The organism is Luteimonas lutimaris (genome assembly GCF_039537065.1).
GTDB lineage: Bacteria > Pseudomonadota > Gammaproteobacteria > Xanthomonadales > Xanthomonadaceae > Luteimonas > Luteimonas lutimaris.
On record NZ_BAAAZU010000011.1, the window covers coordinates 44084 to 100243 of the forward strand.

52 protein-coding genes and 1 pseudogene (1 of these 53 running past the window's edge) are annotated in these 56160 nt (G+C 70.3%); 26 read left to right on the plus strand and 27 right to left on the minus strand.

Translation table 11 applies throughout. From position 1 onward, the window contains the following. Positions 1-311: 311 nt before the first annotated feature. The 8 genes from rpsU (at position 312) to dnaG (ending at position 8633) form a co-directional block, all read left to right on the plus strand. On the plus strand, positions 312-527 hold the full coding sequence (gene rpsU, locus ABD679_RS10215) for a 30S ribosomal protein S21 (protein WP_027069919.1): 216 nt from the start codon (positions 312-314) through the stop codon (positions 525-527). Between the two features lie 172 nt (positions 528-699). Continuing rightward, the gene (locus ABD679_RS10220; protein ID WP_344759884.1) at positions 700-1146 is read left to right on the plus strand and encodes a GatB/YqeY domain-containing protein; all 447 of its coding nucleotides are present in this window, start codon (positions 700-702) and stop codon (positions 1144-1146) included. Between the two features lie 187 nt (positions 1147-1333). Next, positions 1334-3526 carry a TonB-dependent siderophore receptor gene (locus tag ABD679_RS10225; RefSeq protein WP_344759885.1) on the plus strand — a complete coding sequence of 731 codons (2193 nt, stop codon included), beginning with the start codon at positions 1334-1336 and terminating at the stop codon, positions 3524-3526. A gap of 58 nt (positions 3527-3584) precedes the next feature. Continuing rightward, on the plus strand, positions 3585-3875 hold the full coding sequence (locus ABD679_RS10230; protein ID WP_344759886.1) for a hypothetical protein: 291 nt from the start codon (positions 3585-3587) through the stop codon (positions 3873-3875). Beyond that, positions 3865-4161: a hypothetical protein gene (locus ABD679_RS10235; RefSeq protein ID WP_425561884.1), complete on the plus strand. Its 297-nt coding sequence runs from the start codon at positions 3865-3867 to the stop codon at positions 4159-4161. The genes ABD679_RS10230 and ABD679_RS10235 overlap by 11 nt, the downstream gene beginning before the upstream one ends. Then, positions 4158-5717 carry a PepSY-associated TM helix domain-containing protein gene (locus ABD679_RS10240; RefSeq protein ID WP_344759887.1) on the plus strand — a complete coding sequence of 520 codons (1560 nt, stop codon included), beginning with the start codon at positions 4158-4160 and terminating at the stop codon, positions 5715-5717. Before ABD679_RS10235 ends, ABD679_RS10240 begins: the two co-directional genes overlap by 4 nt. Positions 5718-5819: 102 nt before the next feature. Then, positions 5820-6713 (plus strand): YihY/virulence factor BrkB family protein, encoded by an 894-nt coding sequence (locus ABD679_RS10245; protein ID WP_344759888.1) that lies wholly within the window; start codon positions 5820-5822, stop codon positions 6711-6713. Positions 6714-6890: 177 nt separating this feature from the next. Then, a complete protein-coding gene (dnaG, locus tag ABD679_RS10250; protein WP_344759889.1) occupies positions 6891-8633 on the plus strand; it encodes a DNA primase in 1743 nt (580 codons plus the stop codon). Positions 8634-8702: 69 nt separating this feature from the next. Here dnaG and ABD679_RS10255 read toward each other — a convergent pair whose 3' ends face one another. From ABD679_RS10255 to ABD679_RS10275, 5 genes are all read right to left on the minus strand, one after another. Next, the gene (locus ABD679_RS10255) at positions 8703-11192 is read right to left on the minus strand and encodes a TonB-dependent receptor plug domain-containing protein (protein ID WP_344759890.1); all 2490 of its coding nucleotides are present in this window, start codon (positions 11190-11192) and stop codon (positions 8703-8705) included. A gap of 279 nt (positions 11193-11471) precedes the next feature. Then, entirely contained in the window at positions 11472-12389 is a 918-nt protein-coding gene (gene cyoE / locus ABD679_RS10260; RefSeq protein WP_344759891.1) for a heme o synthase, read from the minus strand. Beyond that, positions 12389-13558, minus strand: a complete 1170-nt coding sequence (locus ABD679_RS10265; protein WP_344759892.1) for a COX15/CtaA family protein — start codon at positions 13556-13558, stop codon at positions 12389-12391. Before ABD679_RS10265 ends, cyoE begins: the two co-directional genes overlap by 1 nt. A gap of 10 nt (positions 13559-13568) precedes the next feature. After that, entirely contained in the window at positions 13569-14090 is a 522-nt protein-coding gene (locus ABD679_RS10270) for a hypothetical protein (RefSeq protein WP_425561886.1), read from the minus strand. A gap of 41 nt (positions 14091-14131) precedes the next feature. Next, positions 14132-14869 (minus strand): SURF1 family protein, encoded by a 738-nt coding sequence (locus ABD679_RS10275; protein ID WP_344759894.1) that lies wholly within the window; start codon positions 14867-14869, stop codon positions 14132-14134. Between the two features lie 65 nt (positions 14870-14934). Here ABD679_RS10275 and ABD679_RS10280 point away from each other — a divergent pair, with 65 nt between their 5' ends. Further along, entirely contained in the window at positions 14935-15153 is a 219-nt protein-coding gene (locus ABD679_RS10280; protein ID WP_344759895.1) for a twin transmembrane helix small protein, read from the plus strand. Positions 15154-15384: 231 nt separating this feature from the next. Here ABD679_RS10280 and ABD679_RS10285 read toward each other — a convergent pair whose 3' ends face one another. The 5 genes from ABD679_RS10285 to coxB all read right to left on the minus strand — a co-directional run bounded on the left by ABD679_RS10285 (position 15385) and on the right by coxB (position 19691). Next, positions 15385-16266 carry a cytochrome c oxidase subunit 3 gene (locus ABD679_RS10285; protein ID WP_344759896.1) on the minus strand — a complete coding sequence of 294 codons (882 nt, stop codon included), beginning with the start codon at positions 16264-16266 and terminating at the stop codon, positions 15385-15387. A gap of 27 nt (positions 16267-16293) precedes the next feature. Next, entirely contained in the window at positions 16294-16893 is a 600-nt protein-coding gene (locus ABD679_RS10290; RefSeq protein ID WP_344759897.1) for a cytochrome c oxidase assembly protein, read from the minus strand. Continuing rightward, positions 16890-17027 carry a hypothetical protein gene (locus tag ABD679_RS10295; protein WP_344759898.1) on the minus strand — a complete coding sequence of 46 codons (138 nt, stop codon included), beginning with the start codon at positions 17025-17027 and terminating at the stop codon, positions 16890-16892. The genes ABD679_RS10290 and ABD679_RS10295 overlap by 4 nt, the downstream gene beginning before the upstream one ends. 17 nt (positions 17028-17044) lie before the next feature. Beyond that, positions 17045-18670 (minus strand): cytochrome c oxidase subunit I, encoded by a 1626-nt coding sequence (gene ctaD / locus ABD679_RS10300; RefSeq protein WP_344759899.1) that lies wholly within the window; start codon positions 18668-18670, stop codon positions 17045-17047. Between the two features lie 64 nt (positions 18671-18734). Next, positions 18735-19691, minus strand: coding sequence for a cytochrome c oxidase subunit II (coxB, locus tag ABD679_RS10305; protein ID WP_344759900.1), 957 nt, complete (start codon positions 19689-19691; stop codon positions 18735-18737). A gap of 267 nt (positions 19692-19958) precedes the next feature. Here coxB and putA point away from each other — a divergent pair, with 267 nt between their 5' ends. After that, the gene (gene putA, locus ABD679_RS10310; RefSeq protein ID WP_344759940.1) at positions 19959-23141 is read left to right on the plus strand and encodes a bifunctional proline dehydrogenase/L-glutamate gamma-semialdehyde dehydrogenase PutA; all 3183 of its coding nucleotides are present in this window, start codon (positions 19959-19961) and stop codon (positions 23139-23141) included. A 67-nt stretch (positions 23142-23208) separates the two neighbouring features. Here putA and ABD679_RS10315 read toward each other — a convergent pair whose 3' ends face one another. Together ABD679_RS10315 and ABD679_RS10320 are read right to left on the minus strand one after the other, a co-directional pair. Then, positions 23209-24255 carry a hypothetical protein gene (locus ABD679_RS10315; protein WP_344759901.1) on the minus strand — a complete coding sequence of 349 codons (1047 nt, stop codon included), beginning with the start codon at positions 24253-24255 and terminating at the stop codon, positions 23209-23211. Positions 24256-24574: 319 nt separating this feature from the next. Further along, the gene (locus tag ABD679_RS10320) at positions 24575-25957 is read right to left on the minus strand and encodes an OmpP1/FadL family transporter (protein ID WP_344759902.1); all 1383 of its coding nucleotides are present in this window, start codon (positions 25955-25957) and stop codon (positions 24575-24577) included. A 216-nt stretch (positions 25958-26173) separates the two neighbouring features. Here ABD679_RS10320 and ABD679_RS10325 point away from each other — a divergent pair, with 216 nt between their 5' ends. Both ABD679_RS10325 and ABD679_RS10330 read left to right on the plus strand, forming a co-directional pair. After that, positions 26174-26866 carry a rhomboid family intramembrane serine protease gene (locus tag ABD679_RS10325; RefSeq protein WP_344759903.1) on the plus strand — a complete coding sequence of 231 codons (693 nt, stop codon included), beginning with the start codon at positions 26174-26176 and terminating at the stop codon, positions 26864-26866. A 302-nt stretch (positions 26867-27168) separates the two neighbouring features. Beyond that, positions 27169-27489, plus strand: a complete 321-nt coding sequence (locus ABD679_RS10330; RefSeq protein WP_344759904.1) for a DUF1820 family protein — start codon at positions 27169-27171, stop codon at positions 27487-27489. Between the two features lie 75 nt (positions 27490-27564). Here ABD679_RS10330 and ABD679_RS10335 read toward each other — a convergent pair whose 3' ends face one another. Continuing rightward, positions 27565-29295 carry a M28 family metallopeptidase gene (locus ABD679_RS10335; RefSeq protein WP_344759905.1) on the minus strand — a complete coding sequence of 577 codons (1731 nt, stop codon included), beginning with the start codon at positions 29293-29295 and terminating at the stop codon, positions 27565-27567. A gap of 80 nt (positions 29296-29375) precedes the next feature. Beyond that, a complete protein-coding gene (locus ABD679_RS10340) occupies positions 29376-30059 on the minus strand; it encodes a DUF4097 family beta strand repeat-containing protein (protein ID WP_344759906.1) in 684 nt (227 codons plus the stop codon). 123 nt (positions 30060-30182) lie between these two features. Between ABD679_RS10340 and gpmI the strand changes: the two genes are divergently transcribed. From gpmI to ABD679_RS10360, 4 genes are all read left to right on the plus strand, one after another. After that, positions 30183-31733 (plus strand): 2,3-bisphosphoglycerate-independent phosphoglycerate mutase, encoded by a 1551-nt coding sequence (gene gpmI / locus ABD679_RS10345; RefSeq protein ID WP_344759907.1) that lies wholly within the window; start codon positions 30183-30185, stop codon positions 31731-31733. Between the two features lie 8 nt (positions 31734-31741). Beyond that, a complete protein-coding gene (locus ABD679_RS10350; RefSeq protein ID WP_344759908.1) occupies positions 31742-32980 on the plus strand; it encodes a murein hydrolase activator EnvC family protein in 1239 nt (412 codons plus the stop codon). A gap of 147 nt (positions 32981-33127) precedes the next feature. Further along, the gene (locus tag ABD679_RS10355) at positions 33128-34471 is read left to right on the plus strand and encodes a S41 family peptidase (protein WP_344759910.1); all 1344 of its coding nucleotides are present in this window, start codon (positions 33128-33130) and stop codon (positions 34469-34471) included. Between the two features lie 91 nt (positions 34472-34562). After that, positions 34563-34952 (plus strand): MAPEG family protein, encoded by a 390-nt coding sequence (locus ABD679_RS10360; protein WP_344759911.1) that lies wholly within the window; start codon positions 34563-34565, stop codon positions 34950-34952. Between the two features lie 162 nt (positions 34953-35114). Here ABD679_RS10360 and tyrS read toward each other — a convergent pair whose 3' ends face one another. Then, complete coding sequence (tyrS, locus tag ABD679_RS10365; RefSeq protein ID WP_344759912.1) at positions 35115-36332, minus strand: tyrosine--tRNA ligase; 1218 nt, start codon at positions 36330-36332, stop codon at positions 35115-35117. Positions 36333-36522: 190 nt separating this feature from the next. Between tyrS and ABD679_RS10370 the strand changes: the two genes are divergently transcribed. Next, positions 36523-38007: a M23 family metallopeptidase gene (locus ABD679_RS10370; RefSeq protein WP_344759913.1), complete on the plus strand. Its 1485-nt coding sequence runs from the start codon at positions 36523-36525 to the stop codon at positions 38005-38007. Positions 38008-38056: 49 nt separating this feature from the next. Then, positions 38057-39175 carry an anhydro-N-acetylmuramic acid kinase gene (locus ABD679_RS10375; RefSeq protein WP_344759914.1) on the plus strand — a complete coding sequence of 373 codons (1119 nt, stop codon included), beginning with the start codon at positions 38057-38059 and terminating at the stop codon, positions 39173-39175. A gap of 97 nt (positions 39176-39272) precedes the next feature. Here ABD679_RS10375 and ABD679_RS10380 read toward each other — a convergent pair whose 3' ends face one another. Then, positions 39273-39542, minus strand: a complete 270-nt coding sequence (locus ABD679_RS10380) for a hypothetical protein (RefSeq protein ID WP_344759915.1) — start codon at positions 39540-39542, stop codon at positions 39273-39275. Between the two features lie 129 nt (positions 39543-39671). On the opposite strand from ABD679_RS10380, the gene ABD679_RS10385 reads away from it, so the two are divergent. Beyond that, positions 39672-41006 carry an AmpG family muropeptide MFS transporter gene (locus ABD679_RS10385; RefSeq protein ID WP_344759916.1) on the plus strand — a complete coding sequence of 445 codons (1335 nt, stop codon included), beginning with the start codon at positions 39672-39674 and terminating at the stop codon, positions 41004-41006. A gap of 3 nt (positions 41007-41009) precedes the next feature. Here ABD679_RS10385 and ABD679_RS10390 read toward each other — a convergent pair whose 3' ends face one another. After that, the gene (locus ABD679_RS10390) at positions 41010-41813 is read right to left on the minus strand and encodes an exodeoxyribonuclease III (protein WP_344759917.1); all 804 of its coding nucleotides are present in this window, start codon (positions 41811-41813) and stop codon (positions 41010-41012) included. Positions 41814-42075: 262 nt separating this feature from the next. Between ABD679_RS10390 and ABD679_RS10395 the strand changes: the two genes are divergently transcribed. The 7 genes from ABD679_RS10395 (at position 42076) to ABD679_RS10425 (ending at position 48601) form a co-directional block, all read left to right on the plus strand. Then, entirely contained in the window at positions 42076-42567 is a 492-nt protein-coding gene (locus ABD679_RS10395) for a GNAT family N-acetyltransferase (protein WP_344759918.1), read from the plus strand. A 96-nt stretch (positions 42568-42663) separates the two neighbouring features. Further along, on the plus strand, positions 42664-43320 hold the full coding sequence (gene pyrE, locus ABD679_RS10400) for an orotate phosphoribosyltransferase (protein ID WP_344759919.1): 657 nt from the start codon (positions 42664-42666) through the stop codon (positions 43318-43320). A gap of 24 nt (positions 43321-43344) precedes the next feature. Further along, the gene (locus tag ABD679_RS10405; RefSeq protein ID WP_344759920.1) at positions 43345-43995 is read left to right on the plus strand and encodes a hypothetical protein; all 651 of its coding nucleotides are present in this window, start codon (positions 43345-43347) and stop codon (positions 43993-43995) included. A gap of 123 nt (positions 43996-44118) precedes the next feature. After that, positions 44119-45345 carry a beta-ketoacyl-[acyl-carrier-protein] synthase family protein gene (locus ABD679_RS10410; protein WP_425561885.1) on the plus strand — a complete coding sequence of 409 codons (1227 nt, stop codon included), beginning with the start codon at positions 44119-44121 and terminating at the stop codon, positions 45343-45345. Position 45346: 1 nt separating this feature from the next. Further along, positions 45347-46126 (plus strand): beta-ketoacyl synthase chain length factor, encoded by a 780-nt coding sequence (locus ABD679_RS10415; RefSeq protein ID WP_344759921.1) that lies wholly within the window; start codon positions 45347-45349, stop codon positions 46124-46126. Continuing rightward, positions 46119-46952, plus strand: a complete 834-nt coding sequence (locus ABD679_RS10420; RefSeq protein WP_344759922.1) for a glycosyltransferase family 2 protein — start codon at positions 46119-46121, stop codon at positions 46950-46952. The genes ABD679_RS10415 and ABD679_RS10420 overlap by 8 nt, the downstream gene beginning before the upstream one ends. Continuing rightward, complete coding sequence (locus ABD679_RS10425; RefSeq protein WP_344759923.1) at positions 46952-48601, plus strand: NAD(P)/FAD-dependent oxidoreductase; 1650 nt, start codon at positions 46952-46954, stop codon at positions 48599-48601. Before ABD679_RS10420 ends, ABD679_RS10425 begins: the two co-directional genes overlap by 1 nt. A 93-nt stretch (positions 48602-48694) precedes the next feature. Here the strand turns inward: ABD679_RS10425 and ABD679_RS10430 are convergent, their stop codons facing one another. From ABD679_RS10430 to ABD679_RS10475, 10 genes and pseudogenes are all read right to left on the minus strand, one after another. Further along, positions 48695-49180 carry a hypothetical protein gene (locus tag ABD679_RS10430; protein ID WP_344759924.1) on the minus strand — a complete coding sequence of 162 codons (486 nt, stop codon included), beginning with the start codon at positions 49178-49180 and terminating at the stop codon, positions 48695-48697. Between the two features lie 95 nt (positions 49181-49275). Further along, positions 49276-49752, minus strand: coding sequence for a hypothetical protein (locus ABD679_RS10435; protein ID WP_344759925.1), 477 nt, complete (start codon positions 49750-49752; stop codon positions 49276-49278). A gap of 180 nt (positions 49753-49932) precedes the next feature. Continuing rightward, a complete protein-coding gene (gene fabG, locus ABD679_RS10440) occupies positions 49933-50673 on the minus strand; it encodes a 3-oxoacyl-ACP reductase FabG (protein ID WP_344759926.1) in 741 nt (246 codons plus the stop codon). Positions 50674-50817: 144 nt separating this feature from the next. Next, complete coding sequence (locus ABD679_RS10445) at positions 50818-51276, minus strand: hotdog family protein (RefSeq protein WP_344759927.1); 459 nt, start codon at positions 51274-51276, stop codon at positions 50818-50820. Between the two features lie 125 nt (positions 51277-51401). Next, a pseudogene (locus ABD679_RS10450) lies at positions 51402-53768 on the minus strand (MMPL family transporter); the annotation flags it as partial. Continuing rightward, the gene (locus ABD679_RS10455; protein WP_344759928.1) at positions 53765-53986 is read right to left on the minus strand and encodes a hypothetical protein; all 222 of its coding nucleotides are present in this window, start codon (positions 53984-53986) and stop codon (positions 53765-53767) included. The pseudogene ABD679_RS10450 and the gene ABD679_RS10455, both read right to left, overlap by 4 nt. Before the next feature lie 148 nt (positions 53987-54134). Continuing rightward, a complete protein-coding gene (locus ABD679_RS10460; RefSeq protein WP_344759942.1) occupies positions 54135-54797 on the minus strand; it encodes a LolA-related protein in 663 nt (220 codons plus the stop codon). Further along, positions 54733-55734: a lysophospholipid acyltransferase family protein gene (locus ABD679_RS10465; protein ID WP_344759929.1), complete on the minus strand. Its 1002-nt coding sequence runs from the start codon at positions 55732-55734 to the stop codon at positions 54733-54735. Before ABD679_RS10465 ends, ABD679_RS10460 begins: the two co-directional genes overlap by 65 nt. After that, positions 55731-56030, minus strand: a complete 300-nt coding sequence (locus ABD679_RS10470; protein ID WP_344759930.1) for an ApeI family dehydratase — start codon at positions 56028-56030, stop codon at positions 55731-55733. The genes ABD679_RS10465 and ABD679_RS10470 overlap by 4 nt, the downstream gene beginning before the upstream one ends. After that, a protein-coding gene (locus ABD679_RS10475) for a lysophospholipid acyltransferase family protein (RefSeq protein WP_344759943.1) crosses the window boundary here: on the minus strand, positions 56027-56160 show its 3' end. It continues 643 nt past the right edge of the window; only the last 134 of its 777 coding nucleotides appear in the window; the start codon falls outside the window, past its right edge; the stop codon is at positions 56027-56029. Before ABD679_RS10475 ends, ABD679_RS10470 begins: the two co-directional genes overlap by 4 nt.

The window sequence follows — 56160 nt, forward strand, 5'->3', positions numbered from 1 at the left end:
GACAGACGAATGTCTGATCACCCAGTGGCGCTCCCCCGAACGCAGTCCCCGATACGGGGGGACTGGGTTCCCGCTTTCGCGGGAATGACGGCTGGTGGGGCGCCGGTTGGGAGGCAGACCGGCGGCGGGTCGACGGCTGCCGGTCGGCGGCCCTGAAAACCCGACCCCTTGGACCCACGCTCCCGTGGTTGCGCGGTCCCGACGGCTCCCGTTATCATACGCGGCTCGCCGGATGGATTCCGGCGGCTTGCGCGTCCCTCGCGCAGGTCCGCGCCCCACGGGGCGGGCCTTCCAAACCCACAGAGACTCCTATGCCCAGCGTCAAAGTCCGCGAAAACGAGCCTTTCGAGTTTGCCCTGCGCCGCTTCAAGCGCACCTGCGAGAAGGCCGGCGTCCTGGCCGAAACCCGCAAGCGCGAGTACTACGAGAAGCCGACCCAGGAGCGCAAGCGCAAGGCCGCTGCCGCCGTGAAGCGCCAGGCGCGCCGCACGTCGCGCGACGTCACCAAGCGCCAGCGCCTGTACTGAGGCAGGCGCGGGTCCTTCCGCTGGCGCGCCCCGCGCGCCGCAGCAGGATATCGATGAAGCCGGCACGCGCAAGCGTCGCCGGCTTTTTGTCTTTGCAGTGTTTGTCCGGGCGTCCCCGGATTCCCCTGATTCCCGGCCGGCGCTCGCCGCCAGCCCCTCCACGGAGAGCCCCATGACCCTCAAGCAGCAACTCACCGACGACATGAAGGCCTCGATGAAGGCCGGCGACAAGGCCACGCTGGGCGTGATCCGCCTGGTCAACGCGGCGATCAAGCAGCGCGAGGTCGACGAGCGCATCGAACTCGACGACGCCGCCGTACTCGCGGTGCTGGAAAAGATGGTCAAACAGCGCAAGGATTCGGTCAGCCAGTACGAGGCCGCGCAGCGCGAGGACCTGGCGGCGATCGAGCGCGCCGAGATCGAGGTCATCCAGCGCTACCTGCCCGAGAAGCTGGGCGAGGCCGAGGTCCAGGCCGCGATCGACGCCGCCATCGCGCAGACCGGTGCCAGCGGCCCGGCCGACATGGGCAAGCTGATGGGCGTGCTCAAGCCCACGCTCGCCGGACAGGCCGACATGGGCCAGGTCTCGGCGCTGGTGAAGAAGGCGCTGGCCGGCTGAGGCCGCCAGGCCTGTGCGCCGGCCCGCCCGGAGGGCCGCCGGCGCGTCCTGATCGGCGACCGCGCCACGGACAGCCAGCCGTTATCCACATGACGGGCTCTGTATCGAGAATCATTCTCGTATAAAATGGCCCGTCGGACGTCAGCCAGATCGCCGCGTCCCCCGATGAAACCCAGGGGACCCTGCCTTGTCCAAAGCCCTCCTTTCCCGCGCCGGACTCCCGCGCGCGTCGCTGCTGTCCGCGGGCCTGCTGCTCGCCTTCCATGCCCAGGCCCAGGTCGCTGATGCTACCGCCCCGGGCGAACCGGCCACCGGCAACGCCATCGCCACGGCCGAGACCGAGGCCATCAATCTGGACTCCGTACTGGTCGTCGCCCAGCGCGTCGGCCGCGCCAGCAACGGCGCGACCAACCTCGACCTGGCGATCAAGGACACCCCGCAGTCGATCAGCGTGGTGAGCAGCGAGCAGATGCGTGATTTCGGCGCCGACAGCGTCAACGAGGCGCTGCGCCTGGCCACCGGCGTGCAGGTCGACGAATGGGAGACCAACCGCACCAGCTACAGCGCGCGCGGCTTCGACATCCTCAACACCCAGATCGACGGCGTCGGCATGCCCAACAGCTGGGGCGTCGCCACCGGCGCGACCGATGCCTTCGGCTACGAGAAGGTGGAAGTGATCCGCGGCGCCAACGGCCTGCTCACCGGCGTGGGCAACGCCGCCGGCACCATCAACTACGTGCGCAAGCGCCCCACCAACGAGCGGCAGGGCACGTTCGGCCTGGGCTACGGCTCGTGGGGCACCAAACGCATCGAAGTCGACTATTCGACCCCGTTCACCGACGACGGCCGGTGGGCCGGTCGCGTGGTCGCCGCGCACGAGGACGGCGACTCGCACCTGCGCGCCAACGAGAACGCGCGCGACGCACTGTACGGCGTGGTCGATGGCCAGGTCGGCGAAAACGGCACCCTGACCCTGGGCTACTCGTACCAGCGCGCGAAGTCCGACGGCATCATGTGGGGCGCGCTGGTCTTCATGAACAGCGACGGCACCCAGAACGAGTGGCCGCGCGATGCCTCGACCACGCAGGACTGGACCTACTGGAACACCACCACCCGGACCGCCTTCGCCGACTACACCCACCGGCTCGGCGACAACTGGCAGCTGAAGGTGTCCTACAACTACCGCCGCGCCACCGGCGACGAAAGGATGTTCTACGCCTACCTGCCGGATCCGGACTTCGACGGCACCTCGATCGCCCTCGACCCGGACACCGGCCTGGGGCTGGTCGGCTATCCGTGGGGCGGCAACGACGAGGCGACCGCGCATCTGGGCGCGGCGACGCTCGATGGCCACTTCGAGCTGTTCGGCCGCGACCAGGAAGTGCTGCTGGGCGCGAGCATCACCCGCAGCGAATCGAACAGCTGGGAGCGCAGCGCCGACTTCTCGTCGCCCGCCTGGGGCCCGCTGCCGGCGTTCCCGTACGACACCGACGCCCTCCCGGAGCCGGCCTGGGGCGACGCCGCGCTCTATTCGGTGTTGAACCAGCACCTCAAGCGCGCCTTCGGCGCCACCCGGATCGCGCTGGGCGACCGCTTCAAGGCCATCGTCGGCGCCAACTACGCCCAGTACCGGCGCGACGGCAACTCCTACGACCTCGCCTTCGACCAGACCACCAGCCACACCAGCCCCTACGGCGGCCTGACCTTCGACTTCAACGAACACGTGCTCGGCTACGTCAGCTATTCGGACATCTACCAGCCGCAGGACCAGGTTGACGCCGACAACCGCTACCTCGACGCCAGCCAGGGCGTGAACTACGAGGCCGGCATCAAGGCCGACTGGCTCGACAGGCGCCTGCTGACCACGCTGGCCGTGTTCAAGGCCGACCAGGACGGGCTGGCCACGCCCACCGGCCAGTACAACGAGTTCGGCTCGACCATCTACGCGCCGGTGGACGTGCGCTCGAAGGGCGTCGAGTTCGAGGCGGTCGGCAAGCTCGGCGACGACGTCGACCTGGTGTTCGGCTACACCGCGCTGAAGCTCGATGGCCTGGACGGCGACGACACCTATTCGTGGGTGCCGCGGCGCACGGCCAACCTGCTGCTCAGCGCGCGCCTGCCGGGCTACCGCGCGCTGTCGTTCGGGTTTGGCGGACGCTGGCAGAGCACGATCTCCAACGTCGAATCCAGCGGCTTCACCGTGCGCCAGGGCAGCTACGCGGTGCTCAACGGCTTCGTCGCCTGGGACTTCCGGCCCGATGCCACGCTGCGCCTGAACGTGCGCAACCTCGGCGACGAGAAGTACATCAACACCCTGCGCTACAGCGGCTACTACGGCGCGCCGCGCAACTACACCCTCAGCCTGGACTGGCGGTTCTGATGGCGCGACGCGACGCGACGAGCGGGCCGATGGCGCATTGCGTTGCGGGGCTGCCGGCATGACCGCGGCCTGGCTGCTGCTGTCGCTGCTGTCGGCGCTGGGGTTCTACCTGGCCAGCCCGCACCAGCGGCTGTGGCCGCGCGCACACGGCCACGCGGGCGTGCTGCGCATCGCGGCCACGCTGTGCGCGGCGGCCGCGATCGCCGCGGGCAGCGTCGCGATGGGCGTCACGGCCGGCGTGTTCTCGGTGCTGACCGCGATCATGCTGGCGGCAGTGCTGCTGCCCTGGCTCGACGCCTGGCGACAGCTGCGCGGCGAACCGCGGGAGGCGGGCGGCCATGTGGACTAAGTCCGCGACGATGTGGGCCAAGTCGCTGGCCGCCGCGCTGCTGGGGCTGCCGCTGACGGTCGCGGTCATCGGCCTGGTCGCGCTGCTGTGGCCGGGCGACATCACCCGCACCACTTTGCCCTGGCTGCTGCTCGCGTTCCCGGTGTGGATCGCGGTGATGTCACTGGCGTTCCTCGCCCGCAACGGCCGCCGCGCGTGGCTGTGGATGGGCGGGGCGACGCTGCTGTGTTTCGGCCTGATCCAGCTGGCCAAGGCGCTGGGCTGGGCCGCGGAGATGCCATCGTGAAAGCCGCCACGCTACGGATCTTCCTGTCGGTGCATACTTGGGTGGGACTGGTCGCCGGCATGGCGCTGTTCATCGCGTTCTACGCCGGCGCGATCACCGTGTTCACCCATGAGCTGGGCGACTGGCAGCGGCCGGCCGACACGCAGCCGGTCGCGGACCCGGTGGGCCGCTCGCAGGCGCTGCTCGATGCGGTACTGGCCACGGACCCGGATCCGGAACTGGGCCTGTTCGTGGTGCTGCCCGGCGACCACGGCCCGCAGCCGTCGGCCTACCTGTACAACGAGGCGACCGGCGAGCAGCGCCGGTTCGTGCTCGACGCCGACGACGCACTGCGCGAAACCCCGCCACGCACCGGCTTCGTCGACTTCGTCTACGACCTGCACTTCACCGCGGGGCTGCCGCGCCTGCCCGGCAGCTATCTGTTCGGCATCATCTGCGTGCTGTACGGGCTGGCGCTGGTCAGCGGCGTGGTGATCTACGCGCCGACCTTCGTCCGCGACCTGTTCGCGCTGCGCATCGGCCGCAACGTCAAGCGGCTGTGGCAGGACGCGCACAACGTGATCGGCGTGCTGTCGCTGCCGTTCCACGTCGTCCTCGCCTGGACCGGGGCGGTGCTGACGATCGGCCTGCTGATCCTGGTGCCGTTCCAGTCGCTGGTCTACGAGGGCAAGCTGTTCCAGGTGCTGGGGCCGGACTTCGAGGTGACCCCGCACGTCGCCGAAGCCGGCGTCGCCAGGCCGATGCTGCCGATGGCCGGGCTGCTGCAGCGCGCGGAGGCGACCATCCCGGGAATGGTGCCCAATTCGGTCGACTACCACGGCGCCGGCGACGCCAATGCGCGCGCCATCGTCTACGGCGACCTGGACCAGCGCCGGCTGAGCACCGCCGGCGCGGTGGCGATGGACGCGACGACCGGCGAGGTCGTCGACGGCACCCAGCCCACGGCCTACAGCCCCGGGCGCGCGTTTCTGTATGCGCTGTACTCGCTGCACTTCGGCACGTTCGGCCACGCGGCGGTGAAGTGGCTGTACTTCGTGCTGGGACTGGCCGGCGCGTTCCTGTTCTACAGCGGCAACCTGCTGTGGATCGAGGCGCGGCGCAAGCGGCGGCAGGTGGAGCAGCCACGGCGCACGCGGTTCATGGCGGCGCTGACGCTGGGCGTGTGCCTGGGCTGCGTGGCCGGCGTGTCGGCGTCGTTCCTGGCCGGCGCGCTGCTGCCGGACGCGTGGGCGCCGCGCGCCTACTTCCTCGTGTTCTTCGCCGGCATCGCCTGGGCCTTCGCGCGTCCGCCGGCGCGCGCCGGGCACGAGCTGCTGTGGCTGTGCGCGCTGCTGACGCTGGCGATCCCGGTCGCCGGCGCGATCGGCTCGGGCGAGCACCTGTTCGCGGCGTTCGCGAACGGGCACTGGCACCGCTTCGCCGTCGATGCCGCGGCGCTGGCGTTCGCGCTGGCGTTCCGGGCGATGGCGCGGGCGACGCTGCGGCGCGGCTTCAACGGCGATCCCAACAGCGTCTGGGCGCTGCCGGCGCGGACACGAGACGCCCCGGCAGCCTGATCCGGCCCGGCGGCGGCCGCGGCGAAGGCCGGCCGCCCCATCTGTGACGTCGCGCAGCCGGCGCTGAACATTTCCTCCACGCCGCCCGCCTATCCTCACGCAATGCAATTTTCAAGCGAACATGTCCGCCAGCGTTTGCAGCGCCTGCAGGAAAGCCTTCCCGTCGCGCTCGGGCGCCGCTTCGTCGAGACCGACCTGCTCACCCACGCCGCGGCGCTCTCGTTCTACACCCTGATCTCGCTGGCACCGCTGCTGGTGCTGCTGCTGTGGCTGGCCGCCTCGCTGTACCCGTCGGCGCAGGACGAGTTGATGCGCCAGGTCGGCGACCTGGCCGGCACCGGAGCGCGCGACGTGGCCGCCACCGTGATCGCCAACGCGCAGACCCGGCCCGACGTCGGCTCGCTGGCCGGGCTGTGGAGCACGGCGCTGTTGTTCGTCGGCGCCACCGCCGTGTTCGCGCGGCTGCAGGCCGCACTCAACCTGATCTTCCGCGGCGACGCCCACGAACTGCCCGGCGGCCTGTGGGCGTGGCTGCGCAAGCGCGTGCTGTCGTTCGGCGTGGTGCTGTCGCTGGGCTTCCTGCTGATCGTCTCGATGAGCCTGACCACGGCGCTGCAGGTAGTGTTCGCCTGGCTGCCGGCGATCCTGCCGGTGCTGGGCAACCTGACCTCGCTGGCGCTGTACACCGCCGCCTTCGCCTTCCTCTACCACTACCTGCCCGACCGCCGCGTGCGCTGGCGCCAGGCGCTGCTGGGCGGGCTGGTCACCTCGGGGTTGTTCGTGCTCGGGCGCTGGGCGATCGGCCTGTACCTGGCGCAGGCCGCGCCGGGCAGCGCCTATGGCTCGATGGGCGCGCTGGTGCTGCTGCTGGTGTGGATGTACTACGCCGCCGCGGTGTTCTTCCTCGGCGCGCTGATCACGGCGGTGATCGACGAGCGGATGCTCGCCGCCGCCGCGCCGGCGGCGGACCCGGCGGTACCGGCCGCGAACGCCTGAGCCGGCCGCCGGCGACGCCCGGCAAATGCGATCATGGCGGCATGGCCCGCCTGTCCGACGCCTTCATCGACGACCGCGCCCCCGCGAACACGAATCGTGATGCGGGTTGGCGCGCCGCAGCGCGTGGCAGGAGTCCGGCGGCCGGCGCAACGACCTGGCGGTTGGGGGCCGGCTGAGATGGCGCGGCTCTCCGATGCTTTTATCGACGACCTCCTGGCCCGGACGGACATCGTCGAGGTGATCAACGCGCGCGTGCCGCTCAAGCGGCAGGGCAAGGAGTACTCGGCGCGCTGTCCGTTCCACGACGAACGCTCGCCATCGTTCACGGTCTCGCCGACCAAGCAGTTCTACCACTGCTTCGGCTGCGGCGCGCACGGCACGGCGATCTCGTTCCTGATGAACTACGACCGCCTCGAGTTCCTCGACGCGGTGGACGAGCTGGCCAAGCGTGCCGGCATCGAGGTGCCGCGCGAGACGCAGCAGCGCAACGAGAACTCCGATGCCAAGGAATTGTTCGGCGCGCTGGAAGCCGCCGCGCATTTCTTCCGCAAGCACCTGGCCGGCAGTGCGCCGCAAGGCGCGAAGGCGCGCGCCTACCTCGATGGCCGCGGCGTGGACAAGGCGATCCGCGAGCAGTTCGCGATCGGCTACGCGCCCGACGGCTTCTCCGCACTGCGCGACGCGCTGGGCACCGACGCGCGGCGCATGAACCTGCTCGAACGCGCCGGGCTGTTCTCCAAGAACGACCGCGGCAACGTCTACGACAAGTTCCGCGACCGGGTGATGTTCCCGATCCACGACCGCCGCGGGCGCCCGATCGCCTTCGGCGGGCGCGTGCTCGACGCCGACGCCTCGCCCAAGTACCTCAACTCGCCCGAGACCGCGCTGTTCCACAAGGGCCGCGAACTGTACGGCCTGTGGCAGGTGCGGCAGGCGAACTCGCGCATCGAGCGGTTGATCGTGGTCGAGGGCTACATGGACGTGGTCGCGCTGTTCCAGCACGGCGTCACCACGGCCGTGGCCACGCTCGGCACCGCGACCACGCCCGACCACGCCGAACTGCTGTTCCGCAACGCCCCGGACGTGTACTTCTGCTTCGATGGCGACAACGCCGGGCGCAAGGCCGCCACGCGCGCGATGGAATCGGTGCTGCCGCGCATGCGCGACGGGCGCCAGGCGTTCTTCCTGTTCCTGCCCGAAGGCGAGGACCCGGACACGCTGGTGCGCAGCGAGGGCAGCGGCGGCTTCGACGCGCGCCTGCGCGAGGCCACGCCGCTGTCGCAGTTCCTGTTCGACTCGCTGGCCGCCGACGTGAACCTGTCCACGCTCGACGGCAAGGCGCGGCTGGCCGAGCGCGCCAGGCCGATGCTGGCGCAGATCCCCGACGGCGCCTTCGCCGACCTGATGCGCCAGCGCCTGACCGAGCTGACCGGCGTCGGCGCGCGCAGTGCCGCGCCCGCGACCCACGTGCCGGCGCAGCGGGTGCACCGCCCGCACGCCGGCGCAACGCCCAAACGCAGCCTGGTCCGCAGCGCGATCACCCTGCTGCTGCAGAAGCCGGCGCTGGCGCTGCAGCTGCAGCCGCCGTATCGCTTCGTCGCCCTGCGTCAGCCGGGCGTCGAACTGCTGACCGAGTTGATCGCCGTGGTCAACGCGCGCCCGGACATTTCCACCGGCGCGCTGCTGGAGCATTTCGCCGAACGCGAGGAAGGCGAGGCGCTGCAGAAGCTGGCCAGCCTGACCGTGCCCGGCGAAGAAGCCGACTGGCACGAGGAATTCATCGGCGCGATGGCGCAGCTTGACCGCCAGACCCTGCAGCAGCGGGTCGCCGAGCTGCAGGGCAAGCAGCGCGAATCCGGGCTCGACGACGCCGACAAGGCCGAACTGCGCGAACTGCTGCAGGCGCAGCGCGCCGGCTGACGCCGCTCCGCGGCCGTCGCGCGGCGGACGATGCCGCCGCGCCGCGCGGAGTGCCCTGCCAGGGAAGGCCTACCAGTTGTACTTGACCTTCCCGTAGACGAAGGCGCCCTGCGACCCGAACGGCGAGCTGCTCGGATAGCGGAAGATGCCGTGGAAGTCGCTGCCGTCGGGCGCTTTTTGCGGATAGGTGTCGAAGACGTTGTCGGCGCCCAGCGTGAACGTCCAGTTGTCGCGGTGGTAGTCCATCGACGCGTTGAAGATCCACTTGGACGGGTAGAGGTCGTCGAATTCCGAACTGGTCGAGCTGTACTCGGTCACCCTCCCGTAGCGGAGCGCAGTGGCGCTGAACCCCCAGTTGCCCTTGGTGTACGAGTTGGTCCAGATGAACTTGGAACGCGGCATCTGGTCGGCGAGCAGCCCCTTGGTCTGGCTGCGCGTGATGCGGTGGAAGCCGACGTCGCCGAGAGAATCCAGGACCGGCGGGTTGGGGCGCACGCCGGTCACTTCGTTCTTGTGGTACGACCAGTTGACCGTGGTTTCGAACTTGGCGCCGTTGTCGAGGTCGCGGAAGTAGTTGGAGACGACGCCGATGCCGCGGATGCGCATTTCCGCGGCGTTGGTGAAGTAGGCCAGGGCCACGTACTGCGGGTTGTCGATGCCGTTGTCGGCCAGGTATTCCTTGACCGAGTCCGCGACCAGCGACATCGAGCTCGACATCAGGATGCGGTCCTTGAGGTTAATCTGGTACAGGTCAACCGTGGTGGTGAACGACGGCACCGGGTTCCACACCGCGCCGATGGTGTAGCTGCGCGTGGTTTCCGGCTTCAGCGGCTCGCTGCCGAGCAGCAGGGCCAGTTCGTTGTCGACCGGCACCAGGCCGCGCAGGTAGATGCCCTCGGGCAGGCCCAGCGAGTTGCCTTCCGGATACGACACGGACGTGGTGGCCGAACCGTGCTGCTGTCCCAGCCCCGGCGCGCGGAAGCCGGTCGAGACCGTTCCGCGCACGGCGAATCCGTTGTCGAAGTCATAGCGCCCGGACAGCGCGTAGGACGTGTTGGTGCCGAAGTCCGAGTAGTCCTCGTGGCGCAGCGCCAGCGACGTGCTCAGCCGTTCGGTGAGGTTGCCTTCCAGCTGCACATACTCGGCGACCGAATGCCGCGAATTGTCGCTCGCGTCCTGCGGCCCCCAGCCGGCAAACCCCTGGGCGGCGCCGGTGACGCCGGAATTGCCCACGTACCACGAGGCCAACTCGCCCTCCACGATCTCGTAGCGCTGGCGCAGGTACTGCGCGCCGAAGCCCAGGTCCCAGTTGTCGCCCAGCGACTTGGCGAAGGCGACATCGAAGCTGGCCTGCGACGAGGTCAACACGCCGTCGTGGATGTCGGTCGGGCTGTAGCCGAAGTCGTTCCAGAACGCGAAGTTGACCGTGTTGAAGGTGCCGTAGGACACGCGGTTGGCGCCCCAGTTGGCGCTGACGTCCCAGTTCCAGCCGCCCTCGGTCTCGCCGCGCAGCCCGGTGACGAAGCTCTTGTCGCGCGAATCGCCGTGCTCCACCGGCTGGAAGCCGTCGCCATCCGGAAAGATGTACTGCATCAGCGGGTCCTTGGGCTCCGGCGAATTCATGCCGTAGCGGTAGAACGCCATCGGCTCTGCCACGAGCCTGCCGTAGTGTCCGGACCCGTACAGGCTCACGTTCGGGGTGAAGTCATACTGCCAGCTGAGGAAGGAGTTGTAGCTGTTGGATTCGGGGATGCCGACCCGGAACTTCTTGCCCAGCTCGGTGAAGCCGGGCCGGTTGTCCAGGCCGGCGCGGTTGGTCGGCTGCTGGTCGGCCGCCTCCACGGCAACCCGCAGCCAGCCGTTCGCGCCCAGCGAAAAGCCGACGTCGCCCTGCACCCGCGAACGGTCGCCGTCGCCGGCCGAATACTTGCCGTAGCTGGCCTGCAACTCGCCGCCTTCGGCGCCCTTCTTGAGGATGATGTTGATGACGCCGGCCAGCGCGTCCGAGCCGTACTGCGCCGAGGCACCGTCACGCAGGACCTCGATGTGGTCGATCGCGCCGATCGGGATCGTGCCGATGTTCACGCCCTGCGAACCCTGGCCGACCTGGCCGAGCGTCAGCATCAGCGCATTGGAATGCCAGCGCTTGCCATCCACCAGGATCAGCACCTGGTCGCTGTTGAGGCCGCGCATCTGGAACGGCCGCGTGAACGCGAACGTGTCGGACATCGACGCCAGCGGGAAATTCAGCGAAGGGACGGCGACGTCGAGCGCGCTGCCCAGGTCGATCGCACCGGACTGGTTGAGGATCTCGTTGGGAATCACGTCGATCGGCACCAGCGACTCGGCCTGGGTGCGGTTGCTGACGCGGGTACCGGTCACGACCACCTTGTCGAGAGTCGTGGGCGTCACGGACCGGGTCGCCTGCGGTTGCGCATCCGTGGCAGGCGCCGCCTCGGCCGCATTTCCCGCTTCCTGCGCGGCCGCCGCGCCGGACAGCGCAAACAGCACAGCAGTGGCCAGCACGGTGGGAGTGATCCGACCCTGACGCTTGTACATGACGTTTTCCCCGGATGTGTGTTGCCCTGGAACCGCCGCGGCCGGGCAACCGGCATGCAGTGGATTCCCCCATGTCGGCCGGAAAACCGGCCCGGACAGCGCGCGCGAACCCCTGCTCCCGCATGCGTGCACCGGCCGGACGCACGGCCCGACACCCCTGATACGACCCGAGCATAGGCACAAGCCTGCGCAGGCTGCCAGCGAAAAAACAGGGACAGGCCATAACCACAGGTTGTGGGCGCCGCGTCATTCCGCGACGGCGGCACGCTGGCGCGCAGGTCAAGCCGGCACGAATTCCAGCCCCGCCGCAGGCGCCAGCCACGGCATCAGCCAGTGGTCGAGCAGCAGGAACGCGAACAGCGCCATCAGGTACACCACCGAGTAATTGAATACGCGCATGGCGAAGAATTCGTCCGGCGGATCCATCAGCTTCCACGCGTACCACAGGAACATCGCGCCCAGCACGATCGCGCCGCCGAGGTAGAACCAGCCGCTCATGCCGACGATCGCCGGCAGCATCGTCACCACGAACAGCAGCACGGTGTAGAGCAGGATCTGCCAACGCGTGTATTTCACGCCGTGGGTCACCGGCAGCATCGGCACCAGCGCGCGCGCGTAGTCGGCGCGGCGGAAGATCGCCAGCGCCCAGAAGTGCGGCGGCGTCCAGGTGAACACGATCAGCACCAGCAGCCACGCGTAGGCCCAGTCCCACGGCCCCTGCATGTTGGTCACCGCGGCCCAGCCCAGCAGCGGCGGCGCCGCGCCGGCGATGCCGCCGATGACGATGTTCTGCGGCGTGGCGCGCTTGAGGAAGCCGGTATAGACGATCGCGTAGCCGATCAGCGACGCGAACGTGAGTGCCGCCGTCAGCGGGTTGACCAGCGCGATCAGGATCGTCATCGACGCCGCGCCCAGGAACACCGCGAACGCCAGCACCTGCGCCGGCTTCAGCGTGCCGGTGGCCAGCGGCCGGTTGGCGGTGCGCGCCATCACCTTGTCGATGCGCTGGTCTATCAGGTGGTTGATCGCCGCGGCCGAGGCCGCCGCCAGCCAGATGCCGAGCAGGCCGAACACGCTTTCGCGCAGCGGCGGCAGCCCGGGCACGGCCAGGAACATGCCCACCACCGCGGTGAACACGATCAGCGACACCACGCGTGGCTTGGTCAGCTCCCAGTACTGGCCGGCGATGCCCTTCATCAGTCGATCGCCCGCAGCCGCGCCAGCAGCGAGACCAGCACGAACAGCAGCAGCGCGGCGCCGGCGTTGTGCGCCACCGCCACGTCCAGCGGCAGCGACAGCTTGACGTTGGCAATGCCCAGCGCGACTTGGCTGCAGGCCAGCAGCGCGAGCAGCACCGCCCAGCCGCGCAGCCCCGGCGTGCGCAGCAGCCGCACCGCAAGCGCGATCAATCCGGTGAACGCGACCACCGCCATCATCCGGTGCACCAGCTGGATCGCGATGCGCGAGGCGCCGTCGAGGATGCCGCCCTCGTAGTCCACGCCGATCCCGCGCCACAGTACGAAGCCTTCGCGGAAATCATGCGGCGGCCACCACTGGCCCACGCACTTGGGGAAATCGTTGGCGCAGGCCAGCGCGGCGTAGTTGGCGCTGGTCCAGCCGCCCAGCGCGATCTGCACCGCCAGCAGCACCAGCACCGCCACCACCCAGCGCCGCAGCTGCAGCGCATCGGCCAGCCGGATCGGCGAATGCGTCGCCCGCCAGGCCATCCATGCCAGCAGCGCGAACGTGGTGAGCCCGCCGAGCAGGTGGCCCATCACCACGATCGGCTTGAGAAGCCAGGTCACCGTCCACATGCCCAGCAGCGCCTGGAAGATGATCACCGCCAGGGTCAGGGCCGCGGTGCGCGACAGGTCGATGTTCGACCAGCGCAGCGCCGCGAACAGCAGGATCGCCTCGCCCGCGATCGCCAGCGCCGAGGCCGCGGCGTGCATGCCGCGCATGTACAGCGGGATCGCCAGCGCCACCAGCACCGCCGCGGCGGCCACCTGCAGCACGCCGCGCGGGCGCTTGCGCGCGGCCAGCAGCGCCAGCACCAGCACCAGCACGCCGAGGCTGCCGGCGATCATGCGGTGCAACTGCTCGCGCCAGGCCTTGTGCACTTCCACCGGACGGATCGCGGTGGCGGCGTGGTCGATCGCGCCGCTGGCCGCGGTCGGCCACGCGGCGCGCCCGTAGCAGGTCGGCCAGTCGGGACAGCTCAGGCCGGCGTTGGACAGGCGCACGAACGCGCCGAACACGATTACCCCCAGCGCCAGCGCCACCGCCAGCCAGGCGATGCGGTGGAAGTGGCGGTACACGCCCGGCTTGGCATAGCGGATCGCCGGCGGTTTGGCTTGGGTGGTCATGGGCAACGGGTCACATCAGTCTCAGCAGTTTTGCCACGTCCGCGCGCAGCCCGCCCGGATCGAAGCCGGGAGCGTAGCGCAGGATGACGAAGCCGTTCGGGTCGATTACGTACACCGGCACGCCGGCCGGATCATCGACGCCGGGCAGCTTCGCGCGCAGCGCGGGGTCGCGCCGCAGCACGCGCGTGGCGGCGTTGTCGATGGCGCCCTGCGGCGGCGCGCCGAGCCAGAGCAGGTCGACTTCGTCGGCCTTGGTGCCGAACAGGCGCCAGACCAGGTCGAGTTCGCGCGCCAGCTCGACGCATGCGTCCGCGCAGCCGGCCGGCGGCGCCACCAGGATGCGCCAGCGGCGTTCGGCCGGGTTCCACGCGTATTCGCCACCGGTGGCGAGCACGGGCGTGGACCCGCGCAGGTCCGTCGGCGGCTGCAGCAGCTCTCCGTTGTTTTTCATCCCCGACGGTTGCCAGCCGGAAAAGCGCAGCGCGCCGGCGACCAGCATGCCGCCGAGGAAAATCGCGATCACCGCGAACATGACCAGGCGGTTGCCCCCGTCGCGATGGCTGTCGTTGTCGTTCATGGACCGGTCCTCTCCGGTTTGCGCTTGCGCAGGGTCAGCAGCAGCGTGATCACCAGCACCGCCAGCGCCAGCGCGAACCACTGCACGGCGTAGCCCAAGTGTTGTTCCGGCGGCAGCGTGTTGGGCAGCACGTCCAGGTCGCGTGCATAGCCCAGCGGCAGGTCCGGGTCGAGCTTGAGCACCCGCGGCGCGAGTGACGGCTGGCCCAGCTGCGCGCCAAGCGCGGCCGTGTCCAGCCCGGTGGCCAGCAGTGGCCCGCCGGCCTGCGGCGTGGCCACCGCGGCCATGATGCCGTGCGACGGCGGCGGCGCCAGCAGGCCGGCGACCTCCAGCCCGCCCTGCGGGCGCGGCACCGGCGGCAGCGTGCGGTCGCCCGGCAGCGGCAGCCAGCCCAGTTCCACCAGCAGCGGCGTGGCGTGCGGCGCGGACGGCTGGAACACGCGGTAAACACGCACGCCGGGGCGCTCGTCGCGCTGCTGGTTGTCCAGCAGCACCGGCGGCGCGTCCACGAAGCTGCCGCCGCCCGCGGCCCAGTCGTAATCGCGCGCGCGCGCCGCGTCCGCGGCGCTGGCCAGCGGCCGTGGCGAGCGCTGCACGAGCACCTGCTGCACCGCGTCGAGCATCGCCTGCTTCTGGTGCATGCGATCCAGCTGCCAGAAACCCAGCGACGCCAGACCGGCCGCCACCAGCACGGCCAGCAGCCACCACGCGACGAGATTGCGGCGCCGGCTCACGCGCACCACTCCCGCGCCTGCGATAATCCGCTCATGCGCCCACCACGCCCCGCCCGGAGACCGAGATGAACGATTCGCTGAAAACCCTGCTGATCGTTGCCTTCCTGCTCGTCATCCTCTGGAACCTCGGCGCTGGGCTGTATTACATGCTGGTCGACAAGGGCCAGACCAAGCGCACCGTGAACGCGCTGACCAAGCGCATCGCGCTGTCGGTCGCGTTGATCCTGCTGGTGATCCTGGCGATCTGGATGGGCTGGATCACGCCGCACGGGATTCAGGGGTAAGTCACTCCGCCGGCCGCGAGCCGGCTTTCCGCGAGCGAGCTTTTCTCCTTCCCCTTCAAGGGGAAGGCCAGGATGGGGATGGGGTTCGCTGCTGCGTTCCGGAAACCCATCCCCACCCTTGCTGTCCGGCCACGCGCAGCGCGCGTGGCGTTCATCGTCGCGTGAGCCAGTGGCTCGCAAACGCTCCTCTTCACCCCCTTGAAGGGGAGGGAAATCGGAGCGCGGCTTTTCTTACAGCACGTAGACGAACAGGAACAGGCCCAGCCACACCACGTCGACGAAATGCCAGTACCAGGCCACCGCCTCGAACGCGAAGTGGTTGTCCTTGTTGAAGTGGCCCCTGGCGCAGCGCAGCCAGATGATCGCCAGCATGATCGTGCCCAGCGTCACGTGCGCGCCGTGGAAGCCGGTGAGCATGAAGAACGTCGAGCCGTAGATGCCCGAACCCAGAGTCAGGTTCAGCTCCGTGTAGGCGTGCATGTACTCCTCGATCTGGAAGAACAGGAACGTGCAGCCCAGCAGCACGGTCAGTCCGAGGAACACCAGCAGCTGCTTGCGGTGGCCGGCCTTGAGCGCGTGGTGCGCGATGGTCACGGTCACGCCCGAAGTGAGCAGGATCAGGGTGTTGAGCAGCGGCAGGCCCCAGGCCGGGATGGTCTGGAAGTGGCCGCCGACCTGGCCGGGGCCGGAGCTCGGCCACGCCGCGCTGAAGCCGTCCCACAGCAGCGCGTTGGTCATCACGCCGTCGCCCGCGCCGCCCAGCCACGGCAGCGCGTACTGGCGGGCGTAGAACAGCGCGCCGAAGAAGGCGCCGAAGAACATCACCTCGGAGAAGATGAACCACACCATCCCCATCCGGAACGAGCCGTCGACCTGCTTGTTGTAGTAGCCCGACACCGACTCGAGGATCACGTCGGCGAACCACTTGAACAGGATCGCGATCAGGCCGGCGATGCCGACGAAGAACATCCCCTTGCCGAAGCTGGTCTCGTTGAACCAGCTGGCCAGTCCGTACATGGTGACGAACAGGAACACCGACGCGAACACCGGCCAGCGGCTGTGGTGCGGCACGAAGTAGACGTTGGTGTCGTGGGTGGCTTGGGCTTGGGCCATGGCTGTCGTTCCGTTCGGTCTTGCGGGTCAGGGCGCGGCGCGCGAGGCGGTGGCCGAACCGGCCGCGCCGAGCTGCGCGGTCAGTTCGTTGTTCTTGAAGAAAGTGTAGGACAGGGTGATCGTGTGGATCTCTTCCGGCAGGTCCGGGGCGATGATGAAGCGCACCGGCATGTCGCGCGCCTCGCCCGCCTGCAGCGTCTGCGCGGTGAAGCAGAAGCATTCGGTCTTGCTGAAGTAGCCCGACGCGCGCGCCGGCGCGATCGAGGGCACGGCATTGCCAACGATGGCACGCTTGCCGTCGTTGCGGGCGTAGAAGGTGGTGTCGTACTGCTCGCCGGGACGCACCTTCATGCTCACCTGTTCGGGATGGAACGACCACGGCAGCTTCGAGTTCACGCCGCCGTCGAACTGCACGGTGATGACGCGGTCGGACTTGCCCGCCCCGAGCGCGACGGCGCGGTCGCTGCCGATCGCGGCGTTCTCGACGCGGATGCCGAACACCTTCTCGCAGGCGACCCGGTACAGCGGCACCAGCGAGAAGGTGAAGGCGAAGGCGGCGATCGCCACGCCCACCATCTTGGCGGTGCCGCGGCCCTGTGCCTTCTGCCCGTCGCCGGATCCGCTCATCTCGCCAGCACCCCGGTGAGGATGAAGCCGATGTAGATCAGCACCGCGATCGCCGCCACGACCAGCGCGGTCCGGCGCACGCCGGCGCCGCGCGCGGGCCGGCGGTTGTCATCGTGGTGGTCGGCGGGGGACATGGCCAGGGTCACGTCGATCAGTGGTTGATGTCGCCGTGCGCCAGGTCACCGTCGCGGATCACCGGCGGCGTGCTGAAGGTGTGGTGCGGCGCCGGCGACGGCACGGTCCACTCCAGGCCCTTGGCGCCTTCCCAGACGCCGGCGGTGGCCTTGACCCCGCTGCGCTTGGAGCTCCACAGGATCAGGAACATCATGAACGGCGTGATGAACATGCCGAACGCGCCGATCGAGCTGATCAGGTTCCAGTCGGCGAACACGACGTTGTAGTCCGGGATGCGGCGCGGCATGCCGGCCAGGCCCAGGAAGTGCTGCGGGAAGAACAGCAGGTTGACGAACACCAGCGTCCACCAGAAATGGACCTTGCCCCAGAACTCGTTGTACATGCGGCCGGTCCACTTCGGCCACCAGTAGTAGATCGCGGCGATGATCGCGAACAGCGCGCCGGTGACCAGCACGTAGTGGAAGTGCGCGACCACGAAGTAGGTGTCGTGGTACTGGAAGTCGGCCGGCACGATCGCGAGCATCAGCCCGGAGAAGCCGCCGATCGCGAACAGCACCACGAACGCCAGCGACCACAGCATCGGCGTCTCGAACGTCAGCGAGCCCTTCCACATGGTGCTGACCCAGTTGAAGATCTTCACGCCCGTGGGCACGGAGATCAGCATGGTCGCGAACATGAAGTAGACCTCGCCGCCCAGCGGCATGCCCACCGCGAACATGTGGTGCGCCCACACGATGAACGACAGGAACGCGATGCACGCCAGCGCGTAGACCATCGCCTGGTAGCCGAACAGCGGCTTGCGCGAGAACGTCGGGATGATCTCGCTGACGATGCCGAACGCCGGCAGGATCATGATGTAGACCTCGGGGTGCCCGAAGAACCAGAAGATGTGCTGGTACATCACCGGGTCGCCGCCGCCGGCCGCGTTGAAGAACGAGGTGCCGAAGAACTTGTCGGTCAGCAGCATGGTCACCGCGCCGGCCAGCACCGGCATCACCGCGATCAGCAGGAACGCGGTGATCAGCCAGCTCCAGGTGAACAGCGGCATCTTCAGCAGGTCCATGCCCGGCGCGCGCATGTTGAGCACGGTGGCGATGATGTTGATCGCGCCCATGATCGAGCTGATGCCCATCATGTGCACCGCCAGGATGGTGAAGGCGACGTTGGAACCGCCCTGCAGCATCAGCGGCGGGTACATCGTCCAGCCGCCGGCGGGCGCGCCGCCCGGCAGGAACAGCGTGCCCAGCAGCATGATGAAGGCGAACGGCAGGATCCAGAACGACCAGTTGTTCATGCGCGGCAGCGCCATGTCCGGCGCGCCGATCTGCAGCGGGATCATCCAGTTACCCAGGCCGACGAAGGCCGGCATGATCGCGCCGAAGATCATCACCAGCGCATGCATGGTGGTCATCTGGTTGAAGAATTCGGGGTCGACCAGCTGCAGGCCCGGGATCGCCAGCTCGCTGCGGATCACCACCGAGAACGCCGCACCGATGATCGCCATCGTGAAGCTGAACAGCAGGTACAGCGTGCCGATGTCCTTGTGGTTGGTGGAGAAGAACCACCGGTCGATGAAGCCCTGCTTGTGGCCGTGGTCGTCGTGGACCTGGGCGCTGTCTGCGGCTGCGGGATACGTGGACATGTGCTGCCTACCTCGGGTGTGCTTGTCTGTCGGCGTGTGGTTGCGGCTGGCGTGCGGTCGCCAATCAGCCGGCCGGGACGGCGTCGGCCTGCGTGTCCGCCTGCGCGGTGGCAGGCGCGGCGTCGGTCTGTTCGGGGGCGGGGGTGGGGACTTCGGCGGGCGCGGCCGGCGCAGGCGCCGGGGCATTGGCGGCCTTCTGCGCGGCCAGCCACTGCTGGAACTCGGCCTTCGGCACGGCCTTGACCACGATCGGCATGAAGCCGTGGTCCTTGCCGCACAGCTCGGCGCACTGGCCGCGATAGATGCCGGGCTTCTGGATGTCGGCCCAGGCCTCGTTGACGATGCCGGGGATGGCGTCCTGCTTCCAGCCCAGCGCCGGCACCCACCAGGAGTGGATGACGTCGTCGGCGGTGATCACGAAGCGGACCTTGGTGTCGACCGGCAGCACCAGCACGTTGTCGACGTCGAGCAGGTAGTGCGGGTTGGCCTCCACCGTCGGCCGCTCGCCGCTCTGGCGCACGCGGTCGCTCTCGCGGTCGAGGCGGCTGGTGAAGGACACGTCCTCGCCCAGGTACTCGTACTTCCACATCCACTGGTAGCCGGTGACCTTGACCGTCATCTCCGAATCGCGGGTGTCGTACATCGCGATCAGCTTGGTCGTGGCCGGCCAGGACATGCCGATCAGCAGCAGCACCGGGATGATCGTCCAGATCACCTCGGCGGTGGTGTTGTGGGTGAACGTGGCCGCCACCGCGCCCTTCGACTTGCGGAAGGCGAAAATCGCGTAGGCCATCGCCGCGAACACCACCACGCCGATGCCCACGCAGATCCACAGCGCCATCATGTGGGCGTCGTAGGCATGGTTGGACAGCGTGGTCACGCCGCGGCCCATGTTGAGCTGCCATTCCACCGGGTCGGTGGACTGCGCCGGCTGGGCCAGGGCCCCCGCGGACACGGCGAGCAGGGACAGGCCCGCGGCCCATTGCTTGAAACGCGCGAATTTGAGCTGACCGGCTTGCATCACATCGAACCCCGAATGCCTCGTTGGCGTCATGGCTGGCGAGTACGCAACCGCCCGGCACGCGGCCCCGGAAGGGCCCATGTGCGTGCGCAGGAAGCGGTCACGAGCTGCGGATAACCTGCAAATGGTAGCTGCGACAGGCATTTGCCGGCAAGCAACGGCGGTTTGCCCCGCGTACGCGCGTCGCGCGCGTGAGCACTATTGTTCGCGCGCGCGCCAAAGGCCTAGAATCGCCGGCCTCAAGAGCCTGGGTGCCCCGTGACCGCGATCCTGACCCCCGAGCTCCCGCCGCGGCCCTCCGCGCTGCGGGACGCCATCACTGCGGCCTGGGCCCGGGACGAAGCCGGCCACGTGCGCGAAATGCTGGACCAGGCGCGCCTGCCGGACGCCGACCGGGAGGCGATCCGGGCCACCGCCACCGACCTGGTGCGCAGGGTCCGGGCGCGGGCAGCCGACCAGGGCGCGATCGAGGCCTTCATGCGCCAGTACGACCTGGGCAGCGAGGAAGGCGTGCTGCTGATGTGCGTGGCCGAGGCGCTGCTGCGGATCCCGGACGAGGAAACGACCGACAAGCTGATCCGCGACAAGCTCGGCGAGGCCGACTGGAAGCGCCACATGGGCCAGTCGGACTCGGTGCTGGTCAACGCCTCCACCTGGGGCCTGATGCTGACCGGGCACCTGGTGGACCTGGCCGACGCCACCAAGCGCGACGTGCGCGGCGCCTTCAAGCGCCTGGTCGGGCGGGTCGGCGAACCTGTGATCCGGCTGGCCGTGCGCCAGGCGATGAAAATCATGGGCCACCAGTTCGTGATGGGGCGCACGATTTCCGAGGCCCTTGCGCGCGCGCGCAAGGGCGGCAACGCCGCCTACCGCTATTCCTTCGACATGCTCGGCGAGGCTGCGCTGACGCAGCAGGACGCCGACCGCTACCTCGAGGCCTACCGCAGCGCGATCGACGCGCTTGGCGGCGGCGAGCGCCTGGCCGACGAGATCGTCGCGCCGTCGATTTCGGTCAAGCTTTCGGCCCTGCACCCCCGCTACGAGCACGCCAAGCGCCAGCGGGTGCTGGCCGAGCTGGCGCCGCGCATCCTCGACCTGGCCCGGCGCGCGAAGCGCCACGGCATCGGCATGACCATCGACGCCGAGGAGGCCGACCGCCTGGAGCTGTCGCTGGACCTGTCCGAAGCGGTGCTGTCCGACCCGTCGCTGGCCGGCTGGAACGGCTTCGGCATCGTGGTCCAGGCCTACCAGAAGCGCGCACCGTTCGTGATCGACTGGATCGCCGACCTCGCCCGCCGCCTCGGCCGCCGGATCCCGGTGCGGCTGGTCAAGGGCGCGTACTGGGACAGCGAGGTCAAGCGCGCCCAGGTCGAGGGCATCGACGGCTACCCGGTGTTCACCCGCAAGCCCAGCACCGACGTCAGCTACCAGGCCTGCGCCCGGCGCCTGCTCGGCGCGACCGACGCGATCTACCCGATGTTCGCCACCCACAACGCGCAGACCATCGCCGCCGTGCACCGCATGGCGCAGGCGCTGGCCGGCGGTGCGCGCGACGACGCCGGCGGCTTCCGCTACGAGTTCCAGAAGCTGCACGGCATGGGCGACGACCTGTATGCCGAGGTGATCCCGGCCGATCGCCTGGACGTGCCCTGCCGCGTATACGCGCCGGTGGGCTCGCACGAGGATCTGCTGCCGTACCTGGTGCGGCGCCTGCTCGAGAACGGCGCCAACTCCAGCTTCGTCAACCGCATCACCGACGAGGACGTGCCGATCGACGACTTGGTCCGCGACCCGGTCGAGACCGTGGCCGCGTTCGACGACATCCCGCATCCGCGCATCCCGCTGCCGCGCGCGCTGTACCACGCGCTGGGCCACGACCGAGACAACGCCATGGGCATCAACCTTTCCAACGACGAGCAGCTGCGCGCGCTGGCCGAACAGATCAACGCAGCGCAGCGCGACGACTGGCGTGCCGGCCCGCTGGTGCCGGGCGCGCCTGCGCCGGCCACGGCCGCGGTGGAAGTCTCCAACCCGGCCGACCGCCGCCAGGTCATCGGCCACTGGCAACCGGCCGACGCGGCCGTGATCGAATGCGCCATGGCCAATGCGACGGCCGCGCAGCCGGACTGGGACGCGACGCCGGTGGCCAGCCGCGCGGCCATCCTCGAGCACGCCGCCGACCTGCTGGAACAGCGGATGCCGCAGTTCATGGCGCTGTGCACCCGGGAAGCGGGCAAGACCATCCCTGACGGCGTGGCCGAAGTCCGCGAGGCGGTCGACTTCCTGCGCTACTACGCCGGCCAGGCGCGCACCCTGGTCGCGCCCGAAGCGCTGCCGGGCCCGACCGGCGAGACCAACACCCTGCAGCTGGCCGGACGCGGCGTGTTCGCCTGCATCTCGCCGTGGAACTTCCCGCTGGCGATCTTCATCGGCCAGGTCGCCGCGGCCCTGGTCACCGGCAACAGCGTGCTGGCCAAGCCGGCCGAGCAGACCACGCTGGTCGGCTTCGAGGCGGTGAAGCTGCTGCACGAGGCCGGCGTACCCGAGGCGGTGCTGCAACTGGTCCCCGGCGACGGCGCCACCGTCGGCGCCGCGCTCACCGGCGATGCGCGTATCGCCGGCGTGGTGTTCACCGGTTCCAACGGCACCGCGCTGGCGATCAACCGCGCGCTGGCCGCGCGCGACGGCGCGATCGGCACCCTGATCGCCGAGACCGGCGGCCAGAACGCGCTGATCGCCGACTCCTCGGCGCTGCCCGAGCAGCTGGTCAAGGACGTGATGGCCTCGGCCTTCACCTCCGCCGGCCAGCGCTGCTCGGCCGCGCGCGTGCTGTTCGTGCAGGAGGACATCGCCGACAAGGTCATCACCATGCTGGCCGGCGCCATGGCCGAGCTCAAGGTCGGCGACCCCGGCCAGCTGTCCACCGACGTCGGCCCGGTGATCGACGCCGATGCGCTGGGCATGCTCGACCGCCACGCCGAGCGCATGCAGGCCGAGGCGCGGCTGATCGCCAAGGCCGGGCTGGGCGAGGAAACCGAACACGGCACCTACTTCGCCCCGCGCGCGTGGGAGCTCAAGTCGCTGTCGCAGCTCGACCGCGAGAACTTCGGCCCGGCGCTGCACGTGATCCGCTGGAAGGCCAGCGAGCTGGACCAGGTGATCGACACGATCAACTCCACCGGCTACGGCCTGACCCTGGGCATCCACTCGCGCATCGACGAAACCGTCGAGCGGATCGCCGCGCGCGCCAGGGTCGGCAACGTCTACGTCAACCGCAACCAGGTCGGCGCGGTGGTCGGCGTGCAGCCGTTCGGCGGCCAGCGGCTGTCCGGCACCGGCCCCAAGGCCGGTGGCCCGCACTACCTGCCGCGCTTTGCCACCGAAAAGGTCGTCACCATCAACACCACCGCCGCCGGCGGCAACGCCTCGCTGCTGACACTGGGCGAGTAGGCAACGCGCGCGGGAACGCCAGCGGCACCGGGTGTCGCTGGCATGGGCCCTGCGTTATTGCCGCCTGCTATGGCATGCGGTGCCAGACGAACTTGCCATCGGTGTAGTTCAGGATGCCGTGCTCGTTCGCACAGGTCGTGGAACGATTGACCAGGTCGCGGCTGGCGATCGAACGGAGCAGCCGGGGCTTGAGGCCGGAGAAATCGTAGACGTCGACGACATTCGAATCGGCGGTCAGGCCGACCACGGTCAGGACGCTGCCACGGGAATGAATCGCACTTGCGCCCCGACCTTTCTTGATCAGCCAGCGGCCCGACCCTGAGTGCAACACACCCCAGCCGCCCAAGGGGAACATGACCGGCTGGATCGCACTGTCGCCCGACTCGACCAGGCTTTGCGCGTACGTGCCGTCGGGAATGGCCACCTCGTGCCATTCATGGCCCTGCCCGAGCGCGTAAAGCTTGTTGCCGGCGACCGCATAGCCACGATCCCTGGAGTAAAGCAGCATGTCGTCGATTGGCATTTCGCGTGCAGGCCAGTCGAACTCAATCTCCCGACCGGAGACTGCGTCGATCGCGGTGGGCCGCATCGTGCTGTCCAGGTAGTAATAGAAGCTTCCATCGCCAGAGAGGCGAATCGAAAAGCGTCGGAAATCGTCACCAAACTCGGCATGGAATGTCGTATCGCCGACCAGCCTGCCTGAATCGATTCGGTAGACCCTGACCCTGGAGGGCGCATCTTCACCTTGCGTGCCGCTCGCAGTTTCGATCAGCACCCGATTGCCCTGGAAGTCGACCGCTCCCACCGCACCGGTCATGACAACCGGATCATCCTGCCCGGTCACCAGGAACACGCGCCCGGCCTGCGGCGATAGCGCCACCACCGCAGCGGCGCCGTCCGGATCGACGTACCACTGCGGATATTCGGACTGCATCGGCGGCAGCCGGTGCTGCCACTCCATTCCGGCCGGACTGGTCTGGTAAACGAGGGTGGCTTCCGGCTTCCTCACGATGCCGATCGTCTGGAATGGATTACGGCAACTGATGAAGGCAGGCCCGGTCTCGCTGGGCGCAAGCGCCTGGAACACGGTTTCCGCAGAGGCCGGACCGGCCATGACCAGGCTTGCGCAGAGGACAGCCGCCCCGCCAACAACGGCTCTTCCATCCTTGAGGGTGCTCCATATCCCGCGGGACACGTTGCAAGATTCCCCGCCATGCCGCTCGCACATCCGTTGCATCGCAATCTCCTTTTGCGCCATTTCGTCTCAACCGTACCCCTCCCGCCGGGGTTTGCAAACCGTCCGGCGGCGGTGCGATGGCGCTCGTTCCGGGTGCCCCAGCCCGACGGAATGCGGGATGTTCAAGACGAACCCTGCCCGTGAAAACAAAAAACCCCGCCGAAGCGGGGTTTTTCGTGCCACTGGAAGCGGTGGATCAGAAGCGGAACTGCGCCGAGATGCCGTAGTTGTCCGCGCCGCCGTCGTACTTGCCGCTGATGTACGAGCCGCTCGACGAGGCGATGCCCACCTTCGGGGTATCGGCCAGCTGGATGCGCGAATAGCTGGCAGTGATGTCGAAGCTGTCGCTGACCGCCCAGGTCGCACCGAGCGAGTACCACATGCGGTCCTGGTCGGGCATGCGCGGGGTGCGGTGCGGCAGGCTGACCGGCGAGTCGTCGCGGGCGACGCCGCCGCGCAGCGTCCAGCGCTCGTTCAAGCGGTACTCGGCGCCGATCGAGTAGAACCAGCTGTCCTTCCAGCTGTAGTCCTCGACCGCGTCGGGCTGCACCGGGTTGTCGAACTCGATGCGGATTTCCTTCAGCGAATCCCAGCCGGCCAGCGTGGCTTCGGCCATCAGCGACAGCTTGTCGTTGACGTCCCAGGTGGCGCTGAAGGTGTCGGTGCTGGGCAGGGTCAGCTTGGCGCCGGCGCCGGTGTCGACGTAGGCACCGGTGCTGGTGACGAACGCCGCGGTGCCGGGCACGGTGAAGTCGGCGCTGCCGCGGACTTCGTGGTCGATCTCCGAGCGGTGCGCATAGCCGAACGACAGGTTGTCGGTCGGGCGCCAGTTCATGCCCAGGATCCAGCCGAAGCTGTTGTCGGTGCCGTTCACCGACACCTTGCCGTCCTGCTTCTGCGGGCCGTACGGGCCGGTCACCGGGTTGGGCATGAAGCACAGCGGCTGGGTCTGCGGGTTGGCGCAGATGCCGGTGCCGAAATCGATGGCGTTCGACAGGGTCACGTCGGAGTGCTCGTAGATCAGGCCGGCGCCGACCGAGAAGCGGTCGCTCAGGTCGATCGACGCGGCCAGGGTCAGGTCGATGATCTTCACGTCCGACTTGATCGCGTGGTAGCGGCCGACCCAGTCGTCGTCGTATTCGGTCTTCAGGCCGAACGGGGCGCTGATCATCGCGCCGAGGGTGACGTATTCGAACTGGCCGCTGAGCGGCTTGATGAAGGACATCGCCGGGACGACGTTCAGGCCGCCGGCGTCGCCGCCGTTGCCGCCGGTCAGCGGCTGCGCGAGCGGCGAGCCGGCCGCGGCGCTGCCGCCGCCCTGGAACTTGAACGACAGGTCGATCGCGGTGACGTCGGCCTGGAAGGTGTTCTTGTCGAAGGTCGACATCACGGCCGGGTTGTTGGCGACGACCGAGGCATCGCCCTTCGCGGACGCGGCGCCGGCCATCGAGCGGCCCTGGGCCTTGACGCTGTTTTCCTTCAGCAGGAAGGCCGCGGCGTGGGCCTGGCTGAAGGCCATGGCGCCGGCGATGCCGAGCGCGAGGGCGGTGATCTGGATGAGGCGGGGATGGGTCTGCATTGCTGGGTCTCTCTCCGTGGACAGGTTTTCGGGTGCGCCGCGCGGCATGGACGATGTTCCCCGCCCTGGCCGGCCCTGCCGGAAGCCCCCTCCCGACTGACGACGCCGCAGGCACTATACCGTGGCGTGTGGTGGCCCGCACATGCCCCGGCAGGCCATCTCAGGGCGGGGCCGGGCAAGGTATCTTGGCCGGGCGCCGCCGCCACGGATCCCTGCATGTTCGTCTCCATTCCGACCCGCCAGCGCCAGCCGCTGCGCTGGGCCACGCCGACCCTGGTGGCCGTGCTGTGGCTGGCCTTCCTGTGGGCAAGCACCCTGCCCGGCGGCCGCAAGCGCACGCTGCTGCTCGAATGGGGCGCGCTGAGCGGCGGCCAGCTGCCCGAGGACATCCTGCGGTCCTGGGCCGACGGCGAACACTGGCTGCGCCTGTTCACCGCCCTGTTCCTGCACGCCGACTGGGCCCACCTGCTGGGCAATCTGGTGTTCCTGCTGATCTTCGGCCTGCCCGCGGAGCGGGTGATGGGGCCGTGGCGCTTCCTGCTGCTGTTCGTGCTCGGCGGCTGCCTGGCCAACTTCGTCGCGGTGCTGGCGATCGGCACGCCCGACCGGCTGATCATCGGCGCCAGCGGCGCGGTGTCGGCGGTGATCGGCGCGTACCTGGCGCTGTTCCCGAATGCGCGACTGGGCGTGGTGCTGCCGCTGGGGCTGTTCCTGGAGTTCGTGCGCGCGCCGGCTTCGCTGCTGATCGGGATCTGGGCGCTGCTGCAGGTGGTGTTCGCCTACATCGGCCCCGCCTTCGGCGCGGTGGCCTGGGCGGCGCACATCTCCGGCTTCGTGTTCGGGATCGTGTTTGCGGTGCTGGCGCGGCGCGGGATTGCGCAGCGGTTGCGGAAGTTGAAGGGGTATTGAGGGGCGGGACTCGGGACTCGGGACTCGGGAAAAGCATGACACCCCGGGGCGTCATTCCCGCGGGGGCGGGGCTCTCCGCAGAAAGGTGCCTGTTATCCAGTGTCACCAGCCATCGGTAAAAGACGCTGGGTTCCCGCTTTCGCGGGAATGACGGCAAGAAGCGTTGCACCGGGTCCCGGGTCCCGGGTCCCGGGTCCCGAGCACCGGGTCCCGGGTCCCGGGTCCCGGGTCCCGGGTCCCGAGCCCCGGGTCCCGAGTCCCGAGTCCCGAGTCCCGAACCCCGAACCCCTACAATCCCCCCCATGGCCAAACCCCTCTACAAAATCGTCTTCCACAACCACGGCAAGGTCTACGAGCTGTACGCGCGGCGCGTGGCGGCGAGTGCGATCTGGGGCTTCACCGAAGTCGGGGAGCTGGTGTTCGACGTGCACGACGGCGTGGTCGTCGATCCCACCGAGGAACGCCTGCGCGACGAGTTCGGCAACACCCGCGTGCTGCACCTGCCGATGCAGAGCATCGTGCGGGTGGAGGAAGTCGAGAAGAAGGGCCAGTCGGCGATCCGCGATGCGGAGTCGGGCGAGAAGGTGGTCACGCCGTTCCCGCTGCCGGCCAAGCCGCGCTGATCCGCGACCTTTTGCATTGCCAATGAAAGACGGCGCCTCGCGGCGCCGTCTTCCGTCGTCCGGTACCGGTGCCGCTTACTGCGCCGGCGACTTGTCGCCCATCATCTTGTCGCGCGCGGCGCGGAAGGCGTTGCCTTCGTACCAGTTCGGCCACTGGTCGCCGTCGACCAGCACGCGGCCGACGCCGTACAGCGCCTGCAGGTCCTCGATCACGCCGTCGAGCTTCCAGTCGTCGGAATACTCGTCGCCCGGCTTGTGGTAGCGGTTGGCGTTGTAGTCGCGCGCCGCGGCCTCGCCGGCCTCGCGGCCGCCGTCGACCAGGTCCTCGCCGCTCTCGGTGTACAGCGCGGGCACGCCGGCCTTGGCGAAGTTGAAGTGGTCGGAGCGGAAGTAGAAGCCGCTTTCGGGGGTGCTTTCGGCCTCCAGCGTGCGGCCCTGCCTGTCGGTTTCGGCCTTGAGCAGGTCCTCGAGCTCGGAGTTGCCCTTGCCCACCACCACCAGGTCGTGCGACTTGCCGTACACGCCCATCGCGTCGATGTTGACCACGCCCACGGTCTTGTCGAGCGGGAACGCCGGGTGCGCGACGTAGTACTGCGAACCGAGCAGGCCGGACTCCTCCAGCGTCACCGCGACGAATGCCAGCGAGCGCTTCGGCGCCGGCGTGGCACGGGCGAACTTCTCCGCGATCTCGATGATCCCGGCCACGCCCGTGGCGTTGTCGACGGCGCCGTTGTAGATGTTGTCGCCGCTTTCGCCGTCATGCTTGCCCAGATGGTCCCAGTGGCCCATGTAGACCACCGCCTCGTCCGGGCGCTCGCTGCCGGGCAGCACGCCGATCACGTTGCGCGAAGACTTCTCGGCGACCGTGCTCTTGAGGTCGAACGACGCGGTCGCTTTCAGCGGCACGGCCTTGAAGCCGCGCTTGCCGGCGGCGGCGTACATCTCGTCGAGGTCGAGGCCGGCGTCGGTGAACAGCTGCCTGGCTGCCTCGGCGGTGATCCAGCCCTGCGCCGGCAGGCGCGGCTCCGGATCGTCCGCCGCGCGCAGGTCGTATTGCGCGCCCGACCACGAGCCGCGCACCACGTCCCAGCCGTACGACGCACCGGGCGCGTCGTGGATGATCAGCGCGGCCTTCGCGCCCTTGCGCGCGGCTTCCTCGAACTTGTAGGTCCAGCGCCCGTAGTAGGTCATGCGCTTGCCTTCGAACAGGCTGTCGTCATTGGCGTGGAAGCCGGGATCGTTGACCAGCATGACCACGGTCTTGCCCTTGACGTCGACGCCGGCGTAGTCGTTCCAGTCCTGCTCCGGCGCGTCGACGCCGTAGCCGACGAACACCAGCGGACTGTCCTCGACCTTGACCTCGGCCTCGCCGCTGCGGGTGTTGAGGACCATGTCGTCGCCGAACTTCAGCTGCGTGGCCTTGCCGTCGACGTCGAGCGTGAGCACGGTCGATTCGTCGGGCGTGGTCTCGGTCATCGGCACGTCCTGGAACCAGGATCCGTCGTTGCCCGGCTGCAGGCCGATGCGCTCGAACTGCGCCTTGATGTACTCGACCGCCTTCGCGCCGCCGGGCGTGCCGGGACCGCGGCCTTCGAATTCGTCGGAGGACAGCGTCTTCACCAGCTCGGCGAAATCGCCGGCGTCGATGTCGTCGTTGAACGTGTGCGCCGCCGCATCGGGCGCGGCATCGCCGGCCGGGGTGGTGGCGGCAGCGTTGGCGTCGTCGCTGGCGGGGGTCGGCGCGCGGTCGCACGCGGACAGCGCCGCGCCGGCGAGCAGGCAGAACAGGAGGTGTCGGGCTTGCATCCGGAAGGTCCTGTGCGTGGGGAAACTCCCGATTCTATGCCCACGCGCCGTGCCCTGCCGGCGCGGCCGCGGCGGCGCGCTCAGTCGCGCGGCGCGCGCGGGGTGTCGAACGCCACCGGCGTGGCGCCGGTGACCTTGCCGATGCGGGCGCTGGAATGCACGTACAGCGTGACCTCGCGCTCGAACACCAGGTCGCCGTCGACCACCGCGCCGGGGCCGACCACGATGCGCGGCTTGCGGTTGCTGCCGAAGCGGATCGGCATCCAGTTCGACGTCGGCTTGTTGACCTTGATACCGCCGCGCACGTGCGAATCGATGCCGACGGTGATATCGCCGCTGACCGTCTCGATGCTGCCGCCCACTTCGGTGGCGACGACGCCGATCGCGCCGTTGACGGTCCCGATGCCCTTGGCGACGTTGCCGCCGCGGCCGACGAAGATGCCGCCGTTGACCGTTTCCAGGCCGCCGGAAATGCGCGCGCGTTCGCCCAGGCGGATGCCGCCGTTGACGGTGCTCATGTCGTCGGCTTCGATGTCGTCGCCGCCCTTGATGCTGCCGTTGACCGTTTCCGCATCGCGCGCGTGGGCGCCGTCTTCCAGCCGGATGCTGCCGTTGACGGTCTCCAGGTCGCCGTAGACCTTGCCGCTCTCGGCGGTGATGCTGCCGTTGACCTTGTCGATGTCGACGGCGTCGGACGCCACCGCCGCACCGGTGGCCAGCAGCAGCGACAGGGCGAGTGCGGTGGAAAGACGCGTGGCGGACATGGTGGACTCCAGGAGCTGCAGGGCGGCGGGGACGGATCCCCGACCGGGCACCTGCCCGGCAGGTCTTAGGGTGCACCGGCTTCGCTACAATCGCACCTGTCCATAGTCACTGGTCCATTCGTCGTGCCCGAAGCCACCCGCTCCGCCCGCCCGAAACCGGTCGTCCTGCTGATCCTCGACGGCTGGGGCCATCGCGACGATCCCACCGACAACGCACTCGCGCAGGCGAACCTGCCCAACTGGCGGCGGCTGTGGGACGGCAACCCGCACACCCTGATCCACACCGAGGGCCGCCACGTGGGCCTGCCGGACGGGCAGATGGGCAATTCCGAGGTCGGCCACATGAACCTGGGCGCCGGCCGCATCGTCTACCAGGACCTGACCCGCGTCGATGCGGCGATCGAGGACGGCAGTTTCTTCGACAACCCCGGCCTGCGCGGCGCCTGCGAGGCGGTGAAGGCCGACGGCGGCACGCTGCACGTGATGGGCCTGCTCTCGCCCGGCGGCGTGCACAGCCACGAATTGCAGCTGTTCGCGATGCTGGACCTCGCGCAGCGCGCCGGCGTGCCGCAGGTGGCGGTGCATGCCTTCCTCGACGGCCGCGACACCCCGCCGCGCTCGGCCGCGGCGAGCCTGGCCGCGCTGCAGAACCGCTGCGATGCCCTCGGCAATGCGCGCGTGGCCAGCGTCAGCGGCCGCTACTACGCGATGGACCGCGACAAGCGCTGGGACCGCCTGCGGCTGGCGTGGGACGCGATCGTCGAGGCGAAGTCCGACCATCGCGCCGCGAACGCTGCCGCCGCGCTGGAGGCCGCCTACGCACGCGGCGAGAACGACGAATTCGTGCTGCCCACCGTGATCGACGGCGCCGCGCCAATGGCCGACGGCGACGCGCTGGTGTTCATGAACTTCCGCGCCGACCGCGCGCGCCAGCTGACCGCGGCGTTCGTGTCGCCGGCTTTCGAAGGTTTCCAGGCACGGCGGCCGAAGCTGTCGGCCTGTGTCTGCCTGACCGAATACGACGCCAGGCTGCCGGCCGCGATCGCCTTCCCGCCCGAGGACCTGCGCCACACCCTCGGCGAAGTCGCCGCCGACGCCGGCCTGCACCAGCTGCGCATCGCCGAGACCGAGAAGTACGCGCACGTCACCTTCTTCTTCAGCGGCGGCCGCGAGGACGTGTTCGACGGCGAGGAGCGCATCCTCGTGCCCAGCCCCAAGGTCGCCACCTACGACCTGCAGCCGGAGATGAGCTGCCCGGAGCTGACGGCGAAGCTGGTCGACGCGATCGGCTCGGGCCGCTTCGACCTGGTCGTGTGCAACATCGCCAACCCCGACATGGTCGGCCACAGCGGCGACCTGCAGGCGGCGATCCAGGCCGCCGAGGCGGTCGACGTCGCGATCGGCGCGGTGGACGCCGCGGTGCGCGCGGCAGGCGGCGCGCTGGTGGTCACCGCCGACCACGGCAACCTGGAGATGATGCGCGACCCGGCCACCGGCCAGCCGCACACCGCGCACACCGTCGGCCCGGTGCCGCTGGTCTATGTCGGCGATCGCGGCGGCGCGGTGCTGCGCGAGGGTGGCGCGCTGCGCGACGTCGCGCCGACCGTGCTCGACCTGCTCGGCCTGCCGAAACCGGACGACATGTCCGGACGCAGCCTGTTCGCCACCGGCTGATGCCGCGCATGCGCCGCCAGCGCTGGCTGCTCGCGGCACTGCTCGCCGGCCTGTTCGCGCCGGCGCTGCTGCCGGCGCAGGCGCAGAGCAGCCGCGAGACCGAGCGCAAGCTCGAGAAGGTCAAGCGCGAGCTGAAGGACGTCGCCGCCGAGCGCCGCAAGATCGAAGGCCGGCGCGGCGACGCCAGCCGCCAGCTGCGCGAGGTCGACGAGAAGGTCGGCACCTCCATGCGCAGCCTGCGCGAGACCGAGGCCGAACTCGCCCGCCAGCAGGCCGAACTGGTCGCACTGCGCGCGCGGCGCGACCGCATGCAGGCCGCACTGGCCGGCCAGCGCGCCGAACTGGGCGACCTGCTGCGCTCGGCCTACGCCATCGGCGACGATGCGCCGCTCAAGCTGCTGCTGTCGCAGGACCAGGTGGCCGAGGCCGGCCGCGCGCTGACCTACCACCGCTACCTGCAGCGCGACCGCACGCGCCGGATCGACGCGCTGTCGACGCAGCTGGCCGAACTCGAACGCGTCGAGCGCGACATCGCCCGGCGCCAGGACGCGCTGGACGCCGCGCGCGAACGCCAGCGCGCGGAACTGGCCGAACTCGAGCGCAGCCGCAACGAGCGCAAGACCACCGTGGCCGAACTCGACAAGCGCTACCAGGACCGCCGCGACCGCGAGAAAGCGCTGGGCAAGGACGCGCAGTCGCTGGAAACCCTGCTCAAGCGCCTGCGCGCCGCCGCCGCGAAGGCCGCGGCCGAACGCCGCGCCGCCGAGGCCGCCGCTGCCGCGCGCGCGAAACAGGAGGACGCAAGTTCGCCCGGCCACAAGCCACGCAAACCGCCGGTCGAGGTGGCCAAAACCGCCCCGATCAAGGTCGGCGGCCTCGGCTGGCCGGTGTCCGGCAACCTGCTCGCCGGCTACGGCGCGACCATGCCCGACGGCCACAAGAGTTCGGGCGTGCTGATCGGCGCGGCGGCCGGCACCACGGTCAAGGCGGTGGCCGACGGCACCGTGGTGTTCTCCGAATGGATGACCGGCTACGGCCTGATCCTGATCATCGACCACGGCAACGGCTACATGAGCCTGTATGCCTACAACGACGCCCTGCTCAAGGACGCCGGCGCCCGCGTCAGCCGCGGCGACCCGGTCGCCAGCGTCGGCAATTCCGGCGGCCAGGGCCGCCCGGCGCTGTACTTCGAACTGCGCCGCAACGGCAACCCGGTCAACCCGAACACCTGGCTGCAGAAGCACTAGCCGCGCGAAGGTGTGGGACTGGCCATGGTCGCTCCCACGCGTTCACCGGGCCCTTAACGCAGCACCGGCGTCGCGCCGCATAATCGGGGCCACGCGCGCCGTGCGAACCGGCGCGCGCCCCACACCCCGACTTCCGCGGAGTCCTGCATGCGTCTTTCCCTCCCGATCCTCGCCGTTGCGCTGCTGCTGGCGCGCGCCGCGCCCGCGCAGGAACTGCCGATCGAGGCGCCGCCGCCCGCGCCGGCCCCGGATGCCGACGCGCCAGCGGACGACCCGGAGGCCGAGGAAAGCGCCGCCAGCGACGTGCCGCTGGAGGAGATCAAGCGCTACGTCGCCGTGTACAAGGCGATCAAGGACGCCTACGTCGAACCGGTCGACGACAAGGCGCTGATGGGCGCGGCGATCCGCGGCCTGCTGCTCGACCTCGACCCGCACAGCGCCTACCTCGACAAGGACGACGCCGAGGCCTTCGACGAGGACACCAGCGGCGCCTACGACGGCATCGGCGTGGAGGTGCAGCAGTTGCCCGACGGCCGGGTCAAGGTGATCGCGCCGATCGACGACACCCCGGCCGCCCGCGCCGGGGTGAAGGCGGGCGACACCATCATCGCCGTCGACGGCAAGCCGCTCACGCCCGCCTCCGCGGCCGGCCAGGGGCCGCTGCGCGGCAAGTCCGGCAGCACGGTCGAACTGACCATCGCGCGCGAAGGCGAACCCAAGCCGCTGAAGATCAGCGTCACCCGCGAGACCATCCGCATCGCCAGCGTGCACGGGCGCATGCTCGAGCCGGGCTACGCCTACATCCGCATCAGCGCCTTCCAGGCCGACACCGCGGCGGACTTCGAGAAGACGCTCAAGCAGCTGCAGGCCGGCGCCGGCGACAGGCTGCGCGGGCTGGTGCTGGACCTGCGCAGCAATCCCGGCGGCCTGCTGACCACGTCGGTGCAGATCGCCGACGACCTGCTCGACAAGGGCGACATCGTCAGCACCCGCGGCCGGAGCCCGCTGTCCGACAGCCGCTTTTCCGCCACGCCGGGCGACCTGATGCACGGGGCGCCGGTCGTGGTGCTGGTGGATGCCGGCTCGGCCAGCGCCTCGGAGGTGCTGGCCGGCGCCCTGCACGACAACCAGCGCGCGCGCGTGGTCGGCAGCCGCACCTTCGGCAAGGGCTCGGTGCAGACGGTGATGGAGCTGGACAACGGCGATTCGGTCAAGCTCACCACCGCGCGCTATTACACGCCGAGCGGCAAGTCGATCCAGGCCCGCGGCATCGAGCCGGACGTGGTGCTCCAGCCCGAAGGCGAGGAAAAGGGGCAGGCCGCCAGCGCCGGCTACGCCGAGGCGCTGCTGCCCGGCCACCTGCACGGCGACGAGGAAGTCGCCGGCAGCAACGCCGGGGACGTGCTCGACGGCGACGCGCCGATCGCGGCGGCGCTGGCCGAGCTCAAGAAGCAGGTAACGGGCGGCGGGACGGCGGCCGCGCGCGACTGATCGCACGGGCGGCGGACCAGTCCTGGCCGCGGTTGCAGGCGCGCCGCGGCGGGGCCAAGCTGCCTGCCACCACCGCCAACCGGGACCCGCCATGTCCATCGCCTACGGATGCATCCTCGTCGCAGCGCTGCTGCCGTACATCTGGGTCGTCATCGCCAAGCGCGGGCCCGGTTTCGACAACCACGATCCGCGCGCCTGGCTGGCGCGCCAGGACAATCCGCGCTCGCGGCGGGCCAATGCCGCGCAGCTCAATGCCTTCGAGGCGTTCGCGCCGTTCGCCGCGGCGGTGCTGATGGCGCAGGCCGCCGGGGTGGACCCGACGCAGGTGACGCTGCTGTCGCTGGCCTTCATCGCGCTGCGCGTGCTGCACGGGATCTTCTACATCGCCGACCTGCACCTGCTGCGCAGCCTCGTGTGGACGGCAGGCCTCGCCTGCGTGCTGTGGCTGATGGTGTCCGCGGCGCTGCGCGTGGCGGGCTGACCGGGCGGCGCGGGTGCTGTCCGCGCGCGCCGGGGCGTGACAGCGGCGGGGCGCGAAGGCTCCGATACCCACCCCTGTGGGAGCGGCCATGGCCGCGATGCCTTCGCGGGAATCGCGGCCATGGCCGCTCCCACAGGAAGATCCAGGGCGTTAGAGCCCGGCCTATGCCGCGACCAGCCGCACGCGCGCGAAGTTGCGCTTGCCCACCTGCAGCACGCCCTCGAAGCCGGGCGCAAACGTGGTGCCCGCGTCCTCGACCACCGCGCCGTCGACCTTCACCGCACGCTCCCTGAGCTTGCGGTTGGCCTCGGAGTTGCTCGGCGTGATGCCGGCGGCGGTCAGCAGCGCGGCGATGCGCAGGCCCTCGGCGGGCACGGCCACGTCCTGCAGCGGCAGCAGCGCGGTGTCGCCCTGGCCGGTCACGGCGACCTGCCAGCCGGCGATGGCGGTGTCCGCCGCGGCCGCGTCGTGGAAGCGCGTAGCCAGCTCGCGCGCCAGGCGCAGCTTGATGTCGCGCGGGTTCAGGCCGGCGGCGACCTCGGCCTTGAGCTTGGCGGCTTCGTCGATGGAGATGTCGAAGCTCAGCAGCTCGATCCACTTCCACATCAGGTCGTCGCCGATCTTCATGGTCTTGTTGACGATGTCGATCGCCGGCTCGTCGATGCCGATGTAGTTGCCCAGCGACTTGCTCATCTTCTGCACGCCGTCCAGGCCCTCGAGCAGCGGCATGGTCAGCACCACCTGCGGCTTCTGCCCGTAGTGCTCCTGCAGGCCGCGGCCCATCAGCAGGTTGAACTTCTGGTCGGTGCCGCCGAGCTCGACATCGGCCTCCAGCGCCACCGAGTCGTAACCCTGCACCAGCGGATACAGGAACTCATGGATCGCGATCGACTGCTGCGCCGCGTAGCGCTTGGCGAAGTCGTCGCGCTCGAGCATGCGCGCCACCGTGTGCTGGCCGGCCAGGCGGATCATGTCGGCCGCGCCCATCTTGCCGAACCACTCGCTGTTGAAGCGCACCTCGGTGCGCTCCCGGTCGAGCACCTTGAACACCTGCGCCTCGTAGGTGCGCGCGTTGGCGATCACGTCCTCGCGCGTGAGCGGCTTGCGGGTCGCGTTCTTGCCGGTGGGGTCGCCGATCATCCCGGTGAAGTCGCCGATCAGGAACACCACCTGGTGCCCCAGGTCCTGGAACTGGCGCATCTTGTTGAGCAGTACCGTGTGGCCCAGGTGCAGGTCGGGCGCGGTCGGGTCGAAGCCGGCCTTGACCCGCAGCGGGCGGCCTTGCTTCAGCCGCGCTTCGAGTTCCTCGCGCTTGAGGACTTCATCGGCGCCGCGCGCGATCAGTTCGAGGGCTTGGGGCAGGTCGGTGGCGTGGGGCACGGGCGGATCCGGGTGACGTGGGTGGACAGGAAGTGACAATCGGCGTGATCGGGTTTGTAACGCGAAGTTAATGCGCGGTTAATCGGCTTTTCCGGGAAATCCCTGTGCGGTCAAGCGTTTGACGCATACTCCTCGCGTGACTATGGTAACGCCCTGACGGGCCCTTCACGCCGGGCCGGGACTGCCTTTGATGACCGAGCCCACCTCGCCCCAGGACCCCGGCCGCGGGCACCGGATCCGGATCCGGAACCTCCGCGCCGCCGCCCTGAACGGCAAGGGCCTGTCCGCCGCACTGCCGGCCGGCTTCAACGGCCGCTGGACCCGCCGCCACTGGGCTCACGCCAGCCTGTTCGCCATGCTCGGCACGCTGGTCATGGCGATCGTCCCCGGCTTCTCCAACGCCATGTCCTCGAGCGCCGCCCAGGCCTCGGCGGCCCCGCCGTCGATGACCACCTCGCTGCTGCTGCCGCCGCTGCCGGCCGCCAAGCGCGCCGCGCACGTCGAGCAGAACAACTGGCAACTGGTGAGCGTGGCCAAGGGCGAAACGCTCAGCCACGTGTTCGAACGGCTGCAGCTGTCGAAGTCGGACCTGCAGCGCGTGCTCGACCAGCCCGGCGTGCGCGACAGCCTGCACCGGCTCATGCCCGGCACCGAACTGGCCTTCGACCTGCAGCCCGCGGCCGACGGCAAGCCCGCGACCCTGCGCGCGTTCCGCTACGACCGCGACGACATCCACCGCGTCGAACTGCACGTCAACGGCGACAAGGTCACCGAAAAGGTGATCGAGCGCCCGGTCGAGGTGCGCACCGCGGTGGTCAGCGGCAAGGTCGGCCGTTCGCTGTTCCACTCGGCCCGCAAGATGGGCCTGTCGGGCAACAACATCCGCAGCCTGACCGACGAGATCTTCAAGTACGACATCGACTTCAACTCCGACGTCGCCGCCAGCGACCGCTACAGCGTGGTGGTCGAGCAGACCTGGCGCGAGGGCGAGATGATCAAGAGCGGCCCGATCCTGGCCGCCACCTTCACCGCCCACGGCAAGATGCACAGCGGCTTCCGCTTCGAGCGCGACGGCAAGAGCGAGTACTTCAGCGCCGACGGCCGCCCGCTGAAGAAGGCCTTCATCCGCATGCCGGTGCAGTACACCCGGATCAGCTCCAAGTTCAGCGGCGCGCGCAAGCACCCGATCCTGGGCCGCACCCGCGCGCACCAGGGCGTGGACTTCGCCGCACCGACCGGCACCCCGGTGATGGCGGCCGGCAACGCGCGCGTGGCCTTCGTCGGCTGGAAAGGCGGCTACGGCCGCGCGGTGATCCTCGACCACGGCCGCGGCTACACCACCCTGTACGGGCACATGTCGGCGTTCGGCAAGATCAAGGTCGGCCAGCACGTGTCGCAGGGCACGGTGATCGGCCGCGTCGGCAGCACCGGCCTTGCGACCGGGCCGCACCTGCACTACGAGTTCCGCGTCAACGGCGTGCACCGCAACCCGCTGGCGGTGACGATGCCGCCGCCCGAGCCGCTCAAGGGCAAGCAGCTGGCGCAGTTCCGCGCCCAGACCGGGCCGGCGCTGGCGCGCATCCGCGAGTTCGAGGACATCATCTACGCCGACGTCGGCCCGTCGAAGGACGACCGCGTCGCCGACGCCGACAAGCGCGGCGGGAAGAACGGCTGAGCCCGCCGCGGCATCCGGCCCGGCGCCATCGCGCGCCTACAATGCGGCCATGCCCGCCCATCTGTTCCTCGGCCTGATCTCCGGCACCAGCGCCGACGGCATCGACGCCGCGCTGGTCGCCTTCGAAGACGCCGCCACCGGCCCGCTGCAGGCGCGGCTGGCCTTCGCCCGCACCTATCCCTGGGATCCCGCGCTGCGCACGCAGCTGGTCGAACTCGGCCAGCACGCGGCGACGCTCCCCCTCGACGCCGTGGCCGAACTGGACGTGCGCATCGGCCGCGCCTTCGCCGACGCCGCGCTGCAGGCGCTGGCCGACAGCGGCACCGCGACCGCGGACGTGGCGGCGATCGGTTCGCACGGCCAGACCTTGCGCCACAACCCCGGCGGCGAAGTCCCGTACACGATGCAGCTGGGCGACCCTTCCACCATCGCCGAGCGCACCGGCATCCGCACGGTGGCCGACTTCCGCCGCCGCGACGTGGCCGCCGGCGGCCACGGTGCGCCGCTGCTGCCGGCACTGCACGCGGCGCTGCTGCATTCGGTTGCCGAGGACCGCGCGGTGCTCAATCTCGGCGGCATCGCCAACTTCACCCTGCTGCCGCGCGCCGGCGAGGTGCGCGGCTTCGATACCGGCCCGGCCAACGGCCTGATGGACGCCTGGTGCCTGCACCACCGCGGCGAAGCCTTCGACCGCGACGGCGCGTTCGCCGCCGCCGGGCAGGTCGACGATGCCCTGCTCGCCCGCCTGCTCGACGAGTCCTGGTTCGCGCTGCCGCCGCCGAAGTCCACCGGCCGCGACCGCTTCCACCTGGGCTGGGTGGAATCGAAGCTGCGCGGCGAAGAAGCGCCGGAAGACGTGCAGGCAACGCTGCTGGCGCTGACCGCGCGCACCGTCGCCGACGCCCTGCGCGCGGCGCAGCCGGGCACGACGCGCGTGGTCGCCTGCGGCGGCGGCGTGCACAACCGCGCGCTGATGGCGGCGCTGGCCGGCGCAATGCCCGGCTGCGTGGTGGAATCGAGCGCGGCGCATGGGCTGGATCCGGACGCGATCGAGGCGATGGGCTTCGCCTGGCTGGCGCGGGCCACCCTGCGCGGCGAGCCGGGCAACCTGCCTTCGGTCACCGGCGCGAGGGGGCCGCGCGTGCTGGGCGGGATCTACCCGGCCTGAAGGCATCCATCCGGGCCGGAGTGGGAGCGGCCATGGCCGCGGCAGGCTTTACCGGTACTTCATCGCGGCCATGGCCGCTCCCACCACGTCCGCGATGCTACTGGCCGGGTTCGTCCGCGCGCGGCACCTTGCCGATCAAGGCGAAGCCGCTGTCGTCCGGGATGTCTTCCAGCGCTGCCATGGCCGCCTCGAGCACGTCGTTCTCGGCGCTGTCGAAGCGCACGCTGCCGTCGCCCTCGTAGACGTGCAGGCCCTGTTCGAGCAGGTGCAGCAGGGTCCGCGGCAGCGTCCAGCCGCGCGCGTCGGCGACCCGCTTGATGCGGTCGACGAGCATCTGGTCGACGTCGTGGAGGACGATTTCGGTCATGCGTGGATCCCGTCTGCTTCCTGCGGCGGTGCGCCGCGGCCGGCGCGGCCCCTTGATACCGCGTGCCCGCGATGCAGGCAAGCCCGCACCACCCGCGGTCGACGCCCCGGCATCAGTTAGCATGCCGCCATGACGACCCCCGCACCGGCCGCGCGCCGCGATCCCCTGGGCTGGATCCGGCCCTACCTCGAACGCGCGCCGCTGGGCGCGCTGCTGCTCGGCATTTCCTCGGGCTTCCCTTACGCGATGATCGGCGCCACGCTGACCACGCGGCTGGCGCAGGACGGGATCGACAAGAAGAGCGTTACCGCGTTCGCGCTGGCGTTCCTGGTCTACAACATCAAGTTCCTGTGGGCGCCGCTGGTGGACCGTTTCCACCTGCCGCTGCTGGGGCGCCTGGGCCAGCGCAGGTCGTGGCTGTGGCTGACGGCCGCCTGCGTGGCGGCGGCGACCGTCCACCTGGGCGCGCTCGATCCGGGTGCGGATCTGGCGCGGGTCGCGTTCGCTGCCGTGGCGCTGGGTGTGGCCGGCTCGACCTTCGACATCGTCATCGACGCCTACCGCATCGAACTGCTGCGGCCCGAGCAGCTGGGCGTGGGTTCGGGCATGTCGCAGTACGGCTGGCGCCTGGGCGCGGTCGGCGCCGGCGCACTGGCGTTGCTGGTCGCCGAACCGCTGGGCTGGGCGACCGCGTATGCGGCGTGCGCCGCATTCGTGCTGCCGGCGGCATTCGTCGGCTTCTGGCTGGGCGAACCCGCGCGCCACCGCGAACCGGCCGCGCTTCGCGGGCTGGCCGCGGCATGGGAGGCCGTCGCCGGGCCGCTCGGGGAGTTCTTCCGCCGCAAGGGCGCGCTGCTGGTGCTGCTGTTCGTGCTGTTGCACAAGATCGGCGACACCCTGGCCAACCTCACGTTCCGCCTGCTGCTCAACGACCTGGGCTTCAGCAACGCCGAGATCGCCACCTACGACGTCGGCGTGGGATTCGCGACGATGCTGGCGGGCATCTTCGTCGGCGGCATCCTCTACGCACGCATGGGCCTGAAGGCGTCGGTGCTGCTGAGCCTGGTGCTGATGGCGGTGTCGAACCTGTCGTTCGCGGTGCTGGCCCACGTCGGCCACAGCAACGAACTGCTGGCGTTCACGATGGGATTCGAGAACTTCGCCAGCGGCATCGGCGGCGTGGTCGTGGTCGCGTACCTGTCGGCGCTGTGCAACCTGTCGTTCACTGCGACCCAGTTCGCGCTGCTGTCGGCGGCGGCATCCATCGTCGGCCGCTTCGTCACCGGCACCACCGCGGGCGGGCTGATCGAGCAGATGGGCTACGTCAACTTCTACCTGCTGACCACGGTGCTGGCGCTGCCGGGCGTGGCGCTGTTCGCGTGGATGATGAAGGCCGGGCTGGTCGATGCGTCGATCGCCGAGACCGACGTGCGCCGCGCCGCGACGCATGCCGGCGAGGGCTGAGCCTCAGTCGGCGTAATCGACCGTGAACGGCGCGTGGTCGGAGAAGCGCGGCTCACGCAGGATCGAACATGCCTTCAGCCGTTCGCGCAGCGACGGCGTCACCAGCTGGTAGTCGATGCGCCAACCCACGTTGTTGGCGCGCGCGGCGCCGCGGTTGCTCCACCAGGTGTAGTCCTGCCCTTCCGGGTTGAGCGCGCGGTAGGCGTCGACCCAGCCGTCCTCGCAGTGCGGCGTGCCGTCGCTGCCGCCGTCGTTGCAGATCCTGCCGTTGAGCCAGGCGCGCTCGGGCGGCAGGCAGCCGGAGTTCTTCTGGTTGGACTTCCAGTTCCTGATGTCCAGCGCGCTGCGGACGATGTTCCAGTCGCCGCACAGTACGTAGTCGCGGCCACTGGCCAGCCACTGGTCGAGGATCGGCCCGAGCCAGTTCATCGCCTCGAACTTGAAGCCCTGGCGCAGCTCGCCCGAGGACCCGGACGGGATATAGAAAGACACCACGCTGAGATTGCCGAAGCGCGCCTCGAGGTAGCGGCCCTCCTCGTCGAACGACTCGCGGCCCAGCGCGGTGCGCACCTCGTCGGGCTCGCGCCTGCTGTAGATCGCCACGCCGCTGTAGCCCTTCCTGGTGGTGGCGTCGCGGAAGCGGACGTTGTAGCCGTCGGGCAGGAATTCCGGGCCGGCGAGCTGGTGTTCCTGGGCCTTGGTTTCCTGCACGCACAGCACGTCGGCGTCCTGCTCGGCGAACCAGTCGAAGAAGCCCTTGCGGGCGGCCGAACGCAGGCCGTTGGCGTTGAAGCTGATGATGCGCATGGAGAAGAGCCGGGAATGGGGAATGGGAATGGGGAATGGGGACTCGCAAGCCGCCTGTCATCCCGAGCGCAGCGAGGGATCTGCTGGCCAGGTGAAGCAGATCCCTCGCTGCGCTCGGGATGACAGCGAGGTTTGATGACGGCGAGGTTTGTCGATTCTCCGTTCCCCACTCCCTGTTTTCAACGCGTGAGGCACCGCGGGGCGATGTGGTGAACGCCTTGACCGTGAAACGCACGCCGATGCCCACCACTATCATGACCGCATGTTCGCCAAGCCCGACCTCCACGTTGCCCCGGTCACGCCGGAACTCGCCGAGCCGGTGCGCGCGCTGCGCGTGGCGCCGGAGCAGGAGCCCTTCGTCGGCGACACCACCTTCAACCTCGACGACGCACTGCGCGACGCCAACAGCGAGGCGATGGCGATCCTCGTCGGCGCCACGGCGGCCGGCTTCTACCGGCTGGACTTCAAACCGACCATCGTCGCCCGCCGCTCGATCGGCGACGCCGCCGTCGGCCTGCGCGCGTTCTTCATCGACGTCGACTGGCAGGGCCGCGGGCTGGGCACGCGTGCGGTGCAGGCCTGCTGCGACGACATCCGCGCCCGCCATCCCGACCGCCGCCTGCTGGCGCTGAACGTGAACTGCCGCAACGTCGCCGCGATCAACGCCTACCGCAAGGCCGGCTTCGTCGACACCGGCGAACTGTACCTGGGCGGCAGCGCCGGGCCACAGCACTTGATGGTACGCAAGCTCTAGCCCGGCGTCTCCATTGTGCAGGGCGGCCTGCCCGTTCGCCGCCGCCCGCCGTGGCTGGCATCATTGTCTCCACTCCGCGACCAACGCCGCGCCCCCATGCCCGCCGACCACCGCCAGCGCTTCCTCCAGCTCGCCCTCGACGCCGATGCGCTGCGTTTCGGCGAGTTCACCCTCAAGTCCGGACGCACCAGTCCGTACTTCTTCAACGCCGGGCACTTCGACTCCGGCGCGGCGCTGGCGACGCTGGCCGGCTGCTACGCCGATGCCATCGATGCCGCGGGCGTGGACTTCGACCTGCTGTTCGGCCCCGCCTACAAGGGCATCCCGCTGGCCACGGCGCTGGCCTGCGAGTACGCGCGCCGCGGCCGCGACCTGCCGCTGGCCTTCAACCGCAAGGAGGCCAAGGACCACGGCGAGGGCGGGCTGCTGGTGGGCGCGCCGCTGGCCGGGCGCCGGGTGCTGGTGGTCGACGACGTGATCACCGCCGGCACCGCGATCCGCGAGGCGCTGGCGATCATCGCCGGTGGTGGCGGTACACCGGCCGCGATCGCCATCGCGCTGGACCGCCAGGAACGCGTGGCCGACGGCGACCCGCGCTCGGCCGCACGGGCAGTGGCCGATGAACACGGAATCCCGGTGGTCGCCATCGCCGGGCTGTCGGACCTGTTGGCGTTTGCCGGCGAAAGCGCGACACTGGCGGCCCAACGCGACCCGCTGCTCGCCTACCGCGCGCGCCATGGTTGCGATGACTGATCGACCGGCCGGGGGGACGGAACGATGCACATGACCACTGTGGGGCTGGCCTGCGTGCTGCTGCTGGCGACCGCCACGACGGCGGCGCAGGACAAGACCGCCAAGAAGATCTACTGCTGGGACGAGAACGGCCACAAGGTCTGCGGCGACGCGCTGCCGGCCGACGCCGCCGACGCCGCGCGCACCGAGATCAGCGCGCGCACCGGGATGACCGTGCGCTCGGTCGATCGCGCGCCCACCGCCGAGGAGCGCGCCGCCGCCGCGGAAGCCGGGCGGCAGGCCACGCGCGAGGCCGAGGCCGAGGCCGCCGCCAAGCGCCGCGACCTGGCGATGGTCGAGTCCTACGCCACCGAGGCCGACCTGCGCCGCGCCTACGGCGAACGCATCACCCTGGTCGAGGAGTCGCTCAAGACCTCGCGCCTGGGCCTGGTCAACCTGCGCGCCAGCCTGCTCAGCCTGCTGCGCCAGGCCGCGGACCTGGAGTTGCAGTCCAAGCCGGTGCGCAAGGCGCTGGCCGACAACATCCAGCGCCAGCACGGCGACCTGCTGCGCCAGCAGGCCATCCTCGAACAACAGGTGCACGACCGCGCCTCGCTGGGCAGCGACCTGGAACAGGCGCTGGAGCGCTACCGCGCGCTGAAGAGCCCCGAAGGGGCGTCGACGGGCCGCTCCTGACCGGAACCGGCGGCTCGGCGAGGTGAATGCGCCTGCCCCGCGGATGCGCCGTGGGCATGGCCGCGTACACCACGGCGCCCTCGCTATACTCGCGGGCTTTCCCACGACCGGATGCTCCCGCACGTGCCGCAACCGCAACCGTCGCCCCCCACGCCGGCACTGGCAATCACGGCTTACACCGCCACCACCGCGCTCGGCCGCGGTCGCGACGCCCAGGCCTCGGCCCTGCGTGATCGGCGCGGCGGACTGCGCCGCAACGACTTCGGCGACGGCGCGGTGGGCGATCAGCGGCTGGACTGCTGGATCGGCCGCGTCGGCGGCCTCGAAGACGCGGCGCTGCCCGCCGAGCATGCGCGCTGGGAATGCCGCAACAACCGCCTGGCCTGGCTGGCGCTGCAGCAGGACGGCATGGCCGCGCAGGTCGCCGACCTGTGCACGCGCTACCGGCCCGAGCGCGTTGCGGTGGTGCTGGGCACCTCCACCGCCAGCATCGGCGCCACCGAGGAGGCCTACGCGCGGCTGACGCCAGACGGCGCCTTCCCGCCCGATCTCGACCGCCCGATCGTGCACACCGTGCATTCGCTGGGCCACTTCGTCCAGCACGTCACCGGCCTGCGCGGTCCCTGCGCCACCGTCGCCACCGCCTGCTCGTCCAGCGCCAAGGTCTTCGCCCAGGCCGCGCGCCTGATCGGCGCCGGCTTCGTCGACGCGGCCCTGGTCGGCGGCGTCGACACGCTGTGCGGCAGCGTGCTGTTCGGTTTCAACTCGCTGGGACTGGTGTCGTCGGCGCCGTGCCGGCCGTTCGACGCCGGCCGCGATGGCCTGTCGCTGGGCGAGGCGGGCGGCTTCGCGATCGTCGAGCGCGCCGGCCCCGGCCACGCCGGGCTGCGCCTGTGCGGCCACGGCGAATCCAGCGACGCCCACCACATGTCCACGCCGCACCCGGAAGGCCTGGGCGCGCAGATGGCGATGCAGGCCGCGCTGGCGCGCGCGGGCATCGACGCCGCGGACGTCGGCTACCTGAACCTGCACGGCACCGCCACCCCGGCCAACGACGCGGTCGAGGCGCGCGCGGTCGCCGCGCTGTTCCCCGACACCCTGCACGCCAGCTCCACCAAGGGCTGGACCGGCCACACCCTCGGCGCGGCCGGCATCGTCGAATCGGTGTTCGCGCTGATCGCGCTGGAGGACGGCCTGCTGCCGGGCACGCTCAACAGCCACGCGCCCGATCCGGCCTGCGGCGCGCAGATACGTTTCGACAACGCGCCTTCGGGCACGCTGCGCTACGCGATGAACAATTCCTTCGGCTTCGGTGGCAACAACTGCTCGCTCGTGTTCGGGAGGGCCTGAGATGCCCGGACGCACGGTGACGATCGAAGGCATCGGCTTCTGGGCCAACGGGCTGCCGTCCTGGCAGGCGGCGCGCGAGCTCGTCGCCGGCGGCGCGGCGGCGGCCGACGCCCCGCGCAGGCCTTCGCCGCAGCTGCTGGCCGCCAACGAGCGCCGGCGCGCGCCGGAGACGGTGGCGGTCGCGCTGGAAGTCGCGCTGGCCGCCTGCACCGCCGCCGGGCGCGACCCGGCCTCGCTGCCGTCGGTGTTCGCCTCCACCCACGGCGACCTGGGGATCACCGACTACATGTGCACGACGCTGGCCAGCGAGCCGCACTCGGTGTCGCCGACCAAGTTCCACAATTCGGTGCACAACGCCGCCGCCGGCTACTGGACCATCGGCAGCGGCTGCATGCACGCCAGCTCCGCGATCAGCGCCTACGACGCGAGCTTCGCGCAGGGCCTGGTCGAGGCCATCGCGCAGCTGGCCGAAGGCGCCGAAGCGGTGCTGCTGGCCGCGTACGACGGCGCCTCGGCCGGGCCGCTGGCGGCGGTCTCGGCCAGCGACGGCCTGCTCGGCGGCGCGCTCGTGCTGTCGCGTGCCGAAGGCGGCCTGCGCATGCGCGCGACCCTGGTCGACGGCAACCTGCCGCCCGCCGATGATGCGCTTTCGCGCCACGCGGCCGGCAATGCGATGGCGCCGATGCTGCCGCTGTTCGAGGCCCTGGCCGGCGGTCGCGACGTGGCGCTGCTGCACGCAGGCCCCGGCCGCGTGCTGCGGGTGGAGATCGCGCATGGCTGATCCGGCGCCCGTGCGCCTGCACCGCGGCAACGTCGCGGTGGTGATCCCCGCGCTCAACGAGGCGCTGCGGATCCGCGACGTCGTGCAGGATGCGCGCGCGCAATGCGACCACGTGATCGTGGTCGACGACGGCTCCGACGACGACACCGTCGCCTGCATCGCCGACCTCGACGTGACCGTGCTGCGCCACCCGCGCCGCATGGGCAAGGGCGCGGCGCTGCGCAGCGGGTTCGCCGAGGCCGCGCGCATCGGCGCGCAGGCGGTTGCGACCATGGACGGCGACGGCCAGCACAGCGGCGCCGACATCCCGCGCCTGGTCGACGCGGCCAACCGCCATCCGGGTTGCGTGGTCATTGGCGCGCGCCTGCGCAAGCGCGCCGCGCAGCCGTTCTACCGCCGCATCGGCAACGACTTCGGCGACTGGGGCATCGGCTGGGGCTGCGGCTTCCGCGTGGTCGACAGCCAGAGCGGCCAGCGCCTGTATCCGCACGCGGTCTACACGCTCGACGACGTGCCCGGCGAAGGCTTCGTGTTCGAGGCGCAGATGCTGATCTCGGCCGCGCGCCGCGCCGGTGCCGGCGTGGTGGCGGTGCCGATCGAGACGCGCTACGCCGGGGCCGGTGCGCCGGCGCAGATGCGCAAGAGCCACTTCCGCCTGTTCCACGACCTGCGCCGGATCACCACCCATGTGGTGGCGCAGGTGTTGCGCCACGGCGACGTGGCCGCCGAATACCGCCGCTGCCGCGCGTGCCCGCCGGTGATCGACGATCCGGACGGCGAGTTCGCCGCCGGCGCGCGACCGGCGACAGGACTGGAAAGAACCTGATGGACAAGCCCAGCACCGGGCACGACCCCGGCACCGCCATCGACACCGACACCGATGTCGCGATCATCGGCGGGGGCCTCGCCGGCCTGACGCTGGCGATCCAGCTGCGGCGCCAGGACCCCGGCCTGCGCGTGCTGGTGGTCGAGCGCAACGCGCACCCGGTCCGCGAGGCCGCCTTCAAGGTCGGCGAGTCGACGGTGGAGATCGGCGCGCACTACTTCGCCCACGTGCTCGGCCTGCGCGACCATCTCGACAGCGACCACGTGCGCAAATTCGGCTTCCGCTTCTTCTTCTCCGAAGGCCGCATGGACGTCGACCGCTGCACCGAACTGGGCGTGAGCCGGCTGCTGCCGACGCCGTCCTGGCAGATCGACCGCGGCCGCTTCGAGAATTTCCTGGGCGGACGCGCGCGCGCGCTGGGCGTTGATTTCCGCGACGGCGCCGTCGTGCGCGACGTGGCCCTGGGGGAAGGCGACGACGCGCACGCGCTCACCTTCGAACACGGCGGCGACACGGCCACGCTGTCTGCGCGCTGGGTCGTCGACGCCAGCGGCCGCGCGGGCGTGCTCAAGCGCAAGCTCGGCCTGGCCCGCGACAACCACCACGATGCCAACGCGGCATGGTGGCGGGTGGAGGGCCTGGTCGATCCCAACGACTGGTCCGACGATCCGCAGTGGCTGGCGCGCTGCACGCCGCCCGACCGCTGGCGCTCGACCAACCACATGTGCGGGCCGGGCTACTGGTTCTGGCTGATCCCGCTGGCGTCCGGCCACCACTCGCTGGGCATCGTCTGCGACGGCAAGGCGCATCCGCTGGAGACGATGAACACCCACGACAAGGCGATGGCCTGGCTACGCGAACACCAGCCTCGGGTGGCCGCGTCGCTGGAAGGACACGCGCTGAGCGATTTCCGCTTCATGCGCCATTTCTCGCACGGTTGCACGCAGGTGTTCGGCCACCGCTGGGCGCTGGTCGGCGAGGCCGGGCTGTTCCTCGACCCGTTCTATTCGCCGGGCAGCGACTTCATCGCCATCGCCAACACCTACGTCTGCAACCTGGTCGCACGCGACCGCGCCGGCGGCAACTGGTCCGCGTACGCCGACGTCTACCAGCAGCTGTACTTCTCGTTCTACGAAACCACGATGACCCTGTTCCAGGACCAGTACGCGCTGTTCGGCGACGCGCAGGTGATGCCGGTCAAGATCATCTGGGACTACACCTTCTACTGGGCGCTGCTGGCGCCGACGTTCTTCTCCGGGCGCATCGCGGACGTCGCCATGTTCGGCCGCCTGCGCACGCAGTTCGAGCGCGGCAGCGTGCTCAACGCGGCGATGCAGGCGCTGCTGCGCGAATGGGGCGAGCGCAACGCCGGGCGCCCGCTGGCGATCGATTCCCGCCTGCTCGACCAGTACCACATCGACTGGTTCCACGAGCTCAACCGCGCGCTGGCCGACCAGCTCGGCGACGACGCCTTCGCCGCGCGCATCACCGGCAACGTCGAGCGCATGGGCTGGCTGGCGGCCGAGATCCGCGCGCGCGCGCGCAGCGAACACGCCGGCATCGGCGACCACGGGCTCGATCTGTTGCTTGAAGGCGAACCGCCACCCCCGTCGCTGTCGGCGGCGTGGTACGCCGACGTCGCCGCCTGACGGACCGACGGGAACGCAAGCAATCCCCTGCTCCTGCAGCGGGTCATCATGCTGCGGATGATGGCCACCCGGGCCGCGGTGGCGCCTGCCGCGCTAGCGTACGGGCTGCGGCTCGGCGGGCGCCGGCGCCGGCGCCGGCGGGGTTTCGTCCACCGCGATCGGGTTGACGACGTAGATGGCGATGCCGCGCGCGTACTTCTGGCGCGGACTGATGTTCACGCCGATGCCGCCGCCGCTGAAGCTGCTGTGGCCGACACGGCCGCCGCCGGCGCCGACGCTCATCCCGCCCCCGCCGTAGCCGTCCTCGGTGCCGCGGAACAGCACGCCGTTGGCGCCGAGCTTCGCCGCTTCCTTGCGCAGCTTGGCGACCACCGAGTTCATCTTGTTCTGCTCGCCGTAGGTGAACGCGCCGCTGTTGCTTTCCAGCAGTGCGATTTCCTCGTAGACGCCGGCCGGGGCCTGGAAATACACGCGCACCTGCGACGGATCGATCGGCGCGCGCGGGGTGCCGGTGACCAGCGCGGAGCTGGCGCAGGCGGCCAGCAGCAGGCAGGACAACAGGATCGACAGTGTGCGCATGGCAGGCCTCCCCGCGGGGACGGAATGGGATGCCGGCGATGCTACCCCGCCGTCATGGACCGCCGCATGAAGGCCGCACGCCGCACGCCGCGCGTTCAGCGGCCGATCTGCGCCCCGTCCACCGGCTTCTTCAGCCAGCGCTTGATGTCCCAGGCGTGGGCGCGGAAGCCCACGGTCAGGTTGTAGCAGCCGCTGGTGAGGTCGCCGCGCAGGTTGCGCACGCCGGTGAAGCTGGCGACCTTCCTGCCGTCCTCGTACAGCGTGCCGCGCGTCTGGATCAGCTGCACGTGGCCGATGAACCAGTTGCCGGACCAGTCGGCGTCGTCGATCTCGATCTTCAGCGCGCGTCCCTTGCTGGTGTCCAGCGGACCGGGCACGGCCACGATCCTGCCCTTCATCTCGCGCACCAGCGCCTCGGTGAAACCGCGCTGGATGTCGCAGGATTCGATGATCTCCGGATCGATGCGGCGGCCGTCGACCAGCGGGATCGGATCCTGGATGCGGATCGGCTCTTCGGCGGCCACGGCGCCGGAAAGCAGGAGCAGCAGCGGAAGCAGGAGGATGCGGCGCAAGGGTGACTCCTTGGGGATGCGTCGGCACACGATAGAGACTCGCACCCGGCGCTGCACCCTGGGGTACACCCTGCATGGGGCATGCACTTGCGGGAGCGGCTTCAGCCGCGGGCTTTTGAATGCCTCCGCGGCGCAAAAAAAAGCTCGCGGCTGAAGCCGCTCCTGCAGAAAGCCGGCCTTCTAGGCCATCCCGCCGTTGACGCCGATGACCTGCCCGGTGACGTAGCCGGCCGCGTCCGAGCACAGGAAACGCACCACGGCGGCGATCTCGTCCGGCGTGCCGGCGCGGCCGGCGGGCACGATCTGCTTGACCACCTCCGGCGGAAACGCGGCTTCGGCCATGCGCCCGGCGACCACGCCCGGGGCGACCACGTTGACGGTGATCCCGCGCGATGCCATCTCGCGCGCCAGCGATTTCGACGCGCCGTGCAACCCGGCCTTGGCTGCGGCGTAGTTGGCCTGGCCGCGGTTGCCGAGCACCGCCGCCACGCTCGACACGCTGACGATCCGCCCCCAGCGCGTGCGCGCCATCGGCAGCAACAGCGGGTGGGTGACGTGGAAGAAGCCGTGCAGCGAAACGTCGATCACCCGCTTCCACTGCGCGGCGGACATGCCGGCCATCGCCGCGTCGTCGTGGATGCCGGCGTTGTTGACCACGACCTGCACCGGGCCGTCTTCGAGCAGCGCGGCGATCGCCGCGTCTGTGGCATCAACGTCGGCGACGTCGAACGCGACCGCTTCGGCGCTGCCGCCGGCCGCGGCGATATCCGCCACCACGCCTTCCGCGCGCGCACGGTTGCCGTTGGCGTGGACGATGACGTGCAGGCCGTCGGCGGCCAGCTGGCGGCAGATCGCGCCGCCGAGGTCGCCGCTGCCGCCGGTGACGAGGGCACGGCGCGGGGAGGTGGGTGGTTTGTCCATGCGGGCGATTATCGCCTGCCGCGCAGGAGCAGCGGGGGCTTGCGCACGAGCGACGGGCGTGGCGATGCCCTGCCGGCACGGCCGTTCGCGGCTTCAGTCACGTCTGCAAGGGGCTGGGGCAAAAGCTCGCGGCTGAAGCCGCTCCTACAGGGGTGAGGGTGTGGACGTGGGCAGCGGCGCGCCCAGCATCACCGCGGCGCGGCCTTCGGCCAGCAGCGCGCCGGCGTGGCGGATGCGGAATGCGTACTGCTGGCTGGCCTCGGCCTCGACCAGCACTTCGGCTTCGCATTCCAGCGCATCGGGCAGGTCGTCGATGCGGGCGACGTGCAGCTGCACCCCGCGCAGCGCGACCAGAAGGCCGGGTTGCGCCGCGCCGCCGGCTTCGCGCGCGCGCAGGCCGCCGTGCACGGCCATCGCCTGGGCGCCGTATTCGCACAGGTGGATCGCGCGCAGGCGGTCGTGCGAGCGCAGCGGGTTGCCGGGATCGCGGTGACTGCGGGCGCGCAGCCGGATCGAGCGGGCATCCCAGCCGGCCACCTCGTCCCACAGGCACATCGCGCCCTGGTGCGGGATGAGGGCGAGGATCCCGTCGCGGTCGATCACGGTTCGCTCTCCCCCGCTTTTGCAGGAGCGGCATCAGCCGCGAGGTTTTCGCCCGCATCACCGGGCAGGGAAGAGCTCGCGGCCGAAGCCGCGCCTGCAAGGTCGGCATCGTCAGGTCCGCCGGCCGCCGGCTGGCGCGAAATCAACAGCGCCAGCACGAAGTTGCCCACCACGCCCAGCGTCACCGTGCTGCCGATCGCACGCAGCACCGGGATCGACGACAGCGCGAGCAGGAAGAACACCAGCACCGTCATCAGGCTGCACACGATCAGCGCGTGCAGGGTGCGCAGCTGGTCGGCGTAGTCCTCGCCGGCGTGGTCGAAGAACAGCGCGTAGTCCAGGCCCAGGCCGGCGGCGAGGATCAGGGCGACCAGGTGGAACAGGGTCAGCTCCACGCCGCACAGCCGCAGCGCGGCGAGGACCAGCAGCGTGGTCAGCGCCATCGGCAGCAGCACGCGCGCGGTGCGTCGGGCAGTCTGGCGCCTGATGTCCGCGCGCGTCGCGCCGGTCGTGCGCAGGTGCACGAGCACCGACATCCGCATTGCGATCCACACCGACAGCGCCAGCAGCACGGCGGCCATCGCCAGCGCGGCCAGCACGCGGCCGCGGTAGGCGACCACCAGCGATTCGGACGCGGCCTTCATGTCCAGCAGCACGGCGCCGTTGAGCCGCGCGACGCGCGCGACCGCGGCCGGATCCTCGAGCCCGCTGAGCGACACCAGCGCGGTGACATGGTCATCGCCATGCAGGAGCAGGCCACCGACGCCGGTCTCCAGCGGCGTGCCGGCGAGGTCGGCGGCGGTGAGCGGTGGCAGCATCTTCGCCGCGGCGACGTCGGTGACGAAATCGTCGAACGCATCGGCGCGGAACGGGCTGTCGGCGAGCGCTGCATCCAGCGCTTCGCGCAGCGCCGGGGCATCGGGCAGTTTTTCCTGCCGCGACCGCTGCAGCGCCGCGCTGGGCAGGTAGCGCGCGGCCATGTCGTAGCCGGCCAGCCTGCCGCCCTGCACCAGCGCATCGAGTGCGGGCTGCAGGCGTTCGGAAGCCTGCAGCACCGCGTCCTCGCTGTCGCCCTGCAGGGTCAGCACGTAGCGCACGTCCGGCGCGCCCAGTTCCGCACGCAGCTGCGCGTCGCGGGCGAGCGCGTCCGCCGGCACCGGGGTCAGCTTGCCCAGGTCGTTCTGCCAGAACGCGCCCGGCGTGAACACGATCGCCGCCACCGCCGCCAGCGCCAGCACCGCCAGCGACCAGCGCGGCCGCGGCAGGTGCCGTGTCCACGACCACATCCGCGCCAGCAGGCGCGAATCGGCGAAGTCGCGCGGCGACGGGTCGATCAGCCCCGGCAGCAGCAGGCGCGTCGACAGCGCCGCCACCGCCAGCCCGGCGATGGTGAACACCGCCAGCTGCTGCAGGCCGTCGACGCCGGAGAACAGGAAGGTGACATAGGCGATGCACGTGGCCACCACGCCGGTGGCCAGCGTCGGCCACAGCGCGCGTGCGTTCTGCTGCGGCGTCACGCCCGGCCGCTGGTGGCTGAACAGATGGATCGGATAGTCCTGCACCACCCCGATCAGGGTGAACCCGAAGGCGACGGTAATGCCGTGCACGCCGTCGAACAGCAGCGCCACCGCGCCCAGGCCCGCGAGCCCCGCGCTGGCCAGCGGCAGCACGCCGAGCACCGGGATCTTCCAGCTGCGGTAGGCGACGAGCAGCAGCAGGATGAGGCCGATGGTGTCGATGGTGCCGATCCACTGCGCCTCGGCCTCGGTGCGGCCGCCGATCTCGACCGAGAACGCACCGGGGCCGCTGAGCGCGATATCGCCCGCGCCGTCGCCGCGCGCCTGCGCGTAGGCGGTTTCGATCGCGTCCACCGCCAGCTGCTGGCCGCTGGGATCGAAGCCGGCCGCGCGCGTCTGCACCAGCAGCAGCGCCTGTTTGCCGGCGCGGTCGAACCAGACCTCGTGCAGGCGCCGCGGCGCGTTCGCCGGCTGCAGCGCCTCGGCGACTTTCAACGTCTCCAGGGTCGGGTCGCTGCCGACCAGCGGCTCGAGCATGGCGCCCGCGGGCGAGCCCAGGTCCTGCACGCGCTCGTCGAGCTGTTCGGCGAGGTAGCCGGCGTCGAGCGGCTGCGCGTCGAGCGTGGGCGAGAGCAGGTAGCGGTACGGAAGCAGGCTGTCCGGGATGGCGTCGAGGCCGGCGTCGCCGTTGGCGACCAGCGCGAACTGGTCGTCGGCGGCCAGCGCGGCGCGCAGCGCCTTCGACTGCGCCGCCAGCGTCGGCGCGTCGGCGCCGGACAGCGCGACCAGCAGCAGGCGCGAGCCGGGACCTTCGCCGAGTTCGTCGATCAGGAGCTTTTGTTCGGGAGTTTCCGGGGCGGGCATGAACTTGCGCAGATCGCCCGTGAGCTGCAGGTGGGCGCCGATCCACCAGCCGGCGAACAACAGCACGGCCAACCACAGCAACGCGAAGGTGATGCGCAGGCGGGCGGTCATGCGGCTATCTCGGCAAATCCGGTGCGGGGCACAGCAGGTGCTTCATTTTCGCAAGCCGCGCGCGCGGCTTCGGCATCATGACCACGTCCGGGTGTGTCTTGGGCGGGCATGAACTTGCGCAGATCGCCGGTGAGCTGCAGGTGCGCGCCGATCCACCAGCCGGCGAACAGCACGGCCAGCCACAGCAACGCGAAGGTGATGCGCAGGCGGGCGGTCATGCGGCTATCTCGGCAAATCCGGTGCGGGGCACAGCAGGTGCTTCATTTTCGCAAGCCGCGCGCGCGGCTTCGGCATCATGACCACGTCCGGGTGTGTCTTGGGCGGGTGTGTCTTGGGCGCCCGACAATGCTCCCATCGCGCGGCGGACTACGGCGCCTGGTCGCCGTGGCACAGCGCGACCAGGTCGTCGGTGCCGGACACGTCGTGCGCCGTGCGCGCCGCGCCGGCCAGCAGGGTGCGCTGCATGTCGCCCTGCACCGGGTGCGTCTCGATGCAGCGCAGCTCGATGCCACGGCCGTACATGCGGATGTCGCGCAGCTTGGCGGCCAGCTCCGCGTCCTTCGGCACCAGGGTCATCTGCCAGCTGCGGCGGGTGCCTTCGGCGCTGATCTCGTAGTGGCGTTCGAGCGCGGCGCGGTCGCCGGACAGCAGCGCGCCGAAGCTGTCGCGCAGGCGCGCAAGCTCGGGCACGCGCGACAGCGGGAACGTGCGCGCCGACTTGCCCTTGCGCTCGATCGTCGCCTGCCCGCCGCCGGCCGCGTCGGTAGTGATGGTGGTGGTCTCGACATAGGGCGCGCGCACCTGGCGCACCAGCGTGGCCTCGTCCGGGCGCTGGTACTCGCCCGACAGGCGCAGCGGCTCCTTGAGCAGGCGCGAGCTGCGCAGCTCGACGAAGTTGGTGCGCATCGGCGCCGGGCGCGCGAGGATCCGCAGCACCCAGCCGCTGTCGATCGGCTCGCCGGGGTCAGCCGCCTGCGGCGCGGCCCAGGCCGTTGCCGTCGCGGCCAGCAGCAGCGCCGCCAGCAGCATCGGCCGCCCCTTCGGGCGCGGGTTGCGGTTGCTCATGCACGTTCCAGAAGTCATAGAAGTTGAACCAGTTGTAAGGCGCCTGCCGCACGTGATGTTCCAGCCGGCCCGCGTAACGCTGGATGAGCGCGGCGATGCGCGTGGCCCGCTGCGCGCGGGGCAGGTCGAGGCCCTCGTCGGCGAAGGATTCGAACAGCAGGTCGTAGCGGTTGCCGCCACGATACAGGCCGAAGGCCAGCGACACGGGCACTTTCAGCACCGCGGCGATCAGCCAGGGCGCCACCGGGAACTGCGCCGGGGCGCCGAAGAACAGCGCCGGCTGCGTCGGTGCACCGGGCTGGGTGCGGTCGACCAGCAACGCGACCAGCGCACCCTCGTCGGCGGCCTGCTTGATCGCCAGCATCAGGCTCGGGCCGTCCTGGCTGGCGTCGATCACGCCGGCGGCGATCTCCGGGCTGAGCGCGTCGAGCAGCTGCGTCATCGCCGGGTTGTGCGCCTTGTCGAGCACCACGCGGATGCGGTAATCCGGCCGCTTGCGCGCGATCACCCGCAGCACCTCGAAGCTGCCCAGGTGCGAGCCGAACAGCAGCACGCCCTGGCCGCGGTCGAGCTGCGCGTGCAGCTGGTCGACGCCGTGCACGGCGACGTCGAAGCGCTCGATCTCACCGCTGAGCAGGAACACCCGGTCGAGGATGGTCGCGGCGAAGGTGTGGATGTGGCGGGCGACGTCGCCCAGCGTCGCCGGGCGGCCGAGGATGCGGGACAGGCTGGTGCGCGAGTCGCGGCGTTCGTCGATGCGGCGCAGCAGGAAGTAGGCGGTGATCGGGTACAGGCACAGCCGCGCCAGCGCGCGCCCGCCATGGCGCCCGATGCCGCGGATCAGCCAGATCGCGAACCAGCCACCGCCCTCGCGCCGCTGCTTCCAGTCGCCGGCGTTCATCCGGCCGCGACCTCGCCGCTGGCCAGCAGCTCGCCGTCGCGTTCGACGCGGAAGCGCCAGCGCGGCGATGCCGCGCCGGCATCGGCCAGCGGTTCGATCGCCACTTCCGCCCGCTGCCCCGGCAGCAGCGGCCGCACGAACTTCACCTGCGGCAGCCGCAGCGCGCCGAGCGGGCCGTGCGCGGCTTCCACCGCGTCCAGCACCCGGTCGAGCACGACCACGCCGGGCACGACCGGACGGCCGGGAAAGTGCCCCGGCAGCGACGGGTGGTCGCGCGCGATCACGAACCCGCTCATGCCCGGTCCGCGGCGGGCCGCTCCAGCATCGCCAGCACCTGCGCGCGCGCTGCGTTGGCCAGCGCCTGGCGCTCGACCGGCCGGCCGTCGGCGTCGCGCGTGGCCAGCGCCGCGCCGAAGCGCACCCGGA

Bases quoted from the DNA above. Each gene is read 5' to 3' on its own strand.
- rpsU (WP_027069919.1), top strand. From the start codon at position 312: ATGCCCAGCGTCAAAGTCCGCGAAAACGAGCCTTTCGAGTTTGCCCTG.
- ABD679_RS10220 (WP_344759884.1), top strand. From the start codon at position 700: ATGACCCTCAAGCAGCAACTCACCGACGACATGAAGGCCTCGATGAAG.
- ABD679_RS10230 (WP_344759886.1), top strand. From the start codon at position 3,585: ATGACCGCGGCCTGGCTGCTGCTGTCGCTGCTGTCGGCGCTGGGGTTC.
- ABD679_RS10235 (WP_425561884.1), top strand. From the start codon at position 3,865: ATGTGGACTAAGTCCGCGACGATGTGGGCCAAGTCGCTGGCCGCCGCG.
- ABD679_RS10245 (WP_344759888.1), top strand. From the start codon at position 5,820: ATGCAATTTTCAAGCGAACATGTCCGCCAGCGTTTGCAGCGCCTGCAG.
- dnaG (WP_344759889.1), top strand. From the start codon at position 6,891: ATGGCGCGGCTCTCCGATGCTTTTATCGACGACCTCCTGGCCCGGACG.
- ABD679_RS10255 (WP_344759890.1), bottom strand. From the start codon at position 11,192: ATGTACAAGCGTCAGGGTCGGATCACTCCCACCGTGCTGGCCACTGCT.
- cyoE (WP_344759891.1), bottom strand. From the start codon at position 12,389: ATGAAGGGCATCGCCGGCCAGTACTGGGAGCTGACCAAGCCACGCGTG.
- ABD679_RS10265 (WP_344759892.1), bottom strand. From the start codon at position 13,558: ATGACCACCCAAGCCAAACCGCCGGCGATCCGCTATGCCAAGCCGGGC.
- ABD679_RS10270 (WP_425561886.1), bottom strand. From the start codon at position 14,090: ATGTTCGCGGTGATCGCGATTTTCCTCGGCGGCATGCTGGTCGCCGGC.
- ABD679_RS10280 (WP_344759895.1), top strand. From the start codon at position 14,935: ATGAACGATTCGCTGAAAACCCTGCTGATCGTTGCCTTCCTGCTCGTC.
- ABD679_RS10285 (WP_344759896.1), bottom strand. From the start codon at position 16,266: ATGGCCCAAGCCCAAGCCACCCACGACACCAACGTCTACTTCGTGCCG.
- ABD679_RS10290 (WP_344759897.1), bottom strand. From the start codon at position 16,893: ATGAGCGGATCCGGCGACGGGCAGAAGGCACAGGGCCGCGGCACCGCC.
- ABD679_RS10295 (WP_344759898.1), bottom strand. From the start codon at position 17,027: ATGTCCCCCGCCGACCACCACGATGACAACCGCCGGCCCGCGCGCGGC.
- ctaD (WP_344759899.1), bottom strand. From the start codon at position 18,670: ATGTCCACGTATCCCGCAGCCGCAGACAGCGCCCAGGTCCACGACGAC.
- coxB (WP_344759900.1), bottom strand. From the start codon at position 19,691: ATGCAAGCCGGTCAGCTCAAATTCGCGCGTTTCAAGCAATGGGCCGCG.
- ABD679_RS10315 (WP_344759901.1), bottom strand. From the start codon at position 24,255: ATGGCCGGTCCGGCCTCTGCGGAAACCGTGTTCCAGGCGCTTGCGCCC.
- ABD679_RS10320 (WP_344759902.1), bottom strand. From the start codon at position 25,957: ATGCAGACCCATCCCCGCCTCATCCAGATCACCGCCCTCGCGCTCGGC.
- ABD679_RS10325 (WP_344759903.1), top strand. From the start codon at position 26,174: ATGTTCGTCTCCATTCCGACCCGCCAGCGCCAGCCGCTGCGCTGGGCC.
- ABD679_RS10330 (WP_344759904.1), top strand. From the start codon at position 27,169: ATGGCCAAACCCCTCTACAAAATCGTCTTCCACAACCACGGCAAGGTC.
- ABD679_RS10335 (WP_344759905.1), bottom strand. From the start codon at position 29,295: ATGCAAGCCCGACACCTCCTGTTCTGCCTGCTCGCCGGCGCGGCGCTG.
- ABD679_RS10340 (WP_344759906.1), bottom strand. From the start codon at position 30,059: ATGTCCGCCACGCGTCTTTCCACCGCACTCGCCCTGTCGCTGCTGCTG.
- ABD679_RS10350 (WP_344759908.1), top strand. From the start codon at position 31,742: ATGCGCCGCCAGCGCTGGCTGCTCGCGGCACTGCTCGCCGGCCTGTTC.
- ABD679_RS10355 (WP_344759910.1), top strand. From the start codon at position 33,128: ATGCGTCTTTCCCTCCCGATCCTCGCCGTTGCGCTGCTGCTGGCGCGC.
- ABD679_RS10360 (WP_344759911.1), top strand. From the start codon at position 34,563: ATGTCCATCGCCTACGGATGCATCCTCGTCGCAGCGCTGCTGCCGTAC.
- ABD679_RS10370 (WP_344759913.1), top strand. From the start codon at position 36,523: ATGACCGAGCCCACCTCGCCCCAGGACCCCGGCCGCGGGCACCGGATC.
- ABD679_RS10375 (WP_344759914.1), top strand. From the start codon at position 38,057: ATGCCCGCCCATCTGTTCCTCGGCCTGATCTCCGGCACCAGCGCCGAC.
- ABD679_RS10380 (WP_344759915.1), bottom strand. From the start codon at position 39,542: ATGACCGAAATCGTCCTCCACGACGTCGACCAGATGCTCGTCGACCGC.
- ABD679_RS10385 (WP_344759916.1), top strand. From the start codon at position 39,672: ATGACGACCCCCGCACCGGCCGCGCGCCGCGATCCCCTGGGCTGGATC.
- ABD679_RS10390 (WP_344759917.1), bottom strand. From the start codon at position 41,813: ATGCGCATCATCAGCTTCAACGCCAACGGCCTGCGTTCGGCCGCCCGC.
- ABD679_RS10395 (WP_344759918.1), top strand. From the start codon at position 42,076: ATGTTCGCCAAGCCCGACCTCCACGTTGCCCCGGTCACGCCGGAACTC.
- pyrE (WP_344759919.1), top strand. From the start codon at position 42,664: ATGCCCGCCGACCACCGCCAGCGCTTCCTCCAGCTCGCCCTCGACGCC.
- ABD679_RS10405 (WP_344759920.1), top strand. From the start codon at position 43,345: ATGCACATGACCACTGTGGGGCTGGCCTGCGTGCTGCTGCTGGCGACC.
- ABD679_RS10415 (WP_344759921.1), top strand. From the start codon at position 45,347: ATGCCCGGACGCACGGTGACGATCGAAGGCATCGGCTTCTGGGCCAAC.
- ABD679_RS10420 (WP_344759922.1), top strand. From the start codon at position 46,119: ATGGCTGATCCGGCGCCCGTGCGCCTGCACCGCGGCAACGTCGCGGTG.
- ABD679_RS10425 (WP_344759923.1), top strand. From the start codon at position 46,952: ATGGACAAGCCCAGCACCGGGCACGACCCCGGCACCGCCATCGACACC.
- ABD679_RS10430 (WP_344759924.1), bottom strand. From the start codon at position 49,180: ATGCGCACACTGTCGATCCTGTTGTCCTGCCTGCTGCTGGCCGCCTGC.
- fabG (WP_344759926.1), bottom strand. From the start codon at position 50,673: ATGGACAAACCACCCACCTCCCCGCGCCGTGCCCTCGTCACCGGCGGC.
- ABD679_RS10455 (WP_344759928.1), bottom strand. From the start codon at position 53,986: ATGACCGCCCGCCTGCGCATCACCTTCGCGTTGCTGTGGCTGGCCGTG.
- ABD679_RS10460 (WP_344759942.1), bottom strand. From the start codon at position 54,797: ATGCTGCTGGCGGCGCTGCTGCTGGCCGCGACGGCAACGGCCTGGGCC.
- ABD679_RS10465 (WP_344759929.1), bottom strand. From the start codon at position 55,734: ATGAACGCCGGCGACTGGAAGCAGCGGCGCGAGGGCGGTGGCTGGTTC.
- ABD679_RS10470 (WP_344759930.1), bottom strand. From the start codon at position 56,030: ATGAGCGGGTTCGTGATCGCGCGCGACCACCCGTCGCTGCCGGGGCAC.